Genomic DNA, 57,671 nt, shown 5'->3' with positions numbered 1-57,671 from the left:
CTCAGCAAGCCTGTAATAATTGTGGGGACTGTTGCTCAGGCTGCAACGTGTCGGCCAAGAATACAACCCTGATGAACTACCTGCCCGATGCCGTCAACTTCGGGACCGACATTTTCTGTGAAGTAGCCGTCAGCCATATTGAACGACAGGGGGAGAAATGGCAGGTGTATTACCAGATTATGAACGTGGGACGCGAAAAATTTCAGGCTCCATTGTTGTTTGTAGAAGCTGATCTGGTATTCCTGGGCGCGGGCACTTTAGGTAGTACCGAGATCTTACTTCGATCGGCTCAGAAAGGAACACTTTCACTTTCGACCAAATTAGGCGACCGCTTTACGGGTAATGGCGATGTGCTGGGATTTGGTTATAACACAGATCATTCCATAAACGGTATTGGGTACGGAGATGGTACGGATGTGGCACCTGTAGGTCCGTGCATTACATCGGTGATCGATGCCCGTGGTAAACCAGTACTGGAAGATGGTATGGTCATTGAGGAAGGTAGTATTCCAGGCTCTATTCGATCCTTAGTAAAACCCATGCTCTTTTTCTCGTCCCGCCTGGAAGGGCAGCATGGCCAACCCGGCCTGGCGAATTGGGTAGAAGAACGAGCTCGTGAAACCGAGAGCCTGTTTCGGGGAGCGTATCATGGTGCGTTGAACAATACGCAGACGTATCTGATCATGACCCACGACGATGATAGTGGTAAAATGTCCCTCAGCCAAAAAGGTGACCTGACCATTGACTGGCCGGAGGTAGGCAAGGAGAAAATTTTCCAGAAGGCTAATGACAATCTACAGAAGGCTACGCAGGCTCTGGGTGGCACGTTTGTTAAGAATCCTACCTGGACTAAAGAATTTGATTTTGATCTGGTTACGGTTCATCCGCTGGGCGGCTGCATTATGGGCGACAACGCCGAAATGGGCGTAACCGATCACAAAGGTCAGGTTTTTCACGGGCAGACCGGGACAGAACTGTATCCTAATCTGTACGTAGCCGATGGCGCGATTATTCCCTGCTCGTTGGGCACCAATCCATTACTGACCATTTCGGGCTTTGCCGAACGCAATGTGAAGCTAATTGCCGAAGAACATGGCTGGTCGATCAACTACGATTTTCCGACGCTGAAAGCCAAAGAAGCGGCCATGACCCCCGTTGGTGTCCAGTTCACCGAAACGATGAAAGGTTATTTTTCAGCGAATGAAAAAGACGATTATCAGGCAGGTTTAGATAAAGGCAGAGCCGACAATTCGTATATGGCCTTTACACTAACTATCCAGGTGCAGAACGTAGGCATGTTTCTGAACGACCCTACGCACCTGGCGGGTATGGCCGGGACGGTAATCGCCCCACATCTGTCTACAAAGCCGATGACGGTTTCTGAAGGCCAGTTCAATCTGTTCATCGCCGATGCCAACAATTCGCAGCAGAAGTACATGGAATACAGCATGAAGATGCACACACCAGAAGGCAAGGTGTATTTCTTCAAGGGGGCCAAAAACGTGTTCGATGATCCGGGGCCTGATATGTGGAAAGACCTGACTACATTATTCATCACCATCTATGACGGCGATAGTATTGTTTCGCCGGTTTTGGGTAAAGGGATTCTAAAAATCGAAATCGCTGATTTTGCCCAACAGCTGACAACTATGAAAGCCCTGCATGCGGATGGGTTGCTCCATAAATCGGAAGCGCTGGCAGCATTCGGAAAACTGTTTGCGGGCGATATTTGGGAAACCTACTTCCTGAATTGATTAACTCAATCAATAGAATCCATACTATCTACAGAATCGTAACGTCCGGAAGCCATGATACACGAGGCCGATTTTGAACGCATTCCCTTCGATGCCCTGGATGGATTCAAGCTCAATTTCTGGCGTTATAGAGGAGCAGATACCAGCAAAGGCCCCGTTTTATTGATTCATGGTGCGGGTGTACGTGCCAATTTATTCAACCCACCCAATCAGCCAAATATTATTGAGATGCTGGCCGCAGCAGGCTACGACGTATGGCTCGAAAACTGGCGTGCGAGTATCGAATTTGCCGAAAATGAGTGGGATTTAGATCAGGCCGGATTATACGATCATCCGGCTGCCGTTCAGAAAATATGCGACGTTACGGGCTACTCCGACATGAAAGCCATTGTCCACTGCCAGGGGTCAACCAGCTTCATGATTTCGGTGGTTTTAGGATTAGTACCGCAGGTGAAAACCGTTATTACAAATGCGGTTTCACTGCACCCCGTTGAGCAGGAATTTTCGGTTTTGAAGCTGACTACGTTAGTCCCTATTGTCAGTCGAATTACCAACTACCTGAATCCGCAATGGGGAAAGGTGGCACCTACTCTGAAGGCTAAGCTGTTACGGGCTTTTGTCAATACATTTCACTGGGAGAATGATACCCCCGTTGGCAAGTTTGTCAGTTTCACCTACGGAACTGGCTGGCCCGCACTCTGGGAGCTGGCCAACCTGACCGACGAAACGAAAAACTGGATTCAGGGTGAATTTGGGGCGGTACCGCTGCGCTTTTTTCAGCACATCCGGCGTAGTGTCAAGCGGGGAGCGCTGGTGCCTTTTACTGGGGCAGGTACCTATGTCGATCAGCCACCTAAAACATCGGCTCGCTTCGTCTTTTTTGCCGGAAAACTCAATAAATGCTTTAGCTGGAAAAGTCAGCTAAGAACGTACGAATACCTGAACGCACTTGAGCCTAACCGGCACAGTCTGCACCTATTACCCACCTACAGCCATCTGGATGTTTTCTTCGGAAAAGATGCTCACCAGGATGTTTTTCCGACAATGATTCGGGAACTGAATGACCCTACGTAACAACCAACCAGCCCTATTACCATGAACCCAACAAACAGTGTCGAAAAAACTTCCTGGTTCCACAGAACCTGGCTTGTTATTTTTCTCTGCATCTTTTGTTTCCCGGTCGGCATTTTTGCCCTCTGGAAATCAACGGAATTCGCCCCGACTGCAAAGATCATTGGGACGATTCTTTCGCTGGCCATTGGCCTGTTTCTGCTCTGGTTTTACATCATTGCCTATTTTATCCGATACCTGTAATCCAACTCACTTCCCTTAGCCAATGGCAGTACCTAAACGCATTCGAGATTATGAAGGGCGCTATTCATTCGTGGATGGCATTTCATTTAAATTGCCTGTTAGCGCAACAGATTCGCCCGCGCTCATGGCTGCTTTCCCCTGCAACTACGACGCGGCTCTCAAGCTGATGCCAGGTAATGAGTTGTTTCCGGTTCGCTTGCCAAATGGGAAGGCCGTCTTTATTGTCACCATCATTAATTACGTTCACACAACCATTGGCAAGTACATTGAGTACAGCCTGGCTGTTGCCTGTACCCACGGCCCCAAACCCGCTCCCCGTTTACTACCGGCCCTGTTTCAAAAGTTTTTTAAAACAGGGCAGTTCATTCTCGATCTGCCCGTGAGTACCGAGATTTCAGTAAAAGGGGGCAAAGGCATCTGGGGAATGCCCAAACACAAAGCCAACCTGGATTTCATTGTTACCGATACCGTCGTCTCATCGCAGTACGAAAAAGATGGCCAGTTTGCCTTTCGAATTGAAATGGACCGACCGAAACGGGCCAGCATTCACCTGAATATCGGCTCGATCAATTACAGCCATTTCCGGAACATGCTGATGGCTTCCTACATTTATTTCGACTCCAAAGCAGGCATCAACCTGATGAGTAAAGCGCAGGCTCGCCTATACCTGGGTGATCATCCCAAAGTGGCCCGATTGCATACGCTCAACATCGAACCGAAGGCGTTGTTTACGGCTTTCCTGCCCAGTTCGCACGGAGTTCTCGACGACCATTTTGAGTGTTGGTTTGTTACCTACAAAACCCCCGAAACCGATACCTCGGAAGGTCTGTCGAGCGTCTTCGGACTGGAGAATAAGGAGGAGTGGTTACCGGCACCTTCGATTACTGATTTTCAGCGCTATAAACTCTAACTCCGGTGATAAAACTAATACTCTTTCGGCTGAGTAGCTTTCTGCTCATGTTCGGTGCATCCGTTTATATGGGCCTTTGGTGGGGCTTACACATCATCTGGTACCCAAGCTGGCAAAATGTGCGTCTGGATAATGTGGCCGACCATTTCATTAACCCAATCGACCACGCAATCAGGTTTTTTACGGTGTTGGTGAGCATTATGGTAGTAACGAATATCGTGCTGATTATTCAGGAATGGCATACTAAATTCCGGTGGCTGGCTATCGTCGTTTTCGGGTTGCTTAGTATGGTCACGTACACCTTCCAGACCAAGATTTTGCCCGTTATCAACGAAATACGCGTTGGTTTACCCAGTCAGCAGGCGCTTACTGTGAAAATGAATGAATGGATGCATCTCAACGATATTCGTTGGGTATACTACTCCGTCATCTGGACACTGCTCATGATTTACTTTCTGACCAATAAACCGAAGTCCTGAACATGCTACGTCTTATCATTTTAGGTATCTCCGTACTAACGTTCATCTCGGGTCTGGTTCAGATGATACAACCCGATTTTGTGCTGGATTTTGTAGGGGGCGAAAGCACGCCTGTGACCCGCCATTTTTTCGGGACAATAGGCATGTTTATGCTGATTTTGGGCGGTCTTATGGTACAGGCACTCTATGAAGCCCAGGTATCGCGGGCCGCTCTGTTTTGGGGAGGGTTGCAGAAATTTGGGGCTGCCATTGCGGTTGGAATAGGCATCATGCACGGGCTTATGTCGCCCATTGCCGGTCTGGTAGCCAGCTTCGATTTCGTGTCAGGAATCCTGTTTTTTGTCTATCTGCGAAGTTTGAAGGACTAGGATTCGGGTAGCATTGGCGCTATTTTCTATCCGTGGAGGGCAACTAGTGGAACCTGACTTCACGCAAACTTCCGGTAAGTACCCATTGTGTATTCTCCTTAACCACACCTAACCATACCTTAACCCCCCTTTTCCAATGGCTACGTCGTTATTTGAATCAGCTACAACGAATCGCTCGCTTATTCTGGCAGGGGGAGGTGTGCGGTTAGCGTATCATGCGGGTGTGTTAAAAGCACTGGAAGAGTCCGCTATTTCCTTTCGGCATGTGGATGGTACATCGGGCGGGATTTTCAACACCGCCATGCTCGCGGCTGGCCTCGATCCCGAGGAAATCTGTGCCCGTTGGCGGCAGTTGAATGTCATGAATTTTGTTTCCCTGACACCCGCTGAAAATTACCTGCGACTGACCCGCATGACGGCTATGGGCGATGCCGATGGTATTCGGAAACAGGTGTTTCCAACCCTGGGCATTGATGTGGCAAAAATCAGGCAAAACCGACGGTTTAGGGCAACATTCAATGTGTGCAATTTCTCGCACAAAACCGTCGAAAACATTGCTGATACCCAGATTAATGAGGATTTCCTGATTGCAGGCATGTCACTGCCCATTTTCATGCCCGCCCTCCAGATTAATAGCGATTGGTATACCGATGCAGTCTGGATTAAAGACGCCAACCTGATGGACGCAGTGCGGGGAGGAGCCGAGGAAATCTGGCTGGTGTACTGCATTGGCAATTCGCGGGAGTACCTCGGTGGCTCATTTGTGCAATACGTTCACATGATCGAGATGAGTGCTGCGGGCGGTTTACTGGCTGAGTTTGACTGGATCACACAAATCAATGAACAGATCCGGCAGGGTAACTCACCTTATGGACAAACGAAACCCATTCGCTTACAATTCATCAAACCCACGTTTCCATTGCCGCTCGACCCCGATTTATTTCTGAAGCATATTGATGTTCGAGCACTGATCAATATGGGTTATGCGGATACCAAAGCCTATCTGGAGCATGTACCGGCAGCGGGCGTACCCTATGATTATAAAGCAGCCCAAATGCACGAACCTGGGATTTCGATGCAATTCATGGGCCATTTTAAGGGCGAAACGTTCTGGGAAGGTGCGCGTGTACCCGTGAAGTTCTATGCGCTCTTCGATCTGCGCGAACCCGTAGAAGGATCATTCCAGGTAGGCATGTTCTGCTCGTTAACGTTGGGGTTAGCGGGGTCTGAAGTGTCAACGTATAAGCATAGCGTTAGTTTACTGACTACAAACGGAGAAAGGCAACTGCTACTAACTGGTAATTTCTGTAACGACGGGCAAATTCATACAATCAGGGCTACGTTCCCGCTGAGCAGTGCACTGGATTTCAGGCTGGGGTTAGACCTTAAAAGGATGATCCTGCAACTCGATGAAAACGAGCGTTCGACTCTAGTTCAATCGACCCGAAGCCGCCTGAAATCGTCCTGGAACAGCCATTTGTACGTAACGGCAGGTTGGCAACGAAGGTGGGCAATGAAAAACAAACTGTTGGGCCTGTTTTACAACTCCACCAACGTTGCTGAGGTATAGAGAATAGCTTTATCCATCTGCTTTTGCCGGTTGCCCGTTCACGTTTGGTTGTGTGCCCGTTGTGGCAACCTGAACACTTTCGGTTGTTTGGTGAGTGACTACGGTTGCCTGTGTTGGTGTGGCAGGTTGGTCTTTCCTTGTGAAATTGATCGAGTTAACCAGGCCCTTCATTCGGGATGGATCGTAACCTGCCAGATAAGCCAGTAAGGAGACTGATACGGCAAATTTGAAATAAGACGATGCGTTCATGCCCGCAAAGCCTGCGCTATCGTTGGGGTCAACGGAGGTCGTAAAGTTGGTTAAGTAGGAACCCGCAATGAAGATTAAATAGGTAATAAACCCGCGTAGCATAGAAACTAACGGGTTCTCGGTCATATACATGTAACTCTCAAAATCTTCTGATTTCGGATCAAGCATAGTAGGGCGGAGGTGTTGAAGTTGATTGTCGGCGGCCAGATTGCTGGCAAATCCGCCTAAAACTCCGGCAAGTGATGCCAGTAAGGCCGTATTGGTAGGAGTGAACGTAGCCGCGTAGAGGATGAGATAGCTGAAGTCGATGGAATCGTTATAAAAAATGCAATCGCGGTAATCTTTGGAGTTCAAACTCATGCCGAAAATAAACAGTAAGAGCCAGCCTATAAATAAGAATATACCCATGCTGGTTTTGGTGAGTCGACTAGCCATACTTAGTTCTTGAAAGGTGGGTTGCTGCGATGAATTGACAGTGGTCAGAGAGGAGGTTGAGTTCATGGTGGTAGCAGTTTAGTGTAAAGGAATTTACATCTTTATTTGTTGACTATCAATGGTTTGTTTCTGATTTGAGGAAGAATACTCGTTAAAACCAGTAGAACTACGTACTGCATTGAGTCAGGAAATTGAGTTTATTTATAGCACCATTAATCGTTCACTATTTTCCCACCTCCTTCCTTATGAAGTCGATTATTCGATACGGATTTGTGTGTGGGCTGGCCGCATGGCTGGTCGGCTGTAATCTGCTCGATACTATGGTAAATCGGGCCGTTGTTCGAAATTTGGGTAAGGGAACGAAATCGAAAGCGGTTATCGATTCCGCCGTGGAAGACATCGCCCAGCATGCCGTTATGGGCGCCAATCGGGAAACGGCCGGTATCTCGCGCGCCCTGGTTCAGGGGCTCAAGGGGTCGGTCGATACGCTGAACCCGGACATTCAGAAAGCCATGCACTTGATTGACAGTGTTGGCCAATTATCCAACACGCAAGTGGCACTGATCATGCAAACCGTAATTGACCGGATTGATCACATGAAAGGGCAGATTAAAGATGAGCAGTTGAAGCAGTTCTTTATGGATGCTATTGCCAGCACAACGCACCAGATCGACATACAAACGCGGAGTATGCTGGCCAATATGATGATGAAAGCCATTGATGATCTGAACTCAGACAGTGCCCGAGGCAAGATAGCTGCCATTCGGGATAGCCTGCTGAACGATGCCACCAATAAACGGCTGCAAACAACTATTCTGACCTCTGTTCAACCCACACTGGACACGCTGACGAATCGCATTGACCGGATCGTGAATAAGAATATTCCTATTGTTCAGCGCTATGCCTACCAGTGGCTCATTGGGTTAGGATTGGTAGCGGCTGCTATCATTGGCTGGGTATGGTATCAACGCCGTCGTTACCTGCGAATCGTTAAATTACTGACCTTACAGATCGATAAAATTCCCGACAAGGAAACGTACGATGAATTAGTGAGCCGCATCCGCCACAGCGCTCAGGCCGAGAGTCTGGAACCCGTACTTCGGACAGTATTGCAGGATCAGGGTATTAATCATGCTGGCTGAAAAACGGAGTACGTAACCGCACACCTTACCTCACCTTCTTTATTCTCAAAACTGTGGCTAAATCTACGCAACCTTCTCCCGCTGGAGCTCCAGTGTCCCCACCAACGGAAGACAAAATCCAACTCGGCTTCGAGCAGAAGAAGATGGAGCCCTGGTATAATCCAGAGCAGCTAGCCCGAACCGCTTTGCGGACGATTGTGTCGTCGCTGTTCGGTTCCTATGCAGATAAGCGCGAAATGCAGGCTTGTCTGAAAGCCAGTGAGCCGCATACGCAATTGGTGGATGCTAAAAAAGAAGAAGTCTGGATCGACTATGTTTCTGATCTTGGGTCTGGTTTTAACTCAACCTACAGTTTGGCTTATCTGCTTGGCCAGGAAAAACTGCAAGTTGAGGAACATGATATTCAGCGGGGTGATTTGCTTATTATGGGAGGGGATCAGGTGTATCCGACACCTAGCTGGCAGCAGTACGCCGACCGGCTCATTGGGCCATATCGGGCTGCTAGGTCATTTATTCCCGAATCAAAAGCTCCCTATTTGTTTGCTATTCCGGGCAACCATGACTGGTACGACGGCCTTACATCGTTTTTGAAAGTATTTTGCCAGCAGCGTTGGATTGGGGCCTGGAAAACCGAACAGACCCGTAGTTATTTTGCTATTCAACTGCCTCATGGCTGGTGGCTTTGGGGGATTGATATTCAGCTTTCGGAAGATATTGATCTGCCCCAGCAAGAGTTTTTTGAGAAAGTAAATCGGAACTTCACCCAACAAGACGATAAAGTAATTCTATGCACAGCAGAACCCGCCTGGGTTTATCAGGCGTATAAGGAACGCGATAAATCGTTCCGGAATCTGGAGTGGTTCTGCGAAAAATACATTACTAATCCAGATACAAGGGTGCCTCCGCAGGAGAAAGGTAAACCCAAAAAGGAACCCCTAAAACGATTGTCTCTCCCCGTTACCCTTACGGGCGATCTGCACCATTATAGTAGCTATTATACGCAATCTGATAAAACCGGACATTCTAAACAATGGAAAATTACGGCTGGGGGCGGGGGGGCGTTCATGCATCCAACGCATCATCTTCCTATTACGTTTAGTGAGGACAAGGCGTTATTGTACGAACAGCGAGACCCCAGGCAGTATCAGAACAGCGCGTTTTATCCCGATCAAACGAAGAGCCGCTGGCTGGTGTGGGGTAATTTAGCCTTCCTGGTCAAAAACCTCTGGTTTACAAGCCTGATGGGTGGTGTTTATTTATTTTTTACCTGGATGCTCATTAGTGCAGATATATTTGTGGATGTATTTGCCAGAACATCTACGCATCTTACTCCTAAAGAGATTTCCTGGTCCGCTATTGGCTCCGATCTGAGCAGCCTCCCCAAGCACCCATTCGTATTACTATGCGTGCTGCTGATCGCCTTTGGTTTTTTTCGGTTCACCGATATAAGTCATAAGCACAATCGTTGGGCAGCTTATACGGGAGGGGCGCTCCATGGGCTAGTCCAGGTTCTTTTGCTGCTTACGGTTAGCTGGTTGATTGATAACTACTGCAAGTTCATTCAGAGTAGTGGGTGGCATATTTTTTGGCAGTCGGTTATGCTGGCTATAGTGGGTGGCTTCATAGGAGGTCTGGTGATGGGGCTGTATCTGTTGATTGCCAATGGAATATTTGGCACCCATGAAACCGAAGCGTTTTCATCATTGCGTATCCAGGATTATAAGAACTTTCTGCGGTTGCATTTAACTAAAGATGGATTGACGATTTATCCCATTAAAGTAGAGAAAGTGGCTCGGAAGTGGAGATACAAACCAAATATGAAGAACGGCGAGCCCTGGTTTGAGCCCGATAAAAAGCTACAGCCCGAGCTTATTGAACAACCCATCGTGATTTCACAGCAACCCTAAAAAACGGTATAGTGTCAAACTGAACTGGCTTCACTATTTTGCCCCGAAAAACCTATTTATGTCGGTAGCCGTTCCTGTTTATAAACTCCAGTCATTCCCTCGTCATGAGCCGGACGCACTCTTTTATATGACGCGGCTGGAGAAACTGGTGCAGGAATTTAAGGGCATAGACAACCCCCATTCCCACACATTTTACCTGTTGATGTGGATCGTGAAGGGGAGTGGTACCCATACGATTGATTTTAGAACGTATTCAATTGGTGCCTCTCAGCTTTACTTTCTTACACCCGGTCAGGTGCATAGCTGGGAATTGTCTCCTGATGTTCAGGGATATAATCTATTCTTTGATGCTAATTTCTTTCGCGGGCGGTTTGGCAATCGGTTGTATCAGTATCCTTTCTTTCACTCACATCAGCATCAGCCATTGTTGGAAATAGCCGACCAGCAGCCGCTATTTAGTGATCTATTCAGGTATGCCTATAACGAATATGAACAGCAACAGACCAATCGGGCCGATGTATTTCTGTCGTTTGTTCATATCCTCCTGGAAACGGCTAATCGATTGTATAACCAACAATGGGTAGGAACCGATACACACCTCTACGATCGAATCAGAGATTATGAAGAATTGATCGAAAACCAGTTTTTGACCGTTCGCGAGGTGAGTGCTTATGCTGAGCAGATGAGTCTAACGCCAAACTACTTAAATCACATTTGTAAGAAGATTCTGGGTAAAACGGCTAGTCAACTCCTGCACGAACGGATTGTCATTGAAGCACAGCGATTATTAACCCATACAGCCCAATCGGTTAAGGAAATTGCGTTCCAGGTAGGTTTCGACGACCCCTCTTATTTCGTTCGATTCTTCAAGAAAACGACTGGACAAACCCCTGCTGAATTTCGACAATCACTAGTGCCCCATCGTTGATTTGTACCATACATGGCTTGGTTTGTCTTTTCGTTGGGATTGGCAGGTAGCTACCTTTGTTACGTAAAAACTGCCTGAGCAACAGGTAAATTGTAGGCGAGGTTGCCTACAACACTGCTCCTAGATCATGTTAACCGATAGCCGATTATATAGCGTTGTTTTCAATAAATGCCCACGTTGCCATGAGGGGGATTTCTTCGTTTCTAACAGCGCATTTAGCAAAAATTTCGACAAAATGCATGAGCATTGTCCGCACTGTGGCGAAAACTTCATGCCCGAACCTGGTTTCTACTGGGCTTCTATGTTTGTGAGCTATGCATTTTATACCATCTACACGCTGACTACCTTCTTCGTTTTTGTTCAATGGTTGCAAATCGACCTGAACTATTATTTGATCGGCTTGATACCAACGTTGATCCTGCTGACTCCCTATTTCTTCCGGATGGCCCGCCGGACATGGTTAACATTGTTTATTGCGCCGAAACCCCAGCATAAAGCAGAGATTCCCACACAGGGATAATCGTATACGTCGTTTACAGCAAAATGTGCCTCCTAGTTACTCATAACACGTGAGTAACTAGGAGGCACATTTTCTTGCATACAGACTAAACTAAAGGTTTTACAATTCCTTTACAAGGTTTTACAGGCCTTTACTAGCTGGCCTTTAGTGGTTGTATACATTTGTCTGATCACGAATTAAACACGAAAAATCATGAGGCATGTAATTCAACTGGCTCTCCTCTTCTGGGGTTGCACCCTGGCCAATCTCTGTGTTGGTCAGCAGACGTTCAAGGATTGTGCAGCTGCTTTTGTTGACAGTAAAATGATCGTCAATGAATATACAACAAAAGGAACCTGTAGCTTACCTACTACTGCTACCGGTAAATTAACGGTAAACACAATCGTACTGTCGCCTACGGAAAGTAAAGCCGTTGACCGAATTGCGTTCAAAATTGCGATTCGCGACAAGGCTACCCAAACACTGGTACTTTTTTCGAAAGAAGAATTCAAGCAGGTGCCTATTCAAAAAGTGCTGGCTAAATGTCGTAAGGGCGACCGTATTGTGTTGCTAACACTGGATGATTCGTATGCCTTACCCCATAACGAAATTCTGGTACAATGAAATGGAACGAGTGGTGTTGGTTACTTATAACCGACACGAATAGGTTTTAATAAACCTCGCAACGTCAGGCTTGAGAACCTGATGCCACAAAAGTCAAACTTCACTCCTATACTTTACATTGATGAACTGGAAACTATCTGTATTGAAAATTATGGCTCTGGTAGGATTGTTCCTAACTATCCAGCCTGCGCAGGGGAAAGTGAAAGCAAGGCGACTGGCCCCTGTAGCTCACCGAGATGAACCGGCTAAAAAAGTTAACTTTTATGGTAACCCATTAACATTGAATGGAAAGCCGTTGAATTATAGTAGTTTTTCCATGTCAAGCCGCGGAATCTTGGCCGTTGTAGAAGGAGATCCTGGATCGAAAGATGCCACAAAGGTTCCATTTCGGGTTTACCTCAAGCGGGCAGGAGCAGTTGTCACGCCGTATGGCTCAGATAATACCCAACCAGTATATTACGAAATTGAGATGGCTGCTGTGTTGGCATTGGCTCGCCCCGGAGATGACCTGGTTATTGAACCGACACGAAAACCGGATTTGGTGGCCAAACGCGTTATTAAATTGAGGCCACTCAACACCTGTCTTCCGCCTAACTGGCTTTTTTTCTCTGTCAATGGGCTTCCTGGATGCTGATTTTAGTAGCTTAAACACAGAGAAACAGAGTTTTAAACACAAAGAACACAAAGGATATTAAAATTCTGTGTTCTTTGTGTTTAAAACTCTGTTTCTCTGTGTTTAACAAAACATACTTGATTATGAAACAATTGACTGGGATATTCGGGATGGGGAGCCTGGTGGTGATCGGGTTGCTTTGTACGCAATTTGCCTGGCTAACACCTGCTAAAACGGCAACTGATAGCCAGCGATTTCCCCAAAAAGTGAATTTGGCTCTTCGGCGTACAGTGCATCATCTGCTATTGAAATCAGGCGATTCTACGTCCCGGATTCAGCCTGTACAGCAACAGAATGCCCAGGTTTTCTCGATTCAAATTGATCATGCGTTCGATTATGGCCAGTTGCCTGTCTTGTTACAGGAATCTTTCAAGGTACATGATATACAGGCTAATTACGACGTGGCCGTTTTGGACTGCGCCCAGGGTGAATTGCAGTTGGGGTATAACTTTCGGGACTTGAACGAAAAGAATGAAGTGCCCTGCGGAGGACGAAATCAGCCACCGGGATGCTACACGCTACAAGTCACCTTTGCGCCCCCCGAAGCGGCATCGTCGCCAATAACTGGCTGGTGGGTACTGGCATTGGGCGGGTTGCTAATGGGTCTTGGCTATGCCGCCTGGAAGCGGTCGAACCGGAGCAACGAGGTAGGTGAGATGCCTGATACGGCTCCCATAGAAACGGATCGGATCGTACTTGGAAATTCGAGTTTCGAGCCTGCCCGGCAGTTGCTGCATTCGGGGGGGCATCAGTATAATCTGACGTATCGTGAAGCGAAACTTCTCCAGTTTTTTATGGGTCATCTCAATCAGGTTGTTGAGCGAGACCTCATTCTAAAGTCAGTTTGGGAAGACGAGGGGATTATTGTTGGGCGCAGTGTTGATGTATTTGTTTCTCGCTTACGCAAAATGCTCCAGGATGATCCCAGTATTCGGATTGTGGCTGTACATGGGGTAGGGTATAAAGTAGAGGTTCAAAATTTGGTGAGGAATAGCTAGTAACAAAGTTTAAAATCAGCGTAACAAAATCATAAGTTAGTTTACTTTTTTAATTTACAAGTTATTGATAATCAATTTCTTTGTAGCTGTTCTTTATTTATAATTCGTTGAACAGTTACTGAAACATTTCCTAAAATACGTTCTGTAAGTTTGACTCATGAATCGGATTTTAAATCGGTTCATGCTCGTCAGCCATGAGTCAGAAACAGCGTATTTTCGTTTGGTCAATCACGGCCGCATTAGGCGGTTTTCTCTTCGGCTTCGATACCGCTGTAATCTCCGGTGTTGAGCAATCGCTTCAAGCCCTGTGGCGTCTGAATGTCTGGGAGCATGGCTTAACGGTTTCCATTGCCCTCATTGGTACGGTGATCGGTTCTATGCTGGGCGGTATTCCTGCCGAGAAATGGGGCCGGAAGAAAACCCTCTTCTGGATTGCCATCCTCTATTTAGCGGCCTCAATCGGAACGGCACTGGCCACCCAATGGAGTATCTTTCTCGTCTTTCGTTTTCTGGGTGGTTTAGGCGTTGGCGCATCCTCCGTGGCCGCACCTATGTATATTACCGAAATCTCCCCGGCTAACTCTCGGGGACGCCTTGTAGCCTTGTTTCAGTTCAACGTTGTGCTGGGCATTCTGATCGCCTATCTGTCTAACTTCTTACTACAGGGCATAGGTGCTGATTCGTGGCGTTGGATGCTGGGTGTGCAGGCTGTACCCTCCCTGATTTTCCTGATTGCGGTACTAAACATACCCGAAAGTCCACGATGGCTGCTGCTCAAGCAAGGGAAAGTTGCCGAAGCCCTGCTGGTGCTGAATATGATTGATCCGACTACCGCTAACCAAACATTGGTAGCTATTCAACAAAGTAATCACCATACCGAAGGATCAACCCGCTTGTTTTCGGCCAGTCATAAAACGCCCATCATGCTGGCGGTACTATTTGCGGTATTCAATCAGGTATCGGGTATTAATGCCATCATCTATTACGCACCCCGAATTTTCGAAATGACGGGTCTGGGCAAAAGTTCGGCCTTACTATCATCGGCGGGAGTTGGGCTGGTGAACCTCATTTTTACGATGATTTCCATGAACCTGATTGACCGCTTTGGTCGGCGGACGCTCATGAAAATCGGGTCGATTGGGTTAATCGTAACCCTGGCTTTAGTGGCCAGAGCATTCTATGTAGAGGATTTCAGTGGTATGACCGTGCCGCTCCTGTTGTTTGGCTACATCGCCTTTTTTGGGTTCTCGCAGGGAGCGGTTATCTGGGTGTTTATCTCTGAAATCTTCCCGAATGAAGTACGTGCCAGCGGTCAATCGTTGGGCAGTTTTACCCACTGGCTGATGGCCGCTATTATCACATTCACCTTCCCCTACTTTGCTGAACACGTTGGCGGGGGCAACACCTTCCTGTTTTTTACGACCATGATGGTATTACAACTTGTGTTTGTATTGCGGTTGATGCCCGAGACCAAAGGCACCAGCTTAGAGCAGATCGAAAAATCATTCGTTGTCCATTAACCGTCTCAGCCATGACATCAACAACTATTATTTGTTTCGGTGAAATTCTTTGGGATGTATTGCCAACCTGTAAACAGGCAGGTGGCGCGCCCCTGAATGTGGCTGTTCTGCTGCGGAATTTCGGATTGAATGCCCAGCTCATTAGTCGGGTAGGAAATGATCCACTTGGCCGCGAATTACTGGAGTTTCTGCGGGAAAAGCACCTGCCAACGGCCTACGTTCAATTAGGTGCTACCCACCTGACGGGCATTGCCAAAGCTAATTTGACCAATCGTAACGAGGTTGTTTATAGGATTCTGCAACCGGTAGCCTGGGACCATATCGAGTACGATGCGTCATTGACTCCACTGTATCAGAAGTCGGTACTGGTGTATGGTAGTTTGGCCGCCCGAAGTCAGACCTCCCGAGCTACGCTGCATCAGCTCCTCGATCAGGCTGCGTTAACCGTATTCGACGTGAACCTGCGGGCTCCGCACTACACGCCGTTAGAGGTTACCTATCTGCTACAAAAAGCGGATATTCTGAAAATCAACTACAACGAACTGACTGAAATTGCTGGCTGGTATACCTCGCGACTGTCTGAACGTGACGCGATGCATTTCCTGCGGGATCGGTTCAAGCTAAAGACCGTATGTGTAACGCGGGGCTCTGCGGGGGCAATCATGCTCAACAGTGATGGCTTTACCGAACATCCGGGTTTCCGTGTTCCTGTAGAAGATACCATTGGGAGTGGAGACGCCTTTCTGGCTGCTTTCCTATACAAAACCCTGCAGGGCGAAAGCCCAATGAAAACACTTGAGTTCGCCTGTGCTGCGGGCGCTTATGTAACAACCCAGCGTGGCGCAACGCCCATTATTTCGGAACAGTTAATCCGAAGGAAAATTCGACGGGTCGAGTTACTATGAGCCAGGAGTCAATGACAACAAGTGTAACCGCTTATCACTGCTGGACGATTGAGGAGTATGGGATGGTGATGGGTAAATGACACCTAATTTAGGTTGGTAATACGGTTTATCGTGGGGGGCGGTCCTAGTGCGGCTGACTCCCCACCATAGCTCTCCTTAGCAACTACAAAGAACATTTATACTTACCTATGATGAACGTGGAAAATACCGAACCAGGCTTCAGGTCTTAGAAGAAGCTCAGTTCGGAAGTAGTGAAAAATCGGTGTCGAGCGATCTCAACACCGATTTTTTTTTCAGTCCTTATTGCATGGCCAGGCGGTTATAGGCCATCTGCTTGAGCAGAAAGACGACCCCGTATTTGGCAATCTGAGTTCGGTAGGATTTGTACATCGCCACAAAATGAGAATAGGTATGCAAGCGAGCCGTAGCCATAGTGGAAATTTCCAGGAGCGCCACCACATCCTCACTATTAACTTTTGCCCAGTCGTGCTGATGCAGGTGGGTATCGTTGGGCTCATATGAAGCCCCTGTATCATCCGTGTTGGCAGACAAGTAATGTCCATAGGCCGCCAGTAAAAAGGCCATGCGTTGAATATCTCTGTTTTGATCCAGTAGATCACATAACGTAGGCAGAATTAGGGAAGGCAATTTCGACGCACCATCGAAACATACGTTAATTAACGGGTCACTCAGCGTTGGGGTCGAAAACCGACCTCGCCACTGACTCCTGGCATCGTGCTGAGATGGCGATTCCTCGGACTCTACGAACGGCATAACATCCTGTTCGATAAACGTAGTAAGGTAGTTGCTGAATAGGTGATCATTCAGCGCTTCATCTACGGTTCGGTAACCCGCCAGAAATGCCGGATAGGCCAGCATCATCGGTAAGGCATTGAAAACTTCCTGACTGTTGTTGGTTTGCATGATGAATGGGTGTTTTATAGCTTCTTTGTGAAATGGCGATTAAACGAGATCGGGCTGGAGTAGCTGGGAAATAGAGTTAGTGTGCCCGTGATTGACTTCGTCATGGTGACGTAAGGTTTGGGCAATTTGAATGATCTGATCGCCTAATTTCCCCTGCTTTTCAATACTGGCTTTGTTGTATTGATTCTGCCGGATTGGCTCCCAAAAGAAGAGTTCGGTTTTTGCATCATAGATGCCGATGGGTTTGTAGCCTTCCTGGGTAAGCAACTGCGCTAATAAGGCATCTGCTTCTTCATGAGTGGCACAGTACGTATGGTGATACTGCTTTCGAAGCAGATAAATGACTGAGAAACGGTTCATGTGTTGTGAAGTTTGTTTGTAACGGCGCCTGTTGAACGACAAGTTCTGCGCAAGCAGTCGGCTGACAGCAAGTTGACTAAAATGCCGACTGTACTAAGCCCCGGCGGGAGCCGTGGGTACTGGGTTGATCGTCAATTGCACAGACGGATCTTTTTTATCTGTTACTGCGCGTTGACAGGTACTTAAAGGAACGGAAGGCCTTGTATTTTTTCCAGGCATTCCAGTACCTATTACTAAAACAAGCCAAAGGTTAACTACCCTATTGGTTCCCTAGGCATCAAAAGACGAAAGGGCTAGAGGGCGTCTCTGCCAGTACTATTATTCGCCTGACTAGAAAAAGTACAACTATCGATCCATAGGTCTTTAGCGTTTATTCCATTTTTCAGGATGTATAATAAGTTCATGACTTCTGTAAGTTATTTATAATCAATCTTAAATAAACAACTACGAATTCGGTAACTTTTCAACTAAATAACTGAATAGCTAATGGGAATGGTTTGGCAATAGTGGTAAAGTACAATAACTGCCCTTTATTTTTCAGTGAAAAAAAGAATTGTACAAGCAATTCTTTATGAAATAATATGGTTTCACACACTGAACTTTTGGAGGAAGCCATTTGTCGGATAGGAATAATTATAAAAAATAGGGCAAATAGTTAGTTTTGTTCTTTCGCCACTACCTGAGAAATACAGATTCACTCCTCAAACTCAGAGAGTGTAAAACTTCTAGGTATATAGACTGTGTTCATGAAGAAGTGTCACGTTCAGGACAGGAACGTGATCGTCTTGAAAAGCACCATAATCCTATTCGTGAAATACAGTAGAATCAGTTATTACCTATGGAATACAGACAATTAGGCGCATCGGGATTGCAGGTTCCGGTATTGAGTTTTGGTACAGCCACATTTGGCGGTGGCAACGACTTTTTTAAAGCCTGGGGTACCACCCAGGTAGACGAAGCTACTCGTTTGGTCAATCTCTGCCTGGACGCTGGGGTCAACCTGTTTGATACGGCCGATGTATATTCGGATGGCCTTTCGGAGGAGATCCTGGGGAAAGCCTTAACGGGCCTGCGCGATAAAGTGCTGATTTCGACCAAGGCTACCTTCACCTTCGGCAAAGGCCCCAACAATCAGGGATCGTCGCGCCTGCATTTGCTGAAACAATGCGAGAGCAGTCTCAAGCGCCTGAAAACAGATTACATCGACATTTATCACATGCACGGTTTCGATGGGGTCACGCCCGTGGAAGAAACCTTGCGTACGCTGGACGATCTGGTGCAGAGTGGCAAAGTACGGTACATTGCCTGCTCCAATTATTCGGGCTGGCATCTGATGAAGTCGCTGGCTGTTTCTGAAAAATATGGCTGGAATCGCTACGTTGGGCATCAGGTATATTACTCCCTGGTAAACCGCGAATATGAATGGGAACTGATGCCATTGGGTATTGACCAGAAGGTTGGCGGGATTATCTGGAGTCCGTTAGCCGCTGGTCGATTGGGCGGTAAATACCGTCGTAATCAACCCATACCGCCCGATAGCCGGGTAGCGCAGGGGGGGAGTCCCGTGCCGGCATTTGCCATTCCCGATGAGCTGTTTTATGGCATTATTGATGTGCTGGATGAACTGGCGGTCGAAACAGGGAAAACGGTTGCCCAGATTGCTCTTAATTGGCTATTACAACGCCCAACCGTATCGACCCTTGTCATTGGGGCACGGAACGAAGAGCAGTTGAAGCAAAACCTTGCGGCTGTCGGCTGGAACCTGACTATCGAGCAGGTGAAGCGATTAGATGCTGCCAGTGATGTGCCGACTATCTATCCCTACTGGCATCAACGGCAAAACCTGACGCTGAACCCTCCCCCTAAATTTTACTGAGCCGTAAGATGATACAATTCGTACGTTTAGACCATGTGCTGATGTGCATCCCGGAAGGGGCAACGGCTCAAGCGCGGGAATTTTACCGGGATGTATTGGGCCTGGCCGAAATTCCGGGTAATCATCCCAGTGGTGCGATCTGGTTTCAGATCGCCGATATCCAGTTGCACCTTCGCGAAGAGGCTGGTGGTAGCCATTCTAAACGGCACCCGGCGTTTGAAGTCGCCAACCTCAACGACGCAAAAGAGGAACTAGAGGCTAAAGGCCTTGCTATTGAGTACTCATCCGATATTGACGGTCGTGAACGGTTCTTCTTCCGCGATCCGTTTGATAACCGGATTGAGTTTTTGCAATTTGTTGATTGAAACTGAATTTTTTCTGGTAGGCAAATTTGACCCACTAGATGTGCCCAACTAGTCAAAAATCCATGTTGTGAGTAGGGATTTCACGAAAATTGTCAAAGTCAAGCGCGGGCAGTTCTTGGTTGCTTTATAATTGTAGCAGATTTTGCTTTTTTATTAGTCGTATTGTTTTTGTAGTTGCGAATAAATTCGCTGATTTCTTGCCGAGCTTGATCAGTTAATGGATCGCTTGCAATTATAAAGTCAACACCTTTTGGTTCTTTTATATGTCCCATAATGATTATGATTTAAAATACTTGTCAATGAGTAGTTGTGCTGATTTCGTTGGGATAATCATTCGATGTCCGCCTAGAATGTGCGCACCTAATGTCTTTTGGTAATGGTCTATAAGTTTCGTTTTAGCTGTAAAGCCAACAAATCCATCAAATCCTTGTTGGAAAGAAACTTTGCAGGCATGAGCAACTAAATTTCCTGCCACACCTTCGTAAACTTTATTTTGCCCTATATTGAATGGGGCGTTTTCAAGCAAATGCATATAAACATGGTCTGGCTCTAAAGTCAAACTAAGCAAACCTTGAATAATACTTGAATTAGGAGGGATGGTCAATTTGAAAACTTCTTTTGTATTGTTTGCAAACTCTACTTTCCAATCAAAATTCCACCCATTCTTTTTTGTTACTTGCTTTAAATCAGCCTTAGTAAAACGTAAAACTTTCGTAGCAAAACTATCACCCGAAATTGTGTTTTGGATGGAAGTGGTCAACTTATCTACGATAAAGTCGAGATGGGTATTTGGTTGCTTTTTCACTAAACGAATTTACTGAATAATACGATCTATATCAAATGTAACTCAAAATTTTTATAGTGTATATATGGTAGTCGTCGGCGTGTAGGCTAATGCGGGTTGACAAGCACCAACCGGATCGTATTATGAGTTGATTACTGGCCTTTTACCATCTCTCTAAAGGTTGAAATAAACTTCTTTTTTAACCACAGGGGCACAGAGAACACAGAGTTTTAGTCAGTCTAAAACTCTGTGTTCTCTGTGCCCCTGTGGTTAAAAAAGAAGTTCTCAGAGCGTCCATTGGGGACGCTCTTCGCTCAAAATCCTGATTTCTATCAATATAAAGTCTGTTTTCGCTCAGGAAAGGCCCCGCAGCTTTCCGCTTATTTTGGGGCATCAAAAGGAGGTAAAGCGCTCCTACTGATTTACTCATTCGCTTTTCAGGAAATCTATCATGGATAAAGACTTACAAGGAAAGACCGCTCTGGTAACCGGAGCCGCTTCCGGTATTGGCAAGGCCGTAGCCCTGCTGTATGGACAACACGGGGCCAACGTCATGGTGTCGGATGTGGACGAAGCACAAGGCCAGCAAGTAGTTGAAGAGTTAAAAGCGGCTGGTGCAAATGCCCGGTTTTTTAAAGCCGATGTGGGCAATGCGGCCCAGTGCCAGCAACTGGTGAAGGAAACAGTCTCGGCCTTTGGCTCGCTCGACATTGCCTGTAATAATGCGGGAATCGGGGGGGAGTTGAATATGACCGCCGATTATAGCCTGGAAGGCTGGCAGCACATCATCAATGTAAATCTCAATAGTGTTTTCTTCTGTCTGAAATATGAACTGGAAGTGATGCTCAAACAGGGTGCCGGATCTATTATCAATATGGCGTCCATATTGGGGCAGGTTGGAACCCCCGGTTCACCCGGTTACGTATCCGCAAAACACGGTATGGTTGGTTTAACGCAAACCGCAGCTATCGAATACGCGCCAGTAGGTATTCGAATCAATGCCGTTGGACCGGGTTACATCGACACACCTTTATTGAATCTGCTATCGGCAGAGGTGAAGCAGCAATTGATTGGTCTGCACCCAATTGGCCGTTTGGGAAAAGCGGATGAAGTCGCCGAGCTGGTTATCTGGCTCAGCTCAGAGAAAGCATCGTTCGTTACCGGATCGTATTACCCCGTTGATGGCGGATACCTGGCCAAGTAAACCTACCTCATAGCTCGTTCGTCATGAAAACAATCGTTCTCGCTACTGATTTTACGCACAACGCCAACCGGGTGGCCCGATTCGCAGCTCAACTGGCTTTTGATCAGAAAGCTACCCTAATTTTAGTCCATGCCTTTCACGTTTGGCCTGATAATCCGGCCAAAACGGGCGACTTTCCACTCTCCGTGGAGGCAACCCGCGAAAGCAGCGAAAAGTCCTTACACCGACTGGCCGCTGACCTACATGATCTGGTAGGAATAGAAGTTCCTATCCGATGCATTGCTCAGGAAGGTCATACAATGGAGGCTATCCTGCATGTTACGAAGGCGGAAAACGCCAATCTGCTGGTCATGTCGACGGTGGGTACGGCTCCACAAAGTGCGCAGCTCATGGGAAGTATTGCTACGGGCATGGTTGCCGAAACGGAAGTGCCGCTGCTGCTTATTCCACCACATATTACGTATGCAGGCCTGAAAAATGTGGTACTGGGCATTGATCTGGCCGCACCACCCAACGCCGTATCCCTGGATAAAGCGCTGCATTTCGCCCGGTTGTTCGGAAGCATACTCAATGTATTGTGCATTACGGATAAACCCAATGATGCCGAAATGCACCATCAGGGAGAGCATATCCGGCGGCTACTGAATCCACAGCCGCACACACTGACTATTGAGTCTGGTGAAGAAATTTACGATACACTCCTGGAGTTTGCGCACACCAACAAAGCGGACCTGATTATGATGTTGCCGCAGATGCGGAACTGGATCCAGAAACTGTTCTCGGAAGGTGAAACGCAGCGACTGGCCCGTCTTACCGACATTCCTCTGCTGGCCGTTGTGTAGTTAACACGATCCCTAAACCCCTTGCCTGCATAAGCAGCTATGAACAGACAACTGGGTCAGTTTTTTGGATTAACCTATGCAATCTCCTGGCTGATTTGGTCACCTTATTACCTGCCGCTGACTGTACCTGTCAATAAATTGCCGTGCATTCACCTGCTGGGAAGTTTGGGGCCGATGCTGGCTGCATTCATACTCATTTATCGCAGGCAGGGGCTTTCGGGAATCGGGCAATTAAAAGGGCAGGCACCATCGCAAAGACAATTTGTACGTTGGTTGAGTGTTGGGTTTCTGGCACCAGTCGTGGTATTTGTGTTCATCATCGGATTTATCTGCATAACACAGTATCGTGTCCCCGATTTACAGAGGTTGTTTTCATCGAAGGAATTTGCCTTTCTTTCGCCAGTGTCTTTTATCCTTGCCAATATCTTTTTCTTTGGATTAGGCGAAGAAGCCGGTTGGCGAGGGTTTGCCTTGCCACGTTTGCAGGCAGGCTATTCGGCCTTTAACGCGAATCTGATTAGTACGGTTTTCTGGGCTATCTGGCATTGGCCCCTTTTCTTTAATCCGTTAGGCGGCTACATTCATATGGATGTTGGAGGGGTAGTTGGCTGGTTGTTCAGCCTGTTAACCGGAGGCATCCTATTCACTTGGCTGTTCAATTCATCGCGTGGTAATGTACTGGCTTGTGCCCTGTTCCATGGGATGATGGATATTGTGTTTACGGCCGATCTGAACATGCCGAAACTAACGACGTATACCGGCATACTGGTTACCTTCTGGGGATTGTATGTGTGGTTCGTGTATAAGCCCGACAACTTGTCACGCTCCCACAAAATAACGGTCGATCCGCTTTCTGGCGCTTCCAGAGATTGGTCACGCTAACCACCAGTTCACAAACATTGGGATCGGTTGGTTTGGCGGTTAATGTAAAGACAAATCAGCTATGATCGAAGGTAACGAACGCGTATTAACCATCAACGGAGGCTCATCGAGTATCAAGTTTGCGGTGTATGAAGCTGGCAAATCGCCTAAGCGAGAACTCTATGGCCATATCGACCGAATTGGTCTGCCGAATACGAAACTTACGTTTACCGCCCCGGCTGTTAATCAACCATCAACGTGCCCGGTAAAGGCTACCAATCATGCATCGGCGGTAAACTTCCTGATCAACTGGCTCGAAAAACAGGCTGTTTTTTCGTCGATTAAAGCGGTTGGACATCGGATTGTTCATGGCATGGAACATCAGGAACCGGAACGGATTACACCATTGCTGCTTGATGAACTGCATCGTATAAGCGCTTATGATCCCGATCACCTGCCCAGTGAACTTTCCCTGATTGAGGCCTTCCAAAAGCGCCACCCGGATTTACTACAGATTGCCTGTTTTGATACCGCTTTTCACCGGACAATGCCCCGCGTTGCTCAACTGTTGCCTATTCCAAGACGCTTCGACGCTCAGGGAGTCCGGCGCTATGGTTTTCATGGGTTATCGTATGCGTATCTGATGGACGAACTGGGTCGGGTGGCCGGTACCGCAGTTGCCCAGGGTAAAGTTATTCTGGCGCATTTAGGGAGTGGGGCGAGTTTGGCTGCGGTTCGGGAGGGGAAAAGTCTGGATACAAGCATGGGGTTCACGCCCACCGCTGGGTTACCTATGGGCACCCGCCCCGGCGATCTTGACCCCGGAGTGGCCTGGTATCTGATGAAAACAGAAAAGCTATCGCCCACTCAATTCAACAAGTTAATCAATCATGAATCCGGCTTGCTCGGCCTATCCGAAACCAGTTCGGATATGCACGATTTACTGGACCGACAGGCGGTTGATATCCGGGCGGCCGAAGCCGTCGAGCTGTTCTGCTACCAAACCCGAAAGTGGATCGGGGCCTTTTCGGCCGTGCTGGGTGGACTCGAAACGCTGGTGTTTTCGGGCGGCATCGGAGAGAACGCTTCCGAGGTGCGCGCCCGTGTTTGTCATGGACTTGACTACTTAGGAATTGACCTGGACGAACAACGGAATGTGGCCAATGCAAACATCATTTCGACCAATACAAGTCGGGTCACCGTCCGCGTCATTCCAACCAACGAAGAAAAGATGATTGCCCAAACCGTCTGCCGACTTTTAAATGCTGATTAGTAGTTATTGGTTATTGAATTATTAGTTAATGGCCTAATAATCAGACTATAACTGTTTGGCTAATAACTGATAATCAATAACGATTAACCAATAATCTTGACTCAATTATGGAAACGATCAACTTAGCTTTACCCATGGAACCCCAGACAGATACGCCGTTATCGCCGGAAGAAGTCCAACGAATACATGCCTATTGGCGAGCCGCCAACTACCTGTCGGTTGGTCAGATCTATCTGCACGATAATCCCTTACTTCGGGAACCACTGGCGCTGGAACACATCAAGCCTATGCTGCTGGGGCATTGGGGCACTACGCCGGGGCAAAACTTTATCTATGCCCATCTGAACCGGGTCATCAAAAAAGATGATCTCAATATGCTGTACATATCGGGGCCCGGTCATGGCGGTCCGGCCGTAGTCGCGAATACCTATCTTGAAGGCACTTATAGCGAAGTGTATCCAGCAATCCGTCAGGATGAAGGTGGGCTGAAAAAACTGTTTCGGCAATTCTCGGCACCGGGTGGAATTTCGAGCCATGCGTCTCCCCAAACACCCGGTTCGTTGCACGAAGGGGGCGAATTAGGCTACTCCCTCAGTCATGCATTTGGGGTGGTGTTCGATAATCCCGACCTGATAGCTGCCTGTGTGGTGGGTGATGGAGAAGCTGAAACAGGGCCCCTGGCTACTGCCTGGCATTCCAATAAATTTCTGAATCCCGTTACCGATGGCGTGGTGTTGCCTATTCTGCATCTGAACGGCTATAAAATTTCTAACCCGACCGTGCTGGCCCGCATTTCGCACGAGGAACTGGATCAGCTACTACGCGGCTACGGCTGGACGCCCTATTTTGTGGAAGGCCACGAGCCTGACCAGATGCACCAGGCAATGGCGGCTACACTCGATAAAGCCATCGCCCAGATCAAACAAATTCAACTGGAAGCCCGTACCCAGGGCGACGTGACCCGCCCGCGCTGGCCCATGCTTGTGCTCCGATCTCCTAAGGGCTGGACAGGGCCGAAAACCATTGATGGCGTACCGAACGAAGGCACGTTCCGGGCGCACCAGGTACCACTTTCCGTATCGGCCTCTACGCCCCCCGACCATCTGGCGCAACTGGAACGCTGGCTGAAAAGTTATAAACCCGAAGAGCTTTTCGATGAGCAAGGTAGGCTGTTGCCGGAACTGGCCGAGTTAGCGCCTAAAGGTGACCGACGAATGGGAGCCAACCCGCATACCAATGGGGGCTTACTACTGCGCGATCTATGCATGCCGGACTATTGTGAGTATGCTGTTGATGTGCCGTCGCCCGGAGCCGTACTGGCTAGCGATACCTATGTAGCCGGTCAGTTTTTGCGGGATGTCATCAAGCTGAATCTGGAACCCAGGAATTTCAGGATATTCGGCCCCGACGAGACTGTTTCTAACCGACTGGAAGCCGTTTTCGAGACGACCAATCGGCAGTGGGATGCCGAGACTGCCGAGAACGACCAATTCTTGGCACCCACTGGCAGTGTGATGGAAATGCTCAGCGAGCACCAGTGCGAAGGCTGGCTGGAAGGCTATTTACTTACGGGTCGACATGGGTTGTTCAACAGCTACGAAGCCTTCATTCACATTGTCGATTCGATGTTCAATCAGCACGCAAAGTGGCTGAAAATGACGCAGGAGATCCCGTGGCGGAGGAAGATAGCTTCCCTGAATTATCTGTTGACATCCACCGTCTGGCGGCAGGATCACAATGGGTTCACGCACCAGGACCCTGGCTTTATGGATCACGTGATCAACAAGAAATCCAGTATTGTTCGTGTGTACCTACCCCCCGATGCGAACTGCCTGCTTTCCGTGATGGATCACTGTCTGCGTTCCCGCCATTATGTAAATGTGATGGTAGCGGGCAAACATCCTGCCCCACAATGGTTAACGATGGATGCCGCCATCAAGCATTGTGCAGAAGGCATTGGTATCTGGAAATGGGCCAGTAACGATAAAGATAGTGAACCGGATGTCGTCATGGCTTGCTGTGGTGATGTGCCAACGCTGGAAACCCTCGCGGCTGTTTCGATTCTGCGAGAGCATTTACCCGAGTTGAAAATCCGGGTGGTCAATGTCGTTGATCTGTTGAAGCTGGAACGCCAAACGGAACATCCTCACGGACTATCCGACGTGGACTTCGACGCCCTGTTTACGAAAAACAAGCCCGTTATTTTCGCCTTTCATGGCTATCCCTGGCTGGTGCACCGGTTAACGTACAACCGCGCGAATAACAGCAATATGCACGTGCGTGGCTACAAGGAAGAGGGCACGATTACAACGGCGTTTGATATGACCGTGTTAAATGAAATGGATCGGTTTCATTTGGCCATGGATGTTATTGATCGACTTCCTCAACTGGGCAACAAAGGTGCCTATCTAAAGCAACTCCTGAAGGATAAACTTGTTGAGCACAAGCACTATATAACCCATAATGGGGAAGATATGCCGGAAATCCGTAATTGGAAATGGAATGCCTGATTTGTCGCTCATATGGATTTTCACCTTGTGCCGGTTGCCGAAGTAGCCCGTTCGCTGACTACATCTCCCATCGGACTTACCGCCGATACGGCTCAGCAACGGCTGGCCGAGTATGGTAAAAATCAGATCGAAGACGCCAGGAAGAAAACCGTCTGGCAGCTACTGCTGCATCAGTTAACGGATTTCATGATTCTGGTGCTCATTGCAGCCGCCATTATATCGGGTCTGGTAGGCGAAGTGAAATCAACCTACGTTATTCTGGCCATTGTGCTTATCAATGCGCTCGTTGGTTTCTTTCAGGAGTATCGGGCCGAAAAGGCAATGGAAGCCCTCAAAAAAATGGCCTCCGCGCAGGCGCAGGTGTTGCGGAATAATCGGGCCAGTAAAGTAGATGCATCGGAACTAGTCCCTGGCGATGTGGCACTGCTGGAAGCGGGTACGATCATTCCGGCAGATGTTCGCTTTATCGAGACGCATGCCCTGAAAGTTGACGAATCCTCGTTGACGGGCGAATCCACCAATGTTGAGAAAAACACAGGCGTACTACCTGAGGGCGACTACCCCCTCGGCGACCGACTGAATATGGGTTACAAAGGCACGTTCGTGACCAACGGGCGAGCCACTGCTTACGTAGTCGATACGGGGATGAACACGGAGCTGGGGCGAATTGCCAAACTGATCCAAACCGACGAAGTAGAGACACCCCTCCAGAAACGGCTGGCAGTGTTCGGGAAAAGTTTGTCGGTGGCTGTTCTTGTGCTTTGCCTTATCTTTTTTGGAGTGGGCTGGTTGCGGGGTGAGCCGCTCCTGAATCTACTATTGGTCTCGATTTCGTTGGCAGTGGCTGCCATTCCCGAAGCCTTGCCCGCTGTAGTTACGGTGGCACTGGCGCTGGGGGCCAAACGACTGGTGAAAAGCCACGCGCTCATTCGCAAACTGCCCGCCGTAGAAACGCTGGGGTCTGTTACCTACATCTGCACGGACAAAACAGGGACGCTAACGCTCAACAAAATGACGGTGGAGGAGACCTATGAATCACCGACGTTTACCCTACCCGTTCTGGCTAACAGTAACGGATTGCTGACCGCGATGGCACTCAATAACGATGTCGTCAAAGACCAAGACGGGAACTGGCTAGGCGATTCTACCGAAGTGGCACTGGCGCAGTTTGCCGCGGATAAAACCTACGTACGAACGCCACTGGAAACTCAGTTCCCGCGCATTGCCGAACTCCCCTTCGACTCACAGCGGAAATGCATGACTACCCTCCATCAAACGCCAGAGGGCATCCTATGCATTACCAAAGGGGCAGTTGGGGTATTATTTAAGCAGCTCGACGCCAGTCAGAACGCATCTATTCCCGATCTACGAAAGCGCGTCGATGCAATGGCCGAACAAGGGTACCGTATGCTGGGCTATGCGGGTAAATTGATCCCCCAGTTACCCGCAAACATTGCCCCAGACACAATAGAAACTGGCCTTGGTTTTATTGGCTTTGCCGGACTGATCGATCCGCCCCGCGATGAAGCCCGGCAAGCGGTAACCAAATGCAAAGCGGCTGGTATCATTCCCGTCATGATTACCGGCGATCATAAACTGACCGCCAAAGCCGTCGCCGAAACCCTGGGCATTATCTCATCTGCCGATGATCTGGTGATGACCGGATCGGAACTGGCTAACCTGGATGAGGCTGCCTTTGATGCCGTAGTCGAAAACGTACGGGTATATGCACGGGTCGACCCCGAACAAAAATTGCGGATTATCAGCGCATTGCAGGCGCGTCATCAGTTCGTGGCCATGACGGGCGATGGGGTCAATGATGCACCCGCGCTGAAAAACGCCGACATCGGTATTGCCATGGGTATCAATGGTACTGAAGTTGCCAAAGAAGCCGCCCATATGATCCTGCTGGACGATAACTTCGCCACCATCGTGAAAGCGGTGAAACATGGACGACGGATTTTTGATAATATTCTGAAGTTTATCCGCTACATCATGTCGGGCAACGTAGGCGAAATCTGGGCGATCTTTCTGGCACCCTTTTTCGGCTTGCCCATTCCCTTGCTGGCCATTCATATTCTGTGGATCAATCTGTTGACCGACGGCCTGCCTGGTTTGGCACTGGCCTACGAACCCTCCGAAAAGAACAGCATGAAACGACCGCCCATCGACCCCAGACAGACAATTTTTGCGGGGGGGCTAGGCTGGTTCATTCTTTGGGTTGGCTTGCTGATTGGGGGGGCTACGATTGGCATTGAGGCCTGGTCTATTCATCATGGAATCGGGCACTGGCAAACCATGACGTTTACCGTTCTTTGTTTTAGCCAGTTAGGTAACGCCATTGCCATTCGCTCTCATCGGACGTCCGTGTTCAGTATTGGTCCCTTCTCCAACAAACCCATGTTGGGCGCCATACTGCTGACTGTTGCACTTCAGCTCATGATCATCTACACGCCCTTTTTCAACAACCTCTTTAGCACCAAACCGCTAACGTTAACCGAGCTAGGCATAACGGTTGCCGTTTCGAGCCTTACGTTCTGGGTGGTTGAATTGGAGAAATGGGTTCGCCGGTTGGGGGAGAGGTAGTTTACACGTCGTTAGATGCCCAATTGCCCAACTTTACCCAAAATGACTAGCATTAGGTGTTAGTGTGTTTATCGTCAGGCTGTTTCGTTTGAATAAGGCTTACCTTACTGCCGATTATAGCAGTTCATTTTCTCCGTGGGAAAGCTGCCTCAACACTACGATGCCAACAACTCAATTACCTGGCTTAACGGATGAGGCCGTTGCCAAATCGCGCGCCAAATACGGCCGGAATGTACTGACTTCTAACGCGGGTACAAGCCTGTTTGCTACGGTGAAGGAGGTTGTTACCGAACCCATGTTTTTGTTACTGGTGGCAGCCTGTACCATCTACTTTGTGTTGGGCCAGTTAGACGAAGCCATCACGCTCATCGTGGCGTTACTCCTTGTATCAGGCATTTCGGTCTATCAGTCTATCCGAAGCGATAAGGCGCTCAGTGCGTTACGCACGTTAACCCAACCTAAAGCCAACGTTCGCAGGAATGGTGAATTGACGGTTATTTCCGTAGAAGATATCGTTGTGGGTGATACGGTGCTGGTGGAAGAAGGGGGAAGTATACCCGCTGATGGTGCTGTTAACGACACCAATGATTTCTCCGTCGATGAGTCCATCCTGACGGGTGAATCGGTGCCCGTTACCAAAACTATCGGTAGCCCGGTATTTGCCGGAACAACCACTGCATCGGGTAGTGCGTGGCTCAGGGTAACGGCCGTAGGCAGCCAAACCGAATTTGGGCGAATTGGGCAGAGTCTTGATACCATTCAGACCGAAAAAACGCCACTACAGCTCCAGATCAGCCGATTTGTAATCCGCATGGCCTGGATTGGAGCGGGGGCCTTTGCGCTGGTGTGGGGTGTCAATTACGCCCGATCCGGCGATTGGGTTACGGCTCTTTTATTTGGTCTGACACTGGCCATGTCGATATTGCCCGAGGAAATTCCGGTAGCTTTCAGTAGTTTCATGGCCCTTGGAGCTGCCCGCCTGAGCCGAATGGGCGTACTCACCAAACAGCCGCAAACTGTTGAGAGTCTGGGTTCAGCAACCGTAATCTGCACGGATAAAACCGGCACCATCACGCAGAACGGCATGAGCGTTCGGCAATTGTACGATGGGGCGATAGATGAACTCGTTCCGCTTTCGGGTACATTGTCCGATACAGCTGCATCAGTTCTTGCCTATGCCCGTTGGTCCAGTGAAACCGAGCCCTTCGACCCAATGGAAAAAGCGATTGTTTCGGCTTTTATGGAGCATGACCCCGCTAAAACGATTGATTTGTATCCTATGGTGCACGAGTATCCGCTGGATGGTACCCCCCCCATGATGACCCACGTTCGGCAAACACCTACGGGCGAGGTGGTGGCCGGTAAAGGGGCCGTTGAACATATTCTGGCCGTTTGTCGCCCGGCGTCAGCCGTTGCCGATCGGATACGTAGCGTTACGAAACAACTGTCGGAGGCCGGTTTTCGAGTACTTGGAGTGGCAAAGGGGACCTATAAATCGACCGATTTTCCGGTAGAACAGGACGCGTTTAGCTGGTCGTTTCTGGGACTGGTTGCGCTCGAAAATCCGCCTAAGCCGAATGCTGGAGCGGTTATTAAGGCCTTTACAGAGGCAGGAATTGACGTAAAAATGATTACCGGAGATTTTCCTGAAACCGCTCAGGCCATTGCCCGCCAGGTGGGCTTACCCGGTGCCGATACACTCGTGACCGGGCAGGAGGTAATGGCTATGGATGAATCGACGCTCCGGCAGCGAGCTGAAAAAACGGCGGTATTCGCCCGGATGTTTCCCGAAGCTAAGTTGCGGGTTGTGGAAGCGCTCAAAAAAAACGGTGAGGTGGTGGCCATGACGGGCGATGGGGTTAATGACGGTCCGGCGCTGAAAGCCGCTCATATCGGGGTAGCGATGGGGAAACGCGGGACGGAAGTAGCCCGTCAGGCGGCTTCGCTGGTACTGGTGAATGATGACCTGAGCAACATGGTCGATGCCATTGCCCAGGGCCGCCGGATTTATCAGAACCTTAAAAAGGCGATTTCCTACATCGTTTCCATTCATATCCCGATTATCCTGACGGTAGCGGTGCCGTTGCTGGCCAACTGGAAATGGGAAAACCTGTTTAGTCCAATCCATATTATTTTCCTGGAACTGGTTATGGGACCAACCTGCTCCATTGCCTTCGAAAACGAACCCGCGGAAGCAGGCCAGATGCAGCAACTACCCCGGCGCATGACCGACACGTTTCTGGCGGGGCCTGAACTGGGGCGAAGTATTGCCCAGGGCCTGGGGATTGCACTGGCTGTGCTGGGCGTGTATTACGTGGCTATGCAACAGGGTGAATCCATTTCGGTTGTTCGGACGCTGGCTTTCTCCACGCTGGTGCTGTGTAATATCCTGCTGACGCTGGTGAATCGGTCATTTACCCAATCGGTCTTTCGAACGATTCATGTAGCCAACTGGATGCTTTGGCTGATGCTGGGCCTGACGTTCGGTCTGTTACTGGCTACTTTATTTTTTCTGCCTGCCCAACGATTGTTCGGATTTACAACCGTTTCTGCCTCGGCATTCGGCTGGTGTACACTGGTCTCACTAGTGGGTGTGGGTTGGGTGGAAGGCTATAAGGCAATAGCACGCTGATCGTTATGATCAATAGGATTTAGACTGATTTCGTAAACCAGAATGCAGTTGCCCGATTAGCTCAAAAAATCATAACTCATCTTACAAATCTTAAACATCAGCGTTCTATCAACTATATCCCGTGACTTCTTCAAGTAAAACGAACCCAGGTAATGAAGGGCTTTCAACCTTTTGGGCTTTACCGACTACCGATGTTCTGAATCAGTTAAATACTCAGGAATCGGGACTGAGTCAGGACACAGCACAAAAAATCCGGAAAACCGTTGGCTCTAACCTGATCAAACCGACTGGCGATACTTCGGCACTGGGGTTACTCGTTCGGCAGTTCAATAGCCCGATTTCGCTTATTCTGATCATTGCGGCCATTCTGTCGTTTTTTCTGAACGATATTACTGATGGGGTTATCATCCTGATTATCATTCTGGTAAGTGGGTTGCTTAGCTTCTGGCAGGAGCGGGGTGCATCCAATGCCATGCAGCAGTTACGGTCCATTGTTGTGGCTAAAACGACCGTTCTGCGGGATGGGAATGAGCAGGAACTGCCTGATGAACAACTGGTGCCGGGTGATGTCATCACACTCCGCTCCGGTGATCTGGTCCCCGCCGATTGCTGCCTGTTGTCATCCAATGAGTTATTCGTCAATGAGGCTACGTTGACGGGAGAAACCTTTCCTGTCGATAAGCAACCCTGCCTCCTGGATACGACAACGCCCCTTGCCAAACGCCGGAATACCTTGTTCATGGGTTCCAGTGTGGTGAGTGGCAGTGGCTCGGCGGTGATCGTTCAAACGGGTACGAATACGGAGCTGGGCCATATTGCCGAACGAATGAACAGCACTCCTCCCGAAACGGATTTTGAGCATGGTATCCGTCGGTTTGGCTATCTGCTCATGCAAATAACGATGGTATTAGTGTTTCTGATTTTTGCCATCAATGTCTTCCTGCACAAGCCGGTACTGGATGCATTTCTGTTTTCGCTGGCTATTGCGGTTGGACTGACTCCCCAATTATTACCCGCCATAATCAGTATCAACCTAGCCAAGGGCGCTAGTCGGATGGCTGAAAAACAGGTGATTGTCAAACGCTTGTCGTCCATTGAAAATCTGGGGAGCATGAATGTGCTTTGCTCCGATAAAACCGGTACGCTTACGGATGGAACTGTTAAGGTTGACCGGATCATCGACGTGAACGGCAACCGTTCCGCCCGTGCTGGTCTGCTGGCGAAACTAAATGCACAGCTACAGCAGGGATTTCATAACCCAATTGATGTTGCCATCCTCTCATTCGTTCCTGACGATAGTTCCAGCTATCCTCGCGTGGATGAGATTCCCTACGATTTCATTCGGAAGCGGTTGACGATTTTAACCGAAGAAAACGGGCAAACGATTATGGTGACCAAGGGGGCTTTGCAAAACACATTGGATGTCTGCCAGTTTGTGGATACCGGTGGTCCATCGCCCGAACCAATAGCCGGGCATTTGGTCACGATTCAGAAAACCTTTCAGGAGCTAAGTGCCAACGGCTTTCGGACCCTGGGGTTGGCAACAAAGAACACCAATGGCAAGCGGACGATTGATAAACGAGACGAGGCCGGGATGACCTTTCTGGGTTTCATCAGCCTGTTCGATTCGCCTAAGGCTGGCATTCAGGATACGCTGGGTACGCTTCGGAATCTTGGGATTCAGATCAAAATGATTACCGGCGATAATGTGCTGGTAGCGCAGGCAGTGGCTACTGCAATTGGTATTAAAACGCCGGAAGTACTAACTGGCTCGCAATTACGCCAACTCAGCTCGGAGGCCCTTCGCCATAAAGTAACAACCACTCATGTCTTTGCCGAAATTGAGCCTAACCAAAAGGAAAGCATTATTCTGGCCCTAAAAAAACGGGGGTATGTTGTCGGTTATATGGGTGATGGGATCAATGATGCCAGTGCCCTTCATGCCGCCGACGTGGGTATTTCCGTTGATTCGGCGGTGAGCGTGGCTAAAGAATCCGCGGATATTGTGCTCCTGAAACAGGATTTGAATGTACTGATTGATGGCGTTCGGGAGGGGAGACGTACCTTTACCAATACCATGAAGTACATTTTTATGGCCACCAGCGCCAACTTCGGGAATATGTTCAGTATGGCGGGCGCGTCTATTTTTTTACCCTTCCTGCCGCTACTGCCTGTCCAGATTTTACTGACAAACCTCCTGACCGATTTGCCCGAAATGACCATCGCATCGGACAATGTAGATCCAACTGCCATTGAAAAACCTGCCAAATGGGATATGACGTTTATTCGGCGATTCATGATGACGTTTGGACTTCTAAGCTCAATTTTCGACTACCTGAGTTTTGGGGTATTACTATGGGTATTCAACGCGCATGAAGCCTTATTTCAAACAGGCTGGTTCGCGGAATCCGTTATGTCGGCTTCCACTATTGTTCTGGTGGTTCGAACCCGGCAGGTGTTTTACCGGAGCCGACCGGGTAAATGGCTACTAATCGCGACTGGCCTGATTGTGGGGGTAGTATTGTTGCTACCCATTAGCCCACTAGCTCAGGTGTTCGGGTTTGTAGCCATGCCGGGTTCACTCTACGGAGCTATTATTGGGGTTGTAGGGAGCTATGTATTATTGGCTGAACGCCTGAAACACTGGTTTTATCGTACGTATAATCAATAAGTATAGCTAACAATAATACACGATTTGATAGTGTCTATATCGCTATGATGATAACCTGTAGTATATATCAAATCGTAAAAAATTAAATTTGTAGTGCGAACATAGACGATCAGTTGGTGACAGCTTTAATGAACTATGAGTTTGCCTTAGGTAGCTGTATATTTAGGGATATATTGACTTCTTGATAGCAGAGAAAATAGATCTTACTACGAATAACGCAGCAATAGCGACTCCTCTAACCATAAATAAACAGATCATGTCCTGTACGGTTATGAGATGAATCGGCATACTACGAGGTCAACTTGTTGAACTCTATTAAACGTTTGGGAGAAAAATACCATTGAATACAGACGTAGTAACAACCAGCGAACTATTTGAGCTGTTAACAAAGGCCACGCGGGATGCGGTCTGGAATTGGAATCTGGAGGCCAATGTAATAGAGTGGAATGAAGGCTATACCACTTTGTTTGGCTACAGTCCACAAGAAACAATCACGAATGGTCTGGAGTCCTGGTCTAGTCATGTTCATCCTGACGACAAAGAGCAGGTGTTAGTTAGTCTTCATCAGGTTATTGACCAGGGTGGGGAAAACTGGTCATACGAGTACCGATTTCAGCGCGCAGATGGTGGTTATTCTATCGTGTATGACCGGGGCTATGTATTGCACCGGGACGGTAAACCGCTGCGGATGGTGGGGGCCATGCAGGACATCACGGAGCGGGTTCGATTGCAGAAGGCCCATGAAGAAAGTGAAGAACGGTTACGATTCGCCCTGAAATCGGCCCAACTCGGTACCTGGGAACTAGACCCCATTCGGGGAGTTGTTAATTGGGATGCCCGCTGCCAGGAACTGTGTGGGTTAACCAATGCAGCCAGCCAGATTTATGCCCAAACGTTGGATTATATTCATCCTGATGACCGGAATCGGGTAAATGAGGCTGTGCAATGGGCGCTCAATCCTGAGTCGGGGGGGCACTACGATGCCAGTTTTCGGACCATTGGCGTGAGTGATGGTAAGCTGAGATGGGTACGTTTCACTGGGCAAACCCATTTCACCGAAGCCGGAGAAGCCTATCGGTTTTCGGGCGTTGCCGAGGATATTACAGAAGAAGTACTGGCTAAGGAAAAGGCAATCCTGTCTGAACAACAGGCCAGAATTGCGCTGGAAGGCTCAGGTTCAGGTTCTTTTTTCATCAACGTAGAAACGAACGATGTACTTTACTCGCCCTCGTTCGGCCGAATATTAACGGGCGATGAAACGACTGGCTTCAACTGGAATGTATTCATTGACCATATTCATCCAGAGGATCAACCTATCCGGGATCAGGCGCATACTATAGCGATGCAGACAGGAGCCATAAACTACGAAGCTCGGTTTGTCTGGAAAGATGGAACAGTCCATTGGGTCAAGGTAATCGGGCAGTACTTATTTGATGTTGCCGGACAGCCTGTTTCTATTTCTGGGATTGCCCTGGATATTACCGATCAGAAAGAGAAAGATAAAGCCCTCAGAGAGGCCGAAGAACGCTTTTTCATCGCCTTCAACAATACGTCGATGGCTATGGGCTTCACCGATCAGAAGGCCAATTTTACTTTAGTGAATGAAGCCTACACGAAATTGCTGGGCTATTCGGCAGATGAGTTATATACGCTGAATAGCTTTGACCTAACCCATCCCGACGACCGGGCGAGCAACCGTCAGTTGTTTGAAGAAGTCGTGGGTGGGCAACGACCTTTCTTCAATCTGGTAAAGCGGTATATCCACAAAGACACCTCCATTCGGTGGGTGCAATTAAATGTCACCGCGGTAGCCGATGCGCAGGATGAAGACCAGAGTATCATTATTATTGCCCAGGACATCAGTGAGCGAGTGGAGGCCGAAGCCAAACTGAGGGCAAGCGAAGAGCAGTTTCGGAATATGATTGACCAGGCTCCTGTCGCTATCAGTATTCTGAATAGCCGTAGCCTGATCGTTGAAACCGCAAACAGTTCCATTCTGGAAATATGGGGTAAAAATGCGTCAATTATTGGAAAACCACTGATTAACGCCTTGCCTGAATTGGAAGGTCAGGGCTTCATTGAGTTGCTGGAAAGCGTTTATGATTCGGGCAACGCCCACTACGGTTTCGAAACTCTTGCCCGATTACACCGAAACGGGCAATTGGAAGAAGCCTACTTTAATTTTGTATATGCTCCGGTGCGCGATAGTTCAGGGTCTGTTAATGATGTGCTGGTTGTAGCCACCGAGCTAACCGCGCAGGTTAAAGCCAAAAGAGCGCTACAGGAGAGTGAACAACGCTTTCGGAGTTTGATTGAAGAAGCTCCCGTTGCCATCAGTTTATTAGTGGGTCGGGATCTGGTCATTGAACTCCCCAATGAAGCTATGTTGAAGGTATGGGGCAAAGGCGATAGCATTGTAGGCAAGCCATTACGGGAAGCGCTGCCAGAATTGGAAGGACAGCCATTTCTACAGCTTCTGGATGATGTATATACCTCCGGTATTGAATACAGTGCGCAGGCCGCCCGGGCCGAGCTGATCGTAGATGGACAATTAGAAACATTCTACTTCAATTTTACGTATAAACCACTTCGTAATGCTGCCGGGCAGGTATACGCCGTACTTGATATGGCCATTGATGTTACGGAACAGGTGTTAACACGCCGGGCTATTGAAGAGAGCGAGTTGCGTTTCCGAACGCTACTGGAAGCCATTGCCCAGATGACCTGGACCAATACGCCCGAAGGCGAAGTGAATTTTTACAACCAACGATGGTATGATTATACCGGTCTGGATTTCGAGCAGTCGAAAGCCTGGGGCTGGCAGGCTGTAGTTCATCCGGCAGACTTGCCTTATACGCTGGACATGTATAAAAAGTCTCTGGCCGACGGTAGCACGTTTGTGGTGGAAAATCGCTACCGTCGAGGGGCCGATGGCATGTATCGCTGGCATTTAAACCGGGCGTTGCCCATTCGGGATGAGGCCGGTGAGATTCAGCTCTGGGTTGGAACCGCCACCGATATTCACGAACAGAAACAACTTGCTACAAAACTAGAACAGCAGGTACAGGCACGAACGGAACAACTGATGGCCTCGAACCATGACCTTCGTCGCTCAAACGAAAACCTGGAAAAATTTGCCTACATCGCCAGTCATGATTTGCAGGAACCGCTCCGGAAAATCCAGTCGTTCGGTGATCTACTCAAGAATCAGTATACCGATCAACTAGGGGAGGGACTCGACCATCTGGAACGTATGCAAAGTGCTGCCAGCCGGATGTCGTTGCTCATTAAAGACTTATTGACGTTTTCGCGAATATCAACTCGCCAGGAGGCTACTATGTCGGTGCCACTTAATCAGGTAGTAGCGGGGGTTTTGGATGATCTGGAAGTCGCTGCCAAGCAGACTGGGGCTCATATTCAGGTAGATACATTGCCAACAGTTTCGGGCGATGAGTCGCAGTTACGGCAATTGTTTCAGAATTTATTGAGTAATGCACTGAAGTTTCAGAAACCCGGTATAACTCCCAGCATTCAGATACAAGCTGAACAAGTAGTCGCTAGCGCATTACCACCCGCAGTTAAGCCTGCCCGGTTGGCAGTTGCCTACCATCAGATCAAGGTGTCGGATAATGGAATTGGCTTTGATGAAAAATATATAGACCGCATTTTTCAGGTTTTTCAGCGGTTGCACAGCCGCAATGAATACGCAGGTACGGGAATTGGCCTGGCCATTTGCGAGAAAGTAGTAGCCAATCATGGGGGGGCTATTACGGCCGTTAGCCAGCCCGGACAGGGCGCTACGTTTACGATTTACCTGCCTGTTTCTTAGAGACAAGTTATTGATTATTAAGTTATTGGTTAACGAAGCAACCCTGATGTTCTCGCCCGGCTTTGCCGGGCGAGAACATCAGGGTTGCTTCTACTACGACCTATACCTAATTGGCCTCAAAAAAATTTTCTGATTTTTTTTTCAACCTCATGCAACCTGCATCCGGGGTTCTGACATCTTCCTGTCAAATACCACAACAAATACAATGGACGACCCTTCTACTGCGAGTAGATTCCTAAACCCTTCAACCATCCATTTTCCCAAACCCTGAACCTTAAACGACAACAACGATGAACTCCTTCAAACACCTCCTGACTACTGCCCTGATCGCTGCTTCAACTGCTTCGTTCGCGCAATCGACCACCGTTACCATCACGACTGATTCAACCTCTTCAACTCAGGTAACGAGAACCAAAACCCGAAACTACTCACGCGTCACCTCCGACTTCAGCATTTACATCGGCTTAAACAACTTCGGAGGTTCGCTTCCTGCAAGCTATGAGCTGAGCCCAATCGGTTCCCGTTTCGTGGCGCTCTCCTGGCAGAAACGCATTCCGATTGCGGTAAGTGGTTCAACCAAACTTCGACTCATAACCGGTCCTGAAGTTGCCTGGAACAACTTTATGTTTACCGATCGGAATACCTTAGTCGAGCAGAATGGTCAAGTCGTTATCGAACCAGCCAATGTCGATCTTCACCGGTCTAAACTCGTAACCACACAGCTTAACCTGCCCCTTATGCTGAACGTATCGTTTAGATCGGGATTTAGCTGGAGCGTGGGCGCTTATGCGGGCATGCGCCTGGATAGCTATACAAAAGTGAAGCCCGAAGGCGGATCAACCGTTCGGAACCACAACGCCTACAACCTGAATCCCATTCGCTGGGGACTCACCACCGAACTTGGTTTCCGGGGCGATTCTAAACTGTTTTTCCGCTACGAACCCAACAGCCCATTCCGGGCAGGCCAGGGCCCCGATACCAGTGTATGGGCCGTGGGAATTAAACTGTGACCAGGATTTAGCTGATTTAGGGATTGGCTGGATTTTGTTTCGCACGTTGTTAACGTGAATCAGTTAAAAACAAAATCCTGGAAATCCCTAAAATCAGCTAAATCCCGGTTCTGACCATGCAACGTTCTCTTTGTTGCCTGTGTCTTTAGCTTGAAAGTACCCCTTCGAATACCAATTCCTTTCTAAAATCCGCTCATACTGCCGTTCAGACCGCTTGTGTAAGAACAGGTACTTTGTGATGCCCACTACCTACCTTTGCCATGTACTTAATATACAAAGCAAAGCAACCTTCTGAAAACAGCAATACTTATGAAAACGTTATTCTCCTTTTCAACCCTCCTTCTGCTGACGCTGACAACGGCGTTTGGGCAGGTTCTGACACGGGGAACGGTAAATGGACACGTGGGAACACAAGCTGGCAAGCCGCTTGAGTTCACCACAATGATGCTCCTGAAAGCAAAAGATTCGACCCTCGTGAAAGGGGCTATCAGCGATATCGATGGGAAATATGCCTTCGAAAATGTAGGCGCCGGCCAGTATCTGGTGGCTGCCCAACAGATCGGTTATCGCAAAACGTATAGTGCACCGTTCGCAATTGATGAAGCGCATCCGGCGCACGAACTGCCCGCTCTGGCAATGAGCGATGAAACTAAAAATCTGAAAGAAGTAAACGTTGTAGCGCAGAAACCCTTTATTGAGCAGCAGGTTGACCGCACCGTTATGAACGTGGAGAACAGCATTGTGGCTAGTGGTAATACGGCGCTGGAAGTGCTGGAAAAAGCGCCCGGCGTTACCATCGACCGTCAGAATGATCAGATTCAGTTGAAAGGCAAGGCGGGTGTTATCGTCTACATTGATGGTAAACAAACCTACCTCTCGCAGCAGGAAGTATCGAACCTGCTGAAGAACACACCCAGCGATAACATTGCTTCTATTGAGATCATTACCAATCCTGGTTCTAAGTACGATGCCGCTGGTAACTCAGGGATCATCAATATCAAGATGAAGAAAAACAAGAATTTCGGAACCAACGGAACCTTCATTCTTGGCACCGGCTACGGTTGGGTGAATAACCTGAACGGGGTGCGCGATGATCTTCCAAAATTCAACACTTCATTGAATCTGAATCACCGCGAAGGGAAAATCAATCTGTTCGGTAACTATAGCTATGTAAATCGGCAAAGTGCACAAAGCAATCAGATTACCCGGAACATTCCTTACAATGGGCATACGACCTACTTTGATCAGAATTCGTTTCGCCCTAACCAGTTTACCGGCCATTCGTACAAAGCGGGTATGGATTACTTCATCAACGATAAAAGCACGATTGGCGTATTGGTAAATGGTTTCTCAAACGATTGGCGGTCGTCGGGTCAGAACAATACGCTTATCAGTGATGAAAACCACCAACTGACCAGCAAGGCGATTACGCAGACAAACCAGGGTAACTTGTTATCGAACCTGACGGGTAATGTCAATTATAAATTCGACTACGGCAAAGGTCGCGAGTGGACCGTTGATGCTGATTATGTTCACTACAATGGTAAGAGTGGCAATAATCTGGCTACCCAATATTTCAACTCCGAAAACGTGATTTTTCGACCTAATCAGGATGTTCGGAGTAACATGCCGTCAACCATAAATATATTGGCGTTCAAAACCGACTACGTGCATCCGCTTAAAAATGGAGGCAAGTTTGAAGCGGGCCTGAAAAGCAGCTATGTTAATGCCGACAACAACACGCTTTACGATACGCTGCAACAGGAAAATCGGCAATGGCTGCCCGATGCCAGCCGCTCGAACCAGTTTCTGTACAAAGAAAATATCAATGCTGGTTACCTTAACTACGCGGGTAAATTTGGCAAGCTGAAAGTTCAGGCAGGCTTACGAGCCGAACATACACACTCGATTGGTAATTCGATTACGCTGAACCAAACTGTTGATCGAAACTACCTGAATCTGTTTCCGACCGTTTTTCTGTCGCGGCAGTTGGATACCAACAACGTGTTGAACCTGTCGTACAGTCGCCGGATCGACCGTCCTGATTACCAGAATCTGAATCCGTTTGTGTTCTATCTGGATCCATACACGTATCAGAAAGGGAATCCGTTCCTGCGGCCTCAGTATACCAATTCGGTTGAGCTGACGCACGTTTACAAGAACGCATTCACGACTACGCTGAACTATAGCCGTACCACGGATTTTATTAATCAGGAAACGCCCCGCCAGATTCCCGCTGAGAATATTACCTACGTGACTGCCGAAAATATGGGCTCTATGGACAACATAAGTCTGAATCTGAGCTTCCCGATAACGGTTGCTAAATGGTGGCGCATGCAGAATAACATCAGCACCTACTACCAACATTATCAGACCGTGTATTCAGGTAGTCCCTACGAAGTGAAGATAGTAGCCTACAACCTATATATGTCGAACAACTTTACACTGAGCAAAACGCTGTCGGCGGAGGTGTCAGGCTGGTACAATTCGGCATCGCAGTACGGGTTCTACCGGGCACAACCGATGGGTGGCTTCAGCGTAGGAGTGCAAAAGAAAGTTATGGATGGTAAGGGTAGTTTGAAATTAAACGTAAATGACCCGTTCTGGCTGAATCATTTCAACGGTCGGGCTGCGGTTCAGGATATTGATTTTCGTGTGCAATCGCGCTGGGAGAGTCGCCAAATCAGACTGACATTTACCTATCGCTTCGGTAATCAGAACGTAAAAAGTGCCCGCCAACGCAATTCAGCCACATCGGCCGAGCAGAACCGGGTAAGCGGACAGAATTAAAAGATATATGATATTGATCTACATACATCATATATCCTACATCATATATAAAAACAACATACATAACAACGGACTTAGTTTAGGTTAAGAAAACGTGAAAGCCAGCCCCATCTTGAGGGTTGGCTTTTTTGTGGGCTGATAATCAAACTACCTGCTCAGGGCAATAGGGCTGGAACCGCTATCGATTCAGCTGTTAGGCAGCCACTTTGACCGCTTTCTTCCAGTTGAGGAAAGCAAATTAAAATTACTTGAAGGAAGGGTAACTCTGCGCCAGATAAGACGTCAGTAGGCTATTTTGCAGGCGGGTTTTCTCTATAAATATTACTCCTTCGTTGTGAAAGGCTACTTTCGGCTATCTGCAATTGACCACGACGGAGTTGAACATACTTTCCAGGTGGCAGCTGAGAATGACCGCCCGGCGGACCGATGGCTGGAAAGGCATCGCTTCCTGACAGCACAGGGCTTAACGCAGGTTAAGCCTGTTTCTTAAACCTATACAAATAAGGCGCTTTGTTGGCGGCACCTGTAAATTTCTTCTCCAGGCGTTCTAATACGTTCAGATCGAGTATCTTCTTTTGGAAATTGGTGATGACAAATGGTCTGTTATAAACGGCTTCGTACAGTTCCTGAACCTCCCGCATCGTGAACGTTTCGGGCAACAGATTGAAACCAATAAGTTTCTGGTCAAGGTTCTGACGAAGGGCTTCGAGCGCGAAAGATAAAATCTCGCCGTGGTCATGAATCATTTCAGGAATGTCTTTGATACTTCGCCATTCGAGATACTCATCAAACTCCCCAGCTTGTGGATTGACTGTATTGATGTCAACCAGGGCGTAATAACCAATACACACAAATCGGCTTGTTAGCCACTCGACCACAGCCGAATCAAATCGTTGGTCATCAAACGTAGTAAGCTCCGACTTTATCGTTTCCTTATATCGACTGTTCACGATACGCGTTTCATCACCAAATACCCGAAACTGCTCTAAATAGATATTTTCCAGACCCGTTCGTTCGTTCAATATCCTGCATGCCGCTTTATCAATCCCTTCCGTTTTCAGGATATAACCGCCCGGTAATGACCAGGCTCCTTTCCCAAATTTAAATTTGGAAATCAGCACGTTCAATTCTTTATTCCTATAGCCAAAAATCACACAATCAATTGACAGGTGGGCTATATACTTGTCATCGTCAAACTTCTTCATCTTCCGGCAAAAATAGGGTTTATCCACCTAATTAATTAGTTCATATATATGGTTATTTTGTTAAAATGTGGTAATAATAAAATCTATTATATATTTTTTATAAAATAGAAATAAACTGATTACTTTTGCCTTGTCGAGTACGGACGCCCTTACCTCAAATCCTGATTGTATGAAAAATTTCCCTCAAGTACGAATTACGCTACCTCGTTTCAGTTGGCTTGGCCTGGCCGCCGTTTGTATGCTCTGGTCATTTAGCTCAGTGGCACAAATCAAAAAAGATACCACGAGTTATATCCAGACGCTCGACATCAAAACGGGAAAGATAGATACCGTTCTGTCTATCAATACCCATTTTGAAGCCCCCAACTGGCACCCTGACAACTATCTCGTTCTAAATAGTAAGGGTAAGATTTATACCCTGAATTTGGCATCAAAAAAAGTTGCCGAACTTAATACGGGTTCTGTTACCCAATGCAACAATGACCACGGTATTTCTCCGGACAAAAAATGGCTGGTAGTCAGTCATAATGACAAAAGTGATCCTTCGACAAAATCCTACAAATCCGCGCTTTATATACTTCCTATTACGGGCGGAGAGCCAAAACGAATCACCCCCGAAGTGCCATCCTTCTGGCATGGCTGGACGCCCGATGGCAAGACCTTAGCTTATTGTGCAGAGCGCAACGGTAATTTTGATATTTACACTATCGGGATTGACGGAGGAACCGAAAAACGACTGACCAGTACCGAAGGCCTGGACGATGGGCCTGATTACTCGCCCGATGGGAAATACATTTATTTCAACTCGTACCGTACCGGACACATGCAGATCTGGCGGATGCTGGCCGATGGCTCAAAACCCGAGCAATTGACCTTTGATGAAAATTCGAACTGGTTTGCGCACCCCTCGCCCGATAATAACTGGATCGTTTACATCGCCTACATGTCTGATGAAAAACAAGCCCATTTATTTGGCAAAAACGTTAAGCTACGCCTGATGAATACCAAAACCAAAGCCGTCAAAGATATAACCCCCGTCTTTTATGGCGGTCAAGGCACAATCAACGTACCTTCGTGGAGCCCCGACAGCCGGAAAATCGCTTTCGTTAGCTACTTGGTAAAATAGCTCTAAATCCTCCTTTATTTTTCCTATGAAAAAAGATAGCGGCTACGGCCGGCCCTCAACCTCAAGAAGGCAATTTTTGCAGCAAATTGGTGCGACCAGCCTGGTGGCGGCATCCTCGCCTTTGTCGTCACTGGCTGCTCAGGCAAAAGCTGAAGAACGCATCCTACATTATGAAAAACCGGTTTCGTCCAATGATACCATTCGATTGGGGGTTATTGGGTATGGCGTTCAGGGCCATTTTGACCTGGCTACAGCCCTTAAAGTGCCGGGTGTTGAATTGGCAGGCATCTGCGATTTATATACGGGCCGACTGGAAAACGCCAAAGAAAAATTTGGCAATGAACTATATACCACCCGTAATTATAAAGAACTCCTGGACCGGAAAGACATCGACGCGGTGATTATTGCTACGCATGATGTCTGGCACGCACGTATTACCCTGGATGCGCTGGCGAAAGGCAAGCACGTGTATTGCGAAAAGCCGATGGTCTATAAAATTAGCCAGGGCTATCCGGTCATAGCTGCCGCCAAACAAGCGGGCAAGGTATTGCAGGTGGGCAGTCAACGGGTTAGTAGCCTCGGTTATGCCAAGGCAAAAGAACTGCTGGCAGCTGGTGAAATTGGTAAACTCAACATGGTGAATGCCGTGTATGACCGGCAAAGCTCGATTGGCGCCTGGGAATATACAATTCCCAAGGATGCGGATGCCATGACCACCGATTGGGAACGGTTTATTGGTGTTACGGCCAAAATGCCGTTCGATGCCAAAAAGTTTTTCTGGTGGCGGGCCTTTAAAGAAGTGGGTACGGGCGTAGCAGGCGACTTATTTATTCACTTGTTGAGCGGCTCTCACTTTATCACCAACTCAAAAGGCCCCAAAAGCATTTATAGTACCGGGCAGTTCAGCTATTGGAAAGACGGACGAAATCTGCCTGATGTAATGTCGGGCGTGATGCAATATCCCGATAGCCCGGAACACGCTGCGTTTCAGTTAACCTTACAGGTGAATTTTATTAGTGGCACAGGCGGGCAGGAAGTGATCCGCCTGGTTGGTTCGGAAGGAGTCATTGATGTGGTTGGTAACAACATCAGCGTTAAACATAGTCTTATGCCCGAAGCGCCTGGCTTTGGCGGTTATGACTCTTTGTTCACGTTCTCCAAACGTATGCAGGATGACATGCAGAAGGAATACGACGCCAAATGGACTGCCGACCAGCGAAAAAGACCAACCAAAGAAGATATTGTCTTTAAAGCCCCTGATGGCTACAGCGACCATCTAGACCACTTCACTAATTTCTTTGATGCCATCAGAATGGGTAAACCCGTTGTTGAGGATGCTACGTTCGGCTTCCGGGCAGCCGCGCCAGCCTTATCTTGTAACGCTAGTTTTTTAAGCAAAAAGATCGTGCATTGGGACCCTGTTACTATGAAATTGGTGCAATAGTATTTTGGGCTTTAAGGTTCGCTCATCCTTGATGGACAGTAAGTTGCCTTAGTTCAGCTACGCCATTTGGCAACTGAACTAAGGTATTTTTTGTAACGCCAGGTGATCAAACAGGATGAATAGGGTTGATTGGCTTACTCTAGTTTAAGCTTATTTCTTACGCTAGATTATTCCTGACTAACGTATAATGCGTCAATTTTACAGACATCAATAACGGTTTCATACCTTTTCTTCGCCGATTCATGAAAGCTGTCGTCATCCATCGCCCCGGCTCAGCCGAGGAGCTTGTTCTCCAGGAGCGGCCTATACCTATTCCAACTGATGGGCAGGTGCTGGTAAAAGTGAACGCTTTTGGCCTGAACCGGTCTGAACTGATGACCCGCAAAGGCTTATCGCCCAATGTTCAGTTCCCGCGAGTGCTGGGTATCGAGTGCGTTGGTGAGGTGGAAACCGACCCTTCCGGCCAGTATGCCAAAGGCCAGCCGGTAATGGCACTGATGGGCGGTATGGGTCGGGACTTTGACGGCAGCTATGCCGAGTACACGGTTTTGCCCAAACACTTGCTGCACCCGTTTCAGAGCATGCTTCCCTGGGAGGTGCTGGGTGCCATTCCGGAAATGTTTCAGACCGTACACGGCTCGCTGCAGCTGGCCCTGGGTATTCAACCCGGCGAAACGCTGCTTGTACGGGGAGGTACGTCGTCGGTAGGCATGCTGGCTATTCAGATCGCTAAAAACCTGGGTATTAGGGTATTGGCTACTACCCGCAATGCGCAGAAAGAATCGGCCTTGCGGGATAATGGAGCCACACACGTATTAATCGATGACGGGAAACTGAGCGAGGCAGTACGGGCTATTTTTCCCGAGGGCGTTGATAAGGTGCTGGAGCTGGTAGGTACATCTACCCTGCACGATTCATTGAGTTGCCTCAAGCCCGGTGGTACGGGCTGCATGAGTGGTATGTTATCCGAAACCTGGGCAATACCGAACTTTGCGCCCATGGAGTTCATTCCGTCTACGGTTAAGCTGACTGTCTACGACTCTGGCCAGATCAGTAGTTCAACAACAGCTTTTCAGGAGTTTATCCGCGAGGTTGAAGCGGGCCAGGTGAAACTATCGGTGAGCCAGGTGTTTCGGTTAGATCAGATCGTGGAGGCCCACCGATTCATGGAGCAAAATAAGGGTGCTGGTAAGATCGTCGTATTGCCCTAACCCTCAGAAGAAAAGTGATTACTTCCTATTGCAGTTGACAATCTGGATAGAAATTCGTTCGGGGCGTAGTAGGAGCGGACAGGAAGCTCCGTTGTCTTCTACGAAATGGGCTATGGGCTGATCTCATAAGGAAGCTAAAGTAGATTCAATCCATTACTTGTTTTGAAGACTATAACTCTGTATGCAGTCCACTGCGGCAGATTCAGAACTGGTATGCCCTCGTATCGTCAAACAAAATTTTATGAAATCGCTATTCGCTCTTCTCGTACTGCTAATTGCTACCAGCACGTATGTTCAGGCTCAATCACCCCAAAAAGGCAAGGCTAACGTTATACGCACACTTATTGTAGATGGGCAGAATAACCATGAACAATGGCCTAAGATCACCTTTATGATGAAGCGCTACCTCGAAGAAACCGGTAAATTTTCGGTCGACGTAAAGCGATCTTATTATACCTGGAACGGAGATGCCCTGATTGAGAAATATAAAATCCCTGGTGTTCAGACGACCAAAGCTTTACCCAAAGCCAGGGCAGACTCCAGCTTCCACCCCGACTTTTCTAAGTACGACCTTGTCATCTGCAACTTTGGCTGGAATGCTGCTCCCTGGTCCGACGAAACGCAGGCTGATTTTGAAAGCTTCATAAAAAAAGGGGGCGGCTTGGTGGTAGTTCATGCGGCCGATAATTCGTTTCCTATGTGGCCCGCCTACAACAAAATGATCGGTCTCGGCGGGTGGGGGGACCGTACTGAAAAAGATGGTCCTTTTGTGTATTACGACAACGAAGGAAAGCTAATTCGAGATACACAGCCTGGTCGCGCCGGATCGCACGGTGCACAGGCCGAGTTCCTGATTACGGTTCGGGACGCCAACCACCCCATTACGAAAGGCATGCCATTAACCTGGATGCATACCAAAGACGAGATGTATGACCGTCTGCGCGGGCCCGCCGAGAACATGACCGTGCTGGCAACCGCTTTCTCGTCAAAAGAGAACAAAGGCACCGACCGCAACGAACCCATGCTGATGACCATTAACTATGGGAAAGGCCGGATTTTTCACACGCCCCTGGGCCATGTCGATTACTCCGTCGAATGCGTTGGGTTTATCACCTGCCTGCAACGGGGTGCTCAATGGGCTGCCACCGGCAAAGTCGATATTCCCATTCCTGCCGATTTTCCAACGCCAACTGCCACCAGCAAACGGAGCTTTGTTGAGTAAGCATAGTTGACTAGTGATTGTGCCCCTTTTTAGACCACCAGCAGCCCTGCTGCTCGCCAGTCGGCCCAGCCCTCAGTTTGCTGAAAGGCAAGAAAACTGCCCAGGCCAGCCTGCTCAAAGGTGGCCCGTAGCTGTTGGAGAGTCAGTGGTACGGATGCGTTTTGGCTAAATTGGGGCCAGTATTGCATCAGCCATTGACCCATTGTAAGGGGTAAGTCTAGCACCAGATCATCCTGCCGTCGGGCAAAAGTCAGTTCCGCCTGTGGTACCGATCGCCCCTGGGTGGACGACCGCCGTCCCCGACGCGGTTCCACTACGGCCAGCGTGGGCGCGTGACCTGGCCAGACCACCAGCGCATGGCTGCGTAGTAGGTCTTCGGTGGTATCGGCAATGGCCTCGTCAATATAATCGGGTGGCACGGTGGTGGGTGGTACCCGGAAGGTAAACCAACTGGCCAGCGGAATCTCCAGCCCAACACCGTGCATGTAATTGAACAGCGATTTCCGAAGCCCCTCGGCAAAGCGGTCATGGTCGGCCCCCAGTGGATCCGCATGGTCAAGATCGTTATCGGCAAAGGGACCATCGATAGGCCCAATACGCTGTACGTCGAACCCGGCCGGATGCAGGCCTACGGGGCTATGAGCGGTCATGGCAAACCGATGCCAGAAGCCCGATTGAACCACTCCGATGGCAAACAACTGCCGTACCATTTCCAGCGAGTCGATGGTTTCCTGATCAGTCTGCGTCGGGAAACCATACATCAAATACGCATGAACCATGATGCCAGCGGTGGTGAAGTGATTGGCCACGCGAGCCACCTGCGCCACAGTAACGCCTTTCTTCATCCGCTCAAGCAACCGATCCGACGCCACTTCCAGGCCCCCCGATACGGCAATACAACCCGATAGTTTGAGCAGTTGGCACAAATCGGCCGTAAACGCTTTTTCGAAACGGATGTTGGTCCACCAGACCACCGTTAATCCCCGGCGAAGGATTTCCAGCGCCAGGTCCCGCATGAGCGCCGGTGGAGCGGCTTCATCCACAAAGTGGAAACCGTTCTGTCCCGTTTGGGTCATAATGGTTTCAATACGGTCGCAAAGTAGCCCGGCGGTGAGGGGTTCGTAGCGGGCAATATAATCGAGGGATATGTCGCAGAACGAGCACTTGCCCCAGTAGCAACCGTGGGCCAGGGTTAGCTTATTCCAGCGACCATCACTCCACAACCGGTGCATGGGATTAGTCACCTCAATCACCGACAGATAGTCGTTGAGCGGCAAATCGGCATAATCGGGGGTGCCGGTGTCGCGCTGCGCTACATCCCGGTCGATAGCCCCGTTTTGATAGACCACTTGTCCATCCACCCGCATAAATGTCCGTTTCAGGTTAGTGGCCTCTCGCTTACCGCGCAGGTGTTCGAGCAACGAGCGCAGAGGTGCTTCCCCATCGTCCAGACTCACAAAATCCACATAATCGAACAGGCGCGGCTCCCGCAGGCTGCGGAGTTCGGTATTGGCATAGCCCCCGCCCAGTACTACCCGAACCGCCGGATAGTGTTGTTTCAGATGCCGCCCGCACAGCAATGCCCCGAACAGATTTCCTGGAAATGGCACGGTCAGGCAAACCACGGTTGGTTGATACTGCGCCATTTTCTGATCCAACAAGTGCAATAGCGTTTGGCCAACCAGCGTATCGGGGGCCGTTAAGGAAGCCTGTAGGTCATCAAAATGAGTAGCAGTTCGGCCCAGGCGTTCGGCATATCGGCTGAAGCCAAAATGCGGATCAATCGCTTCAGCCAGTAAATCACCAATGTCTTCCAGATAGAGGGTGGCTAAATGCCGTGCTTTGTCGTGCAGTCCCATGGTCCCGAAGGCCCAGTCCAGTTCATCGACTTCCGCAAAACGGGAGGATTCGGGCAGGTAACTCCGGTCGGCAATGGTATGAGCCAGGGTGGGGTTTCGGTGTTGCAAAAACCGGATCGTCGGCTCAATTGTGGCTACATAATCGGCCCGTAACCGTAGCATCCGCTGGCTGTTCTGGCTAAGGTTCGCCACGGCGGAGGCTTGTGCAAACAGATTGGTCAGTCCTTGTTTGGAGAAAAGGCTCAGGATCGTTTCAATACCCAGGTCTGCCTGATGCGCCACCACCGGCTCACCATCAGAGAGGGCAAGCGTATTCAGGTAACCTTTCAGATAAGCGGTAGCGGGATAGGGTGTGTTGAGTTGGGTAAACGGGGGCGTCAGCAACAGCACGCGATTGGTCATGAGCATATCCTGGAAGGCCATCCCAGGCGTTAATGAATAACTCCCCAACGAATACGCCCGGTATATCATTCCAGGCCGTACTGAACCTGCCAGATTTAACTGGAGGGTTTCGCAACCGTTTTTTTACTAGCGAGGGACGTAGAATACTACGATTGTAAATGCGCTCAGCTATAGGTCCAAATTCTGCTTTTATTATTCGTACCTATAGCTGAGCATAATGGTTAGAGCGGCCGTAATTTGATGTTGCGGAACCAGACATTGGTATTCCAGTCCTGTAAACCAATTCGCCCCGTGAGCTTTCCTTTCCCAACGGGGGCATCTTTGAGCTTACTGGCTGCCATTCGCTGTTTCCAGTCGGAGCTGGTCAGGTCGTGTTCCTGGACGGTGAAGCCGTTTATGGTAACAATCAGTTTGCTCTTTTTTAGGCTCATTGTTAGCTGATTCCAGCTTCCCAGCGGTTTGGGCTCCTGCATACGGACGTCGGCCAGACCAAACAGATCGCCGGAGCTGTGCGGATGGGCTGACTCTTTTTGATAGAGCGCATCATCTCCCACCTGAACTTCAAGGCCGGTATCATAAATTTTTTTGTTCTGAGCTTCTTCCTGGACAAAGAAAAAGAATCCGCTGTTGGTATACTTTTCGATTTTGAATTCCGCTTTAAACTCAAAATCACCCGAAATTATCGCATCGGTCACTAAATCACCTGCGTCGCGGGCCGTTGTGGCTGTTTGGGGAACATCCAGATGCAGCACGCCCTGTTCTATTTTCCAGGTTGCGGGAACACCTTTCCCATTGTATCGATGCCAGCCTTTCAGATCATGCCCATCAAAGAGTAATTTCCAGCCTTCTTTCTTTTCCTGGGCCGACAAGGTATTGAGGGGCTGCGCTTGTACAAGCGAACAAGCTAGATAAGTGATCAAACCAAAGGCCACAAGTTTAGCGAACATTCGTAGTTAGATTTAGGGTGATATAAAAATGGGAAAAACTGATTGAATCAGGAGTTATTCAGCAAAGAGCTATTGCGAGCGGACATACTATGTCGGTTTCATTATTATGTGCCTATATGGGTTATATAACTTTTTCTTACCTATTTCTGAGTAGGAGTGGGGTATCTTTGGGGTAGATTACTTGTATACCTGTCAGGACTAGTCAGTACCATACGATATGAGAATAATAGGTGTTGCATTGGTGTGTGCGGTGGCGCTAAGCGTACAACTTAGTGCGCAAAACGTGGTGAAAACCTCGTTTCCGGATGGAAGCCCGATCAGCAGCTGGTTTACGACGATCCGCAAGGTAAGTCTTTCCCAGCTCGGAAAGTCGTATGTGATTTCCAACTTTGGCGTAACTGCCGACAGTACCCTTGTGCAGACCGACGCTATTCAGAAAGTCATTGATATGGCAGCCCGGAAGGGCGGGGGCGTAGTGGTAATCCCCAAAGGTACGTTTATGAGTGGAGCATTATTTTTCAAGCCCAAAACCCATTTGTACCTGGCAGAAGGGGCTGTCCTTAAAGGCTCCAATAACATTGCTGACTACCCAAAATTGCCATCGCGGATGGAAGGCCAGAGTCTGGATTACTTTGCCGCCCTGGTGAATGCCTATCAGGTCGATGGCTTCACAATTTCAGGAAAAGGGGTGATTGATGGCAATGGGCTGCGTTTTTGGGAAGCTTTTTGGGCCAGACGGAAAGAAAATCCCAACTGTACGAATCTGGAGGTTTCCCGCCCGAGGCTGGTATTTATCTGGAAATGCAACAACGTTCAGGTTCAGGATATTAAGCTGCATAATGCGGGTTTCTGGACCAGTCATTACTATCAGTGCCAGAACCTGAAAGTACTGGATGCGCATATTTATTCGCCTTACAAACCTGTGAAAGCCCCCAGCACGGATGCTATTGATCTGGATGCGTGCTCTAACGTTTTGATTAAAGGGTGTTATATGTCGGTCAATGATGACGCGATTGCCCTTAAAGGTGGTAAAGGCCCCTGGGCCGACCGTGTGCCAAGTAACGGTGCCAACACCAATATCATCATTGAGGATTGTGAATTTGGCTTTTGCCATTCAGCACTTACCTGCGGTAGCGAAGCGATTCACAACCGGAACATTATCATGCGTAACTGTCATGTGAACGAGGCCAGCCGGGTGTTGTGGCTGAAGATGCGGCCAGATACCCCTCAACTTTACGAATACATAACGCTCGAAAATATAAAAGGCCAGGCGCATAGCCTGCTGTATGTGAAACCCTGGACGCAGTTTTTCGATTTACAAGGACGCCCGGATGTACCACTTTCCTACTCCGACCATGTGAGTCTCAAACATATCGAACTTAGTTGCGATACGTTCTTCGACGTGGCTATTTCAGAATACGACAGGCTATCCAATTTTATCTTCGAAAACGTTGCGGTCGAAAGCAAAAACGCGGCTATTGATAAAAAGGTTGTTAACGGATTTAGGCTCAAAAATGTGAAAATCAATCATACGATCGTGGAGTAATCGGGTGCCGTAGTCAAGGGCGAAAATATGCCTGACCAGCTACTAATATTGCACTGACCCAGCTTGATCGTTTTAAAACGTGGGTACTGCTGCATGAAGGTCCGAATCAAGAAAATCTGTGATCATTGGAACTCGCTCTAGAAGCATCGATCAACTAAACTAGTATTACCCGCTGGCTATGAAAAAACAAGTGCTTTTTATACAGGGTGGAGGTAAAGATGGATATGAGGCAGACGCCAAGTTGGTGGCCTCCCTCCAAAACGCATTGGGGATGGATTATGAGATCAGTTACCCCCGGATGCAGACGGATGAAGCTGCCCCGGATTATGGTTGGCTGAAGCAAATCGGAAATGAAATTGAGAAACTCAAAGGCGATGCTGTTTTGGTTGCCCATTCATTGGGTGCTTCCCTGCTGCTTAAATACCTGTCTGAATATAAGGCGTCGAAAAAGGTAGACCGGGTTTTCTTGCTGGCTCCCCCATTTTGGACGGGTAAAGAGGAATGGGTACAGGGGTTAAAACTGCAGGAAGATTTCGCCGAACGCCTTCCCCCAACCAGTCGATTCTTCTTTTACCATTGCCGGGACGATGAAGAGGTACCGGTTGATCAGTTTACCACTTACCGACAAACGCTTCCAGGGGCAACTTTTCGCGAAATTGAACGGGGTGGACATCAGCTTGGAAATAATCTTACTCTGGTAGCAAAGGATATTAAAGCCCAATAAATTCAGATGAAGTAAGTACAAGTTCGCTTAGCACAGCAACCGTAAACTTAACAAACGAATAAAAACATCCAGATACCAATTACCTTTTTTGCATCACGCTTATTCATGGTGGTCAACAGTTATGTTAATCAATCCCAAGTCGATGAATAAGATGAGTCAAAATGTATGTAGGTGCTGGTTTATTACGATTCTAGCGACCGTATGGGGAACGCCGGTATGGGCCCAGTCGATTGAGACACAACCATTAGCCGTGACTTCAATTTGTGCGGGCACTCAGCTTGACGTGACAGGACGACTGGCGGGGGTAACGGGTAATTTAGTCGTTGAGATGGCTTCGGATGGCACAACCTTTTCCGCAATTGCTTCTGCTCCACTAGCCACTTCGGTCAGCAATGAAGTCGTTTATCGAGCTACGATTCCGGGCAATACCGTTGCTGGCGGCAATTACCGAATCCGTCTGATGGCCAATGATCCAGCGGTGACCAGTATACCCAGTCCAACCCTGCTAACTGTAAAGGGAAGACCTGCTCCACCCAGCGTCGATAGCCTTATTTTGGATTGTATGCGGGTACTGCCCAGTGCTGATGTTAGTTCATACGTGTCGTCTACGGCTGCCGCTGGCGCAACGGTGAATATCTACACGTATACGAATAACACGTTCATGCCAGCGGGCAGTGTATTTACTCGAATTTCCCTTGGGTCTACCGATAACGTAATTCTTAGCCTTGGTAAAACGTACTATCCGACGAGTACAACCTATAAATACCCTATGGAAGAGCACAGTTATTACCTGACACAATCGGTTGAGACCTGTGAAAGCGATACGGTGAAAACTAAATTACGGATTTTGTATCGCCCGTTTACCGGCCCCATGCCAACCAATGGAAAGCCCGTAGACATAAACCCGCACTGGCCCACTAATTATTATGGCACACTGGGTTATTGCGTTGGTGATCAGGCTCCTCCCTTGTCGGAAAATGGCCATGCTGCTCCTCCGGAAAATTATCGGGTTCTCTATCAATTGGGTACTATTCCTGGACGGACCTCAGTACCGCCAATTCCGGCTACGGATGTTCCGTCAACCCAGGTGTATCAATTGCAATTAGACCCCATTGATCCGGCAAAGGGATGTAGCAGCTTTTTAACGACTCAGTTGACCGTAACTGTGAGTGCACCTCCTTCCGTGAGCATCACCCCCAGTTCGACGGCCTTAACTCCTGGCACGCCAATGGTTAGTCTGACAGCCGTAGGCACCGGCACGTACCTGTGGTCTACCGGGGCCACCACCGAAGTGATTTCAGTGACTACCAGTGGCACTTACTCTGTAACGCTGACCAGTCCCGGTGGCTGTACAGCCAGTGCCAGCGTGAGGGTAGCTGGCCCCGATCTGACCATTACTCTGGAACTACCACAAGCTAACTTTGCCGCATCGGGCAGCGTAGGCAACTTCGTGGTGACTGTGTTTGAGGTGGCGGGCCTACCCACCTCCGCGGGCAATGTGACCATCACGATAACAGTTCCTATTGGCTACACGCTGGCCTTCCCACCAGGTCTGACCAGTATACAGGTGTCAGGAGGGGACACCAAAACGGTATCGAATAATCAATGGACAGTGGTCAGTTCGCTGGAATCGCGTCAGTTGACTTTAACAATGGCCTCTGGCTCATTTATTGGTGGTGGGGGACCGTCAAGTTTAGGCTTCCAGATCACGCGGACAAATGCCAATTCGGGTAGTCAGGCCAGCATCACCGTAAATGTGGCCGATGATCTGACTATGACCTATGATGGAAATTTGGCCAACAATGTGTACGCCCGAATCATTAGTGGATTGTAAGCGGGAATAGGTCCAGTTAAGCCGTCTATGTACTAATCAGGTACGTTAGTGCATGGACGGCTTCATTGCTTCGTTAGACGTGAGATGGATTTTTGTAGCGAGTCGTAGTATATCGCTCTGCTCACAGTATTGGTTGGCTATTCCTGAAAATCGTTGCCCTTTGCATACAGCTCCATTCGCATTTCGACCAGGATCTGATTGATCCGATCAACATCGGGTCGGTTTGGGAGGAAGCTTCTGGCGGCTGCAGCGTCAATTTGTACTACTTTTTGTTCGGCCTGACTAATGAGGTCGTCGTAATCGAAAGCACCCGCGCGGATTTTTAGTAGATCTGCTCGATTTGGCCGACGTACCAGTACCTGGCCTGTTTCCAGAATTTCGAAAGCCATATCCAGCAACCGAAACGTGTGCATCATATTTTTAGCGTCGTAATTTTTTCCATGCTCGAGGGTATTCTGGTAACGAGCGTCGTTCCGTTTCTCAACCCAGTCCCAATACTCGCGGTAATCTTTGCAATAACTGGAATAGCCGTCGTGATTGACGTACAGATAGGTTTCGGGCTCCCGATCTTTGGGGACGCTACTGAGGGAGACTTCGGCGGAATCGATACCAGAAATGAGGCCCTGAAAGCCTAATTTGGCTGTTTCGTCGTAAAATAAGGCATAAACATCGCGGGCGTGTGGAACGTTTACCAGGCCGCAATTTTCGGATTGTCCACCCCGATCAGCTAGCCAGTCCAGAACGGGAATCGACCCTTGCCCACGTACTACATAGCAGAAGTTGAGCAGTGATTTACGCTCCTTCGGCATTGGATTCAGTATCTTCTTGTTCAGTCCCCTCGCTTTTTTAATCTGGCTGATGGCGTAGCCTGCAAACGTATCCCGGCACAGTTTCGATAGAAAATCAGCGGGCTGCAGACGATCAATTACAGAATGCTTGTAGATAATGCAATCGTCAGGCGCGCAGAGTAGTTCGAGAATATTGGGATTGTTTTTAGATAGTAGTTCGACAAACCGACGCAGCTCGTAGAAAATAACGTCGTTTTTGTCATCGTTCACCTGCTCCACATAACGTAATCCGTATAGATCAGCCTGGGGCAGGACAAACACGCCCCGTATGTCCGTGTCAGACGTAGGCAGATCCGTTCCGTAAGCACGGCTTCCACTAATGCATTCGAATACAATAAGGTTACGATTGCGGAGATCCTGAATTGTCATAGTGAATGTATAGGTTTTGACAGGATGAACCGGATAAGACAGGACTCCAAGAGTTACAATCCCGTCTTATCCGGTTATTCCGGATCAAGTCTAAAAGTTGTGGAGTAACTTGGATTAAGCATATAACTGAGTCAGCCGGTAG

The 57,671-nt window shown here is 48.6% G+C and carries 45 protein-coding genes (1 of these 45 running past the window's edge); 36 read left to right on the top strand and 9 right to left on the bottom strand.

The features are described from left to right. The 7 genes from ACYVGO_RS10845 to ACYVGO_RS10815 form a co-directional block, all read left to right on the top strand. Positions 1–1,754, top strand: the 3' portion of a protein-coding gene (locus ACYVGO_RS10845) for a GMC oxidoreductase (protein WP_460969283.1). 589 nt of this gene lie to the left of the window's left edge; 1,754 of the gene's 2,343 nt are visible here — the last part of the coding sequence; its start codon lies off the left edge, out of view; the stop codon is at positions 1,752–1,754. A gap of 54 nt (positions 1,755–1,808) precedes the next feature. Continuing rightward, a complete protein-coding gene (locus ACYVGO_RS10840; protein ID WP_460969282.1) occupies positions 1,809–2,828 on the top strand; it encodes an esterase in 1,020 nt (339 codons plus the stop codon). Positions 2,829–2,849: 21 nt separating this feature from the next. Next, positions 2,850–3,068 (top strand): hypothetical protein, encoded by a 219-nt coding sequence (locus ACYVGO_RS10835; RefSeq protein WP_460969281.1) that lies wholly within the window; start codon positions 2,850–2,852, stop codon positions 3,066–3,068. 22 nt (positions 3,069–3,090) lie between these two features. Further along, the gene (locus ACYVGO_RS10830; protein WP_460969280.1) at positions 3,091–3,978 is read left to right on the top strand and encodes an acetoacetate decarboxylase family protein; all 888 of its coding nucleotides are present in this window, start codon (positions 3,091–3,093) and stop codon (positions 3,976–3,978) included. Between the two features lie 5 nt (positions 3,979–3,983). Continuing rightward, positions 3,984–4,457 carry a hypothetical protein gene (locus tag ACYVGO_RS10825; RefSeq protein ID WP_142771560.1) on the top strand — a complete coding sequence of 158 codons (474 nt, stop codon included), beginning with the start codon at positions 3,984–3,986 and terminating at the stop codon, positions 4,455–4,457. Positions 4,458–4,459: 2 nt separating this feature from the next. Beyond that, positions 4,460–4,825, top strand: coding sequence for a patatin (locus ACYVGO_RS10820; RefSeq protein WP_460969279.1), 366 nt, complete (start codon positions 4,460–4,462; stop codon positions 4,823–4,825). A gap of 136 nt (positions 4,826–4,961) precedes the next feature. Beyond that, complete coding sequence (locus ACYVGO_RS10815) at positions 4,962–6,395, top strand: patatin-like phospholipase family protein (protein ID WP_460969278.1); 1,434 nt, start codon at positions 4,962–4,964, stop codon at positions 6,393–6,395. Between the two features lie 9 nt (positions 6,396–6,404). On the opposite strand, the gene ACYVGO_RS10810 is transcribed toward ACYVGO_RS10815, so the two are convergent. Further along, complete coding sequence (locus ACYVGO_RS10810) at positions 6,405–7,145, bottom strand: hypothetical protein (RefSeq protein WP_460969277.1); 741 nt, start codon at positions 7,143–7,145, stop codon at positions 6,405–6,407. Between the two features lie 179 nt (positions 7,146–7,324). On the opposite strand from ACYVGO_RS10810, the gene ACYVGO_RS10805 reads away from it, so the two are divergent. The 9 genes from ACYVGO_RS10805 to ACYVGO_RS10765 all read left to right on the top strand — a co-directional run bounded on the left by ACYVGO_RS10805 (position 7,325) and on the right by ACYVGO_RS10765 (position 16,275). Beyond that, positions 7,325–8,221: a hypothetical protein gene (locus ACYVGO_RS10805; protein WP_460969276.1), complete on the top strand. Its 897-nt coding sequence runs from the start codon at positions 7,325–7,327 to the stop codon at positions 8,219–8,221. Between the two features lie 53 nt (positions 8,222–8,274). After that, positions 8,275–10,128 (top strand): metallophosphoesterase, encoded by a 1,854-nt coding sequence (locus ACYVGO_RS10800; RefSeq protein WP_460969275.1) that lies wholly within the window; start codon positions 8,275–8,277, stop codon positions 10,126–10,128. 58 nt (positions 10,129–10,186) lie between these two features. Beyond that, entirely contained in the window at positions 10,187–11,056 is an 870-nt protein-coding gene (locus ACYVGO_RS10795; protein ID WP_460969274.1) for a helix-turn-helix domain-containing protein, read from the top strand. Positions 11,057–11,291: 235 nt separating this feature from the next. Then, positions 11,292–11,576: a DUF983 domain-containing protein gene (locus tag ACYVGO_RS10790; protein WP_371731992.1), complete on the top strand. Its 285-nt coding sequence runs from the start codon at positions 11,292–11,294 to the stop codon at positions 11,574–11,576. 192 nt (positions 11,577–11,768) lie between these two features. Continuing rightward, positions 11,769–12,179, top strand: a complete 411-nt coding sequence (locus ACYVGO_RS10785; RefSeq protein WP_460969273.1) for a hypothetical protein — start codon at positions 11,769–11,771, stop codon at positions 12,177–12,179. Between the two features lie 121 nt (positions 12,180–12,300). After that, positions 12,301–12,813, top strand: a complete 513-nt coding sequence (locus tag ACYVGO_RS10780; protein WP_460969272.1) for a hypothetical protein — start codon at positions 12,301–12,303, stop codon at positions 12,811–12,813. Between the two features lie 122 nt (positions 12,814–12,935). Further along, positions 12,936–13,850, top strand: coding sequence for a winged helix-turn-helix domain-containing protein (locus tag ACYVGO_RS10775; protein ID WP_460969271.1), 915 nt, complete (start codon positions 12,936–12,938; stop codon positions 13,848–13,850). A 194-nt stretch (positions 13,851–14,044) separates the two neighbouring features. Beyond that, positions 14,045–15,370, top strand: coding sequence for a sugar porter family MFS transporter (locus tag ACYVGO_RS10770; protein WP_460969270.1), 1,326 nt, complete (start codon positions 14,045–14,047; stop codon positions 15,368–15,370). Positions 15,371–15,381: 11 nt separating this feature from the next. Continuing rightward, positions 15,382–16,275, top strand: a complete 894-nt coding sequence (locus ACYVGO_RS10765) for a carbohydrate kinase family protein (RefSeq protein WP_460969269.1) — start codon at positions 15,382–15,384, stop codon at positions 16,273–16,275. A 300-nt stretch (positions 16,276–16,575) separates the two neighbouring features. Here ACYVGO_RS10765 and ACYVGO_RS10760 read toward each other — a convergent pair whose 3' ends face one another. Next, positions 16,576–17,199 (bottom strand): mannitol dehydrogenase family protein, encoded by a 624-nt coding sequence (locus ACYVGO_RS10760; RefSeq protein WP_460969268.1) that lies wholly within the window; start codon positions 17,197–17,199, stop codon positions 16,576–16,578. Positions 17,200–17,238: 39 nt separating this feature from the next. Continuing rightward, positions 17,239–17,559 (bottom strand): hypothetical protein, encoded by a 321-nt coding sequence (locus ACYVGO_RS10755; RefSeq protein ID WP_460969267.1) that lies wholly within the window; start codon positions 17,557–17,559, stop codon positions 17,239–17,241. An 838-nt stretch (positions 17,560–18,397) separates the two neighbouring features. Between ACYVGO_RS10755 and ACYVGO_RS10750 the strand changes: the two genes are divergently transcribed. Together ACYVGO_RS10750 and ACYVGO_RS10745 are read left to right on the top strand one after the other, a co-directional pair. Beyond that, entirely contained in the window at positions 18,398–19,435 is a 1,038-nt protein-coding gene (locus ACYVGO_RS10750) for an aldo/keto reductase (RefSeq protein ID WP_460969266.1), read from the top strand. Between the two features lie 8 nt (positions 19,436–19,443). Then, a complete protein-coding gene (locus ACYVGO_RS10745) occupies positions 19,444–19,800 on the top strand; it encodes a VOC family protein (RefSeq protein ID WP_460969265.1) in 357 nt (118 codons plus the stop codon). 98 nt (positions 19,801–19,898) lie between these two features. Here ACYVGO_RS10745 and ACYVGO_RS10740 read toward each other — a convergent pair whose 3' ends face one another. Further along, entirely contained in the window at positions 19,899–20,072 is a 174-nt protein-coding gene (locus ACYVGO_RS10740; RefSeq protein ID WP_460969264.1) for a hypothetical protein, read from the bottom strand. 5 nt (positions 20,073–20,077) lie between these two features. Then, on the bottom strand, positions 20,078–20,605 hold the full coding sequence (locus tag ACYVGO_RS10735; RefSeq protein WP_460969263.1) for a hypothetical protein: 528 nt from the start codon (positions 20,603–20,605) through the stop codon (positions 20,078–20,080). A gap of 430 nt (positions 20,606–21,035) precedes the next feature. Here ACYVGO_RS10735 and ACYVGO_RS10730 point away from each other — a divergent pair, with 430 nt between their 5' ends. The 11 genes from ACYVGO_RS10730 (at position 21,036) to ACYVGO_RS10680 (ending at position 42,792) form a co-directional block, all read left to right on the top strand. Continuing rightward, positions 21,036–21,788 (top strand): SDR family NAD(P)-dependent oxidoreductase, encoded by a 753-nt coding sequence (locus ACYVGO_RS10730; protein WP_460969262.1) that lies wholly within the window; start codon positions 21,036–21,038, stop codon positions 21,786–21,788. Positions 21,789–21,811: 23 nt separating this feature from the next. Beyond that, a complete protein-coding gene (locus ACYVGO_RS10725; protein ID WP_460969261.1) occupies positions 21,812–22,630 on the top strand; it encodes a universal stress protein in 819 nt (272 codons plus the stop codon). Between the two features lie 39 nt (positions 22,631–22,669). Then, positions 22,670–23,512, top strand: coding sequence for a CPBP family intramembrane glutamic endopeptidase (locus tag ACYVGO_RS10720; protein ID WP_460969260.1), 843 nt, complete (start codon positions 22,670–22,672; stop codon positions 23,510–23,512). Between the two features lie 61 nt (positions 23,513–23,573). Continuing rightward, on the top strand, positions 23,574–24,764 hold the full coding sequence (locus tag ACYVGO_RS10715) for an acetate/propionate family kinase (RefSeq protein ID WP_460969259.1): 1,191 nt from the start codon (positions 23,574–23,576) through the stop codon (positions 24,762–24,764). A gap of 107 nt (positions 24,765–24,871) precedes the next feature. Beyond that, positions 24,872–27,274 (top strand): phosphoketolase family protein, encoded by a 2,403-nt coding sequence (locus ACYVGO_RS10710; protein WP_460969258.1) that lies wholly within the window; start codon positions 24,872–24,874, stop codon positions 27,272–27,274. Between the two features lie 12 nt (positions 27,275–27,286). Beyond that, on the top strand, positions 27,287–29,860 hold the full coding sequence (locus tag ACYVGO_RS10705) for a cation-translocating P-type ATPase (protein ID WP_460969257.1): 2,574 nt from the start codon (positions 27,287–27,289) through the stop codon (positions 29,858–29,860). Between the two features lie 160 nt (positions 29,861–30,020). Further along, positions 30,021–32,492, top strand: a complete 2,472-nt coding sequence (locus ACYVGO_RS10700; RefSeq protein WP_460969256.1) for a cation-translocating P-type ATPase — start codon at positions 30,021–30,023, stop codon at positions 32,490–32,492. Between the two features lie 121 nt (positions 32,493–32,613). Further along, positions 32,614–35,163 carry a magnesium-translocating P-type ATPase gene (gene mgtA, locus ACYVGO_RS10695; protein ID WP_460969255.1) on the top strand — a complete coding sequence of 850 codons (2,550 nt, stop codon included), beginning with the start codon at positions 32,614–32,616 and terminating at the stop codon, positions 35,161–35,163. A 340-nt stretch (positions 35,164–35,503) separates the two neighbouring features. Further along, positions 35,504–38,992 carry a PAS domain S-box protein gene (locus tag ACYVGO_RS10690; protein ID WP_460969254.1) on the top strand — a complete coding sequence of 1,163 codons (3,489 nt, stop codon included), beginning with the start codon at positions 35,504–35,506 and terminating at the stop codon, positions 38,990–38,992. 290 nt (positions 38,993–39,282) lie between these two features. Beyond that, positions 39,283–40,002, top strand: coding sequence for an outer membrane beta-barrel protein (locus ACYVGO_RS10685; protein WP_142771593.1), 720 nt, complete (start codon positions 39,283–39,285; stop codon positions 40,000–40,002). Between the two features lie 309 nt (positions 40,003–40,311). Further along, the gene (locus ACYVGO_RS10680) at positions 40,312–42,792 is read left to right on the top strand and encodes an outer membrane beta-barrel protein (protein ID WP_460969253.1); all 2,481 of its coding nucleotides are present in this window, start codon (positions 40,312–40,314) and stop codon (positions 42,790–42,792) included. A 473-nt stretch (positions 42,793–43,265) separates the two neighbouring features. Here the strand turns inward: ACYVGO_RS10680 and ACYVGO_RS10675 are convergent, their stop codons facing one another. After that, positions 43,266–43,997, bottom strand: a complete 732-nt coding sequence (locus ACYVGO_RS10675) for an NUDIX hydrolase (RefSeq protein ID WP_142771595.1) — start codon at positions 43,995–43,997, stop codon at positions 43,266–43,268. Positions 43,998–44,166: 169 nt separating this feature from the next. Here ACYVGO_RS10675 and ACYVGO_RS10670 point away from each other — a divergent pair, with 169 nt between their 5' ends. The 4 genes from ACYVGO_RS10670 to ACYVGO_RS10655 all read left to right on the top strand — a co-directional run bounded on the left by ACYVGO_RS10670 (position 44,167) and on the right by ACYVGO_RS10655 (position 49,000). Continuing rightward, a complete protein-coding gene (locus tag ACYVGO_RS10670) occupies positions 44,167–45,123 on the top strand; it encodes a TolB family protein (RefSeq protein ID WP_460969252.1) in 957 nt (318 codons plus the stop codon). 25 nt (positions 45,124–45,148) lie between these two features. Beyond that, a complete protein-coding gene (locus ACYVGO_RS10665; RefSeq protein WP_142771597.1) occupies positions 45,149–46,567 on the top strand; it encodes a Gfo/Idh/MocA family protein in 1,419 nt (472 codons plus the stop codon). A 242-nt stretch (positions 46,568–46,809) separates the two neighbouring features. Next, positions 46,810–47,778, top strand: a complete 969-nt coding sequence (locus tag ACYVGO_RS10660; protein WP_460969251.1) for a zinc-binding alcohol dehydrogenase family protein — start codon at positions 46,810–46,812, stop codon at positions 47,776–47,778. Between the two features lie 241 nt (positions 47,779–48,019). Beyond that, positions 48,020–49,000, top strand: a complete 981-nt coding sequence (locus ACYVGO_RS10655; RefSeq protein WP_460969250.1) for a ThuA domain-containing protein — start codon at positions 48,020–48,022, stop codon at positions 48,998–49,000. Positions 49,001–49,029: 29 nt separating this feature from the next. Here ACYVGO_RS10655 and ACYVGO_RS10650 read toward each other — a convergent pair whose 3' ends face one another. Beyond that, positions 49,030–51,261, bottom strand: coding sequence for a B12-binding domain-containing radical SAM protein (locus ACYVGO_RS10650; protein WP_460969778.1), 2,232 nt, complete (start codon positions 51,259–51,261; stop codon positions 49,030–49,032). A gap of 221 nt (positions 51,262–51,482) precedes the next feature. Next, the gene (locus tag ACYVGO_RS10645) at positions 51,483–52,208 is read right to left on the bottom strand and encodes a 3-keto-disaccharide hydrolase (RefSeq protein ID WP_142771600.1); all 726 of its coding nucleotides are present in this window, start codon (positions 52,206–52,208) and stop codon (positions 51,483–51,485) included. 217 nt (positions 52,209–52,425) lie between these two features. Between ACYVGO_RS10645 and ACYVGO_RS10640 the strand changes: the two genes are divergently transcribed. From ACYVGO_RS10640 to ACYVGO_RS10630, 3 genes are all read left to right on the top strand, one after another. After that, positions 52,426–53,754 carry a rhamnogalacturonidase gene (locus ACYVGO_RS10640; RefSeq protein WP_142771601.1) on the top strand — a complete coding sequence of 443 codons (1,329 nt, stop codon included), beginning with the start codon at positions 52,426–52,428 and terminating at the stop codon, positions 53,752–53,754. Positions 53,755–53,932: 178 nt separating this feature from the next. Continuing rightward, positions 53,933–54,478 (top strand): alpha/beta hydrolase, encoded by a 546-nt coding sequence (locus ACYVGO_RS10635; RefSeq protein WP_460969249.1) that lies wholly within the window; start codon positions 53,933–53,935, stop codon positions 54,476–54,478. Between the two features lie 250 nt (positions 54,479–54,728). After that, the gene (locus ACYVGO_RS10630) at positions 54,729–56,312 is read left to right on the top strand and encodes a hypothetical protein (protein WP_460969248.1); all 1,584 of its coding nucleotides are present in this window, start codon (positions 54,729–54,731) and stop codon (positions 56,310–56,312) included. A gap of 137 nt (positions 56,313–56,449) precedes the next feature. Here ACYVGO_RS10630 and ACYVGO_RS10625 read toward each other — a convergent pair whose 3' ends face one another. Next, the gene (locus tag ACYVGO_RS10625; RefSeq protein ID WP_460969247.1) at positions 56,450–57,529 is read right to left on the bottom strand and encodes a nucleotidyltransferase domain-containing protein; all 1,080 of its coding nucleotides are present in this window, start codon (positions 57,527–57,529) and stop codon (positions 56,450–56,452) included. Positions 57,530–57,671: the final 142 nt, after the last annotated feature.

Source organism: Spirosoma migulaei (assembly GCF_054776855.1).
This window is presented reverse-complemented; position numbering and strand designations above follow the sequence as displayed.

Coding starts and splice junctions, on each gene's coding strand:
- ACYVGO_RS10715 (WP_460969259.1), top strand. CDS start 23,574: ATGATCGAAGGTAACGAACGCGTATTAACCATCAACGGAGGCTCATCG.
- ACYVGO_RS10810 (WP_460969277.1), bottom strand. CDS start 7,145: ATGAACTCAACCTCCTCTCTGACCACTGTCAATTCATCGCAGCAACCC.
- ACYVGO_RS10710 (WP_460969258.1), top strand. CDS start 24,872: ATGGAAACGATCAACTTAGCTTTACCCATGGAACCCCAGACAGATACG.
- ACYVGO_RS10635 (WP_460969249.1), top strand. CDS start 53,933: ATGAAAAAACAAGTGCTTTTTATACAGGGTGGAGGTAAAGATGGATAT.
- ACYVGO_RS10755 (WP_460969267.1), bottom strand. CDS start 17,559: ATGAACCGTTTCTCAGTCATTTATCTGCTTCGAAAGCAGTATCACCAT.
- ACYVGO_RS10790 (WP_371731992.1), top strand. CDS start 11,292: ATGCATGAGCATTGTCCGCACTGTGGCGAAAACTTCATGCCCGAACCT.
- ACYVGO_RS10680 (WP_460969253.1), top strand. CDS start 40,312: ATGAAAACGTTATTCTCCTTTTCAACCCTCCTTCTGCTGACGCTGACA.
- ACYVGO_RS10770 (WP_460969270.1), top strand. CDS start 14,045: ATGAGTCAGAAACAGCGTATTTTCGTTTGGTCAATCACGGCCGCATTA.
- ACYVGO_RS10835 (WP_460969281.1), top strand. CDS start 2,850: ATGAACCCAACAAACAGTGTCGAAAAAACTTCCTGGTTCCACAGAACC.
- ACYVGO_RS10730 (WP_460969262.1), top strand. CDS start 21,036: ATGGATAAAGACTTACAAGGAAAGACCGCTCTGGTAACCGGAGCCGCT.
- ACYVGO_RS10795 (WP_460969274.1), top strand. CDS start 10,187: ATGTCGGTAGCCGTTCCTGTTTATAAACTCCAGTCATTCCCTCGTCAT.
- ACYVGO_RS10830 (WP_460969280.1), top strand. CDS start 3,091: ATGGCAGTACCTAAACGCATTCGAGATTATGAAGGGCGCTATTCATTC.
- ACYVGO_RS10670 (WP_460969252.1), top strand. CDS start 44,167: ATGAAAAATTTCCCTCAAGTACGAATTACGCTACCTCGTTTCAGTTGG.
- ACYVGO_RS10820 (WP_460969279.1), top strand. CDS start 4,460: ATGCTACGTCTTATCATTTTAGGTATCTCCGTACTAACGTTCATCTCG.
- ACYVGO_RS10725 (WP_460969261.1), top strand. CDS start 21,812: ATGAAAACAATCGTTCTCGCTACTGATTTTACGCACAACGCCAACCGG.
- ACYVGO_RS10675 (WP_142771595.1), bottom strand. CDS start 43,997: ATGAAGAAGTTTGACGATGACAAGTATATAGCCCACCTGTCAATTGAT.
- ACYVGO_RS10720 (WP_460969260.1), top strand. CDS start 22,670: ATGAACAGACAACTGGGTCAGTTTTTTGGATTAACCTATGCAATCTCC.
- ACYVGO_RS10745 (WP_460969265.1), top strand. CDS start 19,444: ATGATACAATTCGTACGTTTAGACCATGTGCTGATGTGCATCCCGGAA.
- ACYVGO_RS10740 (WP_460969264.1), bottom strand. CDS start 20,072: ATGGGACATATAAAAGAACCAAAAGGTGTTGACTTTATAATTGCAAGC.
- ACYVGO_RS10640 (WP_142771601.1), top strand. CDS start 52,426: ATGAGAATAATAGGTGTTGCATTGGTGTGTGCGGTGGCGCTAAGCGTA.
- ACYVGO_RS10780 (WP_460969272.1), top strand. CDS start 12,301: ATGAACTGGAAACTATCTGTATTGAAAATTATGGCTCTGGTAGGATTG.
- ACYVGO_RS10750 (WP_460969266.1), top strand. CDS start 18,398: ATGGAATACAGACAATTAGGCGCATCGGGATTGCAGGTTCCGGTATTG.
- ACYVGO_RS10700 (WP_460969256.1), top strand. CDS start 30,021: ATGCCAACAACTCAATTACCTGGCTTAACGGATGAGGCCGTTGCCAAA.
- ACYVGO_RS10705 (WP_460969257.1), top strand. CDS start 27,287: ATGGATTTTCACCTTGTGCCGGTTGCCGAAGTAGCCCGTTCGCTGACT.
- ACYVGO_RS10840 (WP_460969282.1), top strand. CDS start 1,809: ATGATACACGAGGCCGATTTTGAACGCATTCCCTTCGATGCCCTGGAT.
- ACYVGO_RS10645 (WP_142771600.1), bottom strand. CDS start 52,208: ATGTTCGCTAAACTTGTGGCCTTTGGTTTGATCACTTATCTAGCTTGT.
- ACYVGO_RS10685 (WP_142771593.1), top strand. CDS start 39,283: ATGAACTCCTTCAAACACCTCCTGACTACTGCCCTGATCGCTGCTTCA.
- ACYVGO_RS10625 (WP_460969247.1), bottom strand. CDS start 57,529: ATGACAATTCAGGATCTCCGCAATCGTAACCTTATTGTATTCGAATGC.
- ACYVGO_RS10650 (WP_460969778.1), bottom strand. CDS start 51,261: ATGACCAATCGCGTGCTGTTGCTGACGCCCCCGTTTACCCAACTCAAC.
- ACYVGO_RS10765 (WP_460969269.1), top strand. CDS start 15,382: ATGACATCAACAACTATTATTTGTTTCGGTGAAATTCTTTGGGATGTA.
- ACYVGO_RS10805 (WP_460969276.1), top strand. CDS start 7,325: ATGAAGTCGATTATTCGATACGGATTTGTGTGTGGGCTGGCCGCATGG.
- ACYVGO_RS10660 (WP_460969251.1), top strand. CDS start 46,810: ATGAAAGCTGTCGTCATCCATCGCCCCGGCTCAGCCGAGGAGCTTGTT.
- ACYVGO_RS10665 (WP_142771597.1), top strand. CDS start 45,149: ATGAAAAAAGATAGCGGCTACGGCCGGCCCTCAACCTCAAGAAGGCAA.
- ACYVGO_RS10655 (WP_460969250.1), top strand. CDS start 48,020: ATGAAATCGCTATTCGCTCTTCTCGTACTGCTAATTGCTACCAGCACG.
- ACYVGO_RS10760 (WP_460969268.1), bottom strand. CDS start 17,199: ATGCAAACCAACAACAGTCAGGAAGTTTTCAATGCCTTACCGATGATG.
- ACYVGO_RS10815 (WP_460969278.1), top strand. CDS start 4,962: ATGGCTACGTCGTTATTTGAATCAGCTACAACGAATCGCTCGCTTATT.
- ACYVGO_RS10775 (WP_460969271.1), top strand. CDS start 12,936: ATGAAACAATTGACTGGGATATTCGGGATGGGGAGCCTGGTGGTGATC.
- ACYVGO_RS10785 (WP_460969273.1), top strand. CDS start 11,769: ATGAGGCATGTAATTCAACTGGCTCTCCTCTTCTGGGGTTGCACCCTG.